Consider the following 57,671-nt stretch of genomic DNA (forward strand, 5'->3'; position numbering starts at 1 on the left):
TATTACTGGTTTCCTGTCACTGTAATTCTGAATATTTTTTATTTTATGGTCAGCACCGGACACCTTCATATTCTGTGTGGTGTTTATTCTGCTTATGTGGGCATACAGACCCTGCGGGGCACATGGAATATTATCCGGGAAGGAAACAAAGGCTGGGCCATTGCCGTACTGCTGCTTGTCAGGCTTAACCTGATTTTTGATGTGGCAGGCCTTGCTATTGATATCAGTAATTTTCTTAACCGCTGAATATTCATCAACGGGCCGAAAAATACCGGCCTGAATAAAAGAAGAGATTATCATGCAGGTGATTCATATAACGGCATCCGCCCTTGTAGCAGCCAGTCTGTTAGTTACCGGCTGTCATGACAGTACCCCAAAATGTAACAGCGATGATGCCAAAAACCTGGTTGTCAGCATTGCACAACGCCAGATGGCAAAAGAGTTTGCACAGATGAGAAACTCCCAGATGTCCGGCATGGTGCCCAAAGGTGCAGACAACGCACAGCTGTCGGTTCTCAACGTACTCACCACCTCGCACCAGTCTTCGCCCGATGTTTACCAGTGCAGTGCTGACCTGCAAATAACGCTGTCGGGCAAAAGCACCACCATCCCGATTACTTACAACATCCAGAATACGGATGACGGGAAAAATTTTGTGATAAACGTCTTCGGGCTGTAATCGTAGTAAGACAGTGCCAAAGTCCCCGGCTCCCTCAGTCCACACACGGTGCTTTTGCGGGTAACACAAAGCTGAAGCCGGGGCTTATCAACACTCGCAGACTCAGTAAGGACAGAACCATGAAAAATACAACTGCGCTGCTCGCACTCATACTTACTGCCACATCCGCCAGTGCAACTGAATACACCAGACCCAATGCCGGCCTTGTCCTGACACCGGACGGCCATAACATGGCATTCAGTATCAATTCTTCGTATGGTGAGACAACCGGGGTATGTAACATGGAAGGTATCGCCCGGACAGTTCCTCCCATGTCCGGTCAGAAAGGTCGATGGGTCTGGAGTGATAACAACTCAGAGTGTGTCGCTGTGATCAGCGAAATACGCAGCGGCCTGGTGGAAATCACAACGAGACGCTGTGACGGGTACTGCGGTGTGTCTGCAACAGGATCGATGGATGGGCGCTACCATCAATGATGGCTCGCGACTGATTAATTGCAGCAAACTGCCATCAGTGACGATTAAATGTGCTGGCCGCCAGGAATGAATTAAGGCAATTATGTGTCAGTAATATGCCATTTGGGAATAAAACAGCCGACAAAACCCCGAATTTTCGTATTGAGCCATTTATTGTTCATTTTCATCGTTGTTACTTATCAGGACTGAACCCGATTGAGGAACAGAGAGCAATTAAAACCCATCAGCTGTCATCAATAACCGTGCCAGGCGGCACAGCCATCTCGAGGGCGTCAGCCCGGTGGCCTTTGAACAGGCCTCCTCGTGAGGACAGAATATGTCTGCTGTCGTAAGGTCAGTCCAGTACCTTCCATGTTGCAGATCCCTGACTCCTCTTTGGCTGATGCGTTAATGCTAAACTCCGCATTACCGTTCCCCTGCTTTATCAGTAACTGCATCAGGCTTAGCGTATTGAGCTGCGATTGCCGGGAGGGCTAAGGCTGTTAGTCCCAATGCAGTAACTATTCTGTTCATCATTAAATATCCTGTTAGCCGATACGAATGTTTTTGGTGATTTTCCCCAGTGCCAGCGGTCTGCGTTTTTCCACAAAGAAATACACTACGTTGAAAGCTGATTTACGGTGATTTCCCCGACCTAAAGAGGGCCAGTCACGGAAAGACTCGATCTGTTCTTCTGAATAAGGCGTGTCAGAGAAGTCAAACAGTACAAGCAGGGCTTTGCCGTCATGCTTCATCAGCTTCTTCACTTCCGTGCTGTTAACAGTTGCCGAAACATTGGAACGAGCTGCTGTTGGCTTACGGACCGCAAACTCAACAGCCACATCGTCAATCACAAAATCAATGAAACCATGCCCGGTAACAGTTCCAGGTAGTTTGCTTTTGACTTCTGGTGAGATGTTATCCGCAAACCAACCCAGCAAATAACAACGTACTAATGGCAGTAGTTCCCGCTCGCTACATTCATTCAGACGCAGTGTTTTGACAAACTCACGCCGGTACAGAGAGCTGAAAAAGTACTCAAAGCAGTCCGTTATCTCAGTAATTGTGGTTGCCACAATGTTCCCCCTTTTTTGCCCGCCTTTGTTCTAAGACCCATCTCGTCAGCCTTAGTCTGTTTAGTCCATAAAATGACTATATATGCGATTTTGGGCTCATGAATGGTATTCATGCAAGAGTCAAAAGATACTGTCTTCCGCTTATGGACGAACGGGAGAAGAAATGATGGTTAAACTGGTGGCAGATTCAGCTGATAAGCTGGTAGGGTAGGATCACTCTATGTAATAGCTTACCGATTTATAGCTGGTGCTTTTGGATCTGCTCGACCCAAGGCATCATTGCAAACCCTGCAAGTATCGCTTCATGGATCATCATACAATAGATTGAAAAGAGGTCATTGAACAGAAAGGATTTTTTAAGCGCTGCTTCATAAAAAAGTAGGACTTGCAATACACGTTGCAATACACAATTAATACCAATAAAAAAGGCCGCGATGGCGGCCTTATATTCACCCTTTCAGATATTTTTTTAGTTCATCAGTGAGCTGCCCTGGATGTTTCACAACAACGCGGCCACCAGAAGCAACTTTATCAGCCCATCCGGCCATTTTCTTGATAAACCCTCCGTTCCATCCTTTTGCCTTACCATATTCAATAATTTCACTACCAGTAAGCGGATGTCCAAGATCTTTCAGATATTTAAACATTTCCTTTGCTGTACTTTCATCTTGCGCATGAGGTGCAGAGGTTGATGTATTCATTCCATCCAATTCTTTAAGCGCTCTAGCTTTGATTGTTGGCATTTAGGTTTCTCCATTTGCTGTGTAGATAAAGTTTCAGCATTAACGATAACAAAGTCAGCATGCCATTACGCTCACCAATATTGGTATTTCCTTGATAGGTTTGGTTTTCTCCACTGACATGTCTTCGCCTTCATTCGCTGGCGAAATCGTCCTTTAGCAGACAGAGCGCTGTTAAGGCGGGTACGGATGATGAGCTTATCCTGCCCGCTAAGTTCATGGCCTTGCTGACGGGCCATTTCAATCAATACTGATTCCAAATTAACCACGAATTACCTCTCTCCCTGACACATCAGGGTGAAGATACGGCGTTCAGTATCAACTCATCCTATGGTGATGCATCCGGGGTCTGTAATCTGGAAGGTGTTGCACAGCCACTCCCCGCCGGGAAAGGGCAGAAACACCGCTGGGGCTGGAATGACAGTAACAGTCAGTGCGTTGCCGTTATCAGTGAAGACAAGAATGGTAAAATGAATGTCTCGACAAAAGGATGCGATGGCTACTGTGGTATGAATGCTGTGGGTTCTATGGATGGCCTCTATCACCAATAGCACAAAAAATGAGACATCCATCAAAAATTGCTGGATGTCTTTCACCAAAAAAGCATTAAAAACCACAAGCGTTAACCAACAACAGCGCTTCTGAAACACCTACTATTTCGGTGCCAAATCGAGAACAGAGCCTCAGTAAGCCATGAGCGAAAACGGAAGATAAGCGACGTCACCACTGACAATAAAGACCTGTCCGGGAGACTTCATATTGAATCCGGTTTCGAGCTACCCAGATCCTTGTGAGCAAGGTAAAATTTATCAGACAATACAGAAATAGCCTGACTCCGTTCTTCTGTCGTATCCGGCAATGTCGAGGCACGTGTTTTCAGGTTATCAATACTTTCCAGCATATTTAGAATTTCTGTTATCGCACTATGAAGATGCTCATCCTGATACACGCTGGAATTGTCTTGTATTCTTTCCCTTATCGCCAGTTTATCAGATGAGAACTCATTGAAAAAGATAGACAAGCGACCAGCCTCCGGGTTGCCGCGATATTTGAGACGATTATTATCCTGGTAATCGGGACACAGCTGGTAGCACATGTCTCGGAAACCAGGATATTTTTTGCCGAAATGTTTTTGCAAATCGTCCACGGCAAGCGCTTTCAGTAATCCCACCAACTTGTTTTTTAGCGTTTCCAGATTAATCAAATAATCTGGCAGATTGCGATCTCGATGGATCCAGCTCAGGATGTTCAAACTATTGAGCATCTCCAGGAAAGCCTGAGTATAAACCTCTGCGGTGGAGCCTTTAAAACAAGGGTATACCGCAATGTCACTGGTGTACCTGTTGTGCTTAGCCGTTTCCCTCTCCTTTGATTCACCATAGGTCAAAGCATCACTGTCATTATACTGGTTCCGGAGCGCCATGCTATCAACATATTCATCCATGAACTGTCCTAGTTTTTGAGCAAGCAAGGCAGCTGTTTTACTGCCATCGAATAACAGTCGCTCTGCCCGCCCAGAGTCATGCTTATCAAGATCTGCGACCTCGGAGAAAAAAAAGTTCACTTCTGCATTGAGCTTGTCCATCTCATTTTTTATCAATTGGTCCAGTTTGCGCTCAATGCGAGATAATTTGTCACTTTGCTCACGAAACCCTGCGCGTATATCTCGATTGATGACCGACAACGTCACCAAGAACTCATTCTGGAATTGTACCATCAGCGCTGGAGAATATTTTTGGTCTTCTTTAACCATAAGAGTGTCCAGCGGCGTGGTAAACTTACCACGAGAATCACGTAATTGCAGTCCATCTATTTTCAGCGAACCATCATCAATCTGTTGTTTTATCTTGTCGGTCAGTATTGCCTTGACGGTCACTTCCTCAAGATTAGCCATACGTAAACTCCTCATCGGCGTTATGCCAGCTTAGTCAGTAAAAATAGTCACTTTGCCCGGTTTATAGCCGAGTTGGTGCATAAACTTTTCCACTATCCCCGGTAAAGACTGATAGGTTACAATACCGCTAAATCTCAGATATTCAATCAGTTGGGTATCAACCCGCAATTCCCACTCCGCGATGGACAACATTTTCTGGAAACCATCATCGACCTGCTTTGACAATAGTGCTTCCACTGCCATGTGATAACGCATATCCCAATAAAGTAATAACGCCTCAGGATAACGCCGCAGATCAGGATAGTTGCCTTCAGGATCGGTTCTGGCATACCGCTCTGCATCTTTCAAAATAGAAGTTACTGATTGCTGAACATTTCCCGTTCCAGTTATCACCGATGGAATACGAACACCTAACTTTTCGTCATGCAGGATCAGTGCTTTGATTATCTGCTTATTCATTGTGGGCAAAGGCCCTGTGAGATCGCGAGCGTAATGGAGAACTATCCTTTCGACAAAACCAGCCTGCTTCTCCAGCGAAGGTTTAACGCGGGTGACAGGTTTTCCGGTAAGGAAAGTGAGAACATCTTTATCAGAAAACGAAGGCACCTTTGCACAACGCAATGTTCTCAACTGTAGCGGGTTTTTATAAACGGCTTGCATAACAAGATGGTTCGAATTTTTCCGTTCTGAATATTCCTGCAGCGCCAGCGAAGCATAGAGCAAAAAATCGAGACGGTCATAGGCGGGTTCAATTGCTTGTTTTTCCAGTATCATTCCTAGGGCTGCGTTAATGTTATTACGTGAATAATGGTCGGGGTCATGCCGTTCACCCTCAATTTCACTTTTTACATAAACAGCCATCTTTTCACATGTAAGTGTGAGATTACTCAAAATGCGCCATGCCTGTTCTGCGTATGTCTTCGGCATTGAAAAGGTCAAATGGCTCAGTATTTCCGCCAGTACAGCAGAGTTTTCCTCACTTTGCTCATGCTGCTGTGGGAATGCGGATCTGAATTCAAAATTCGCTTTATCGGTACTTTCTACTTTCAGCAAACGGAAGATCTGCGGACGGTAAACCCGGCAAATACGGTAGAAAAGTGTGACCACCTTAAACGCCAGATTACGGTCTTTCTCAAGGAAAACCTTAAAAGGAATACCGGTCAGTACAGCGATGTTCTTCTTTATCTGTTTCACCAGATCGGCGACATCAGCACCTCCATAAGTTTGTGCAAGGTAGACATGAAACGCTTTCTCGCTGGTATCAGGAATAGGTTGTGAGCTACCGATTTCATAGCCACTGCCGTAGATCACACGCTTTTGCTCATCGGACAGATAACGATGGTAGATATACTCTTGCGTTTGCAAGGTTACACCGCCACCAATGACGCGCCCGCCCAGTACGCTGCGCTGTAAAAGAGTGTCTTTATGCTGCAATAGGGTTTTCAAGCCGTTTTCGTCAAAAGTAAGCCCCATCTGCTCAAGCATATACTTTATCTGTAATTCCGTAAAAGTCTGTGTAGCCATGATCCGTTCCTTATTGATTCTTCATCGGTTCTGCGTTTTGAATAGCGACCAGCTTAGTCGGATTGCTTTAAGCAAATAAGGGGAGAATTTTATAAAGTTCCTGCACCCGTCTGTAAGTACCAGATGTGAGATCGACTTTCCAGCTTGTGACCTCTATGTAGGAGAGGCTACGCGAATTCACGCTGAATAAATTTAATTACAATTAAATCAATAAGATAAAAGCAAGTGGTGCAATAATAGGAGTAGAACCTACGACCTGCGCATTGCGGCAACGAATTCATCAGTATTACCAGCAATCATTCTTCTGGCGTTAGAAACAACTATGCGCCGTAGCGAAATTGCAGGACTACAATCGCGCTTTATCGATCTTGATAGGCGAGTTGTACATTTACCAGATACCGAAAATGGCAATTTACGCGATGTTCACCTTTCCTCAAAAACCATCCTTTTGCTTCGTTCCATACAAAATCAGGCCACAAAGCCGAATGATAGAGTTTTCTAAATGAGAACCGATGCAATCACTAAAGCCTTTGATAGTAGTGCCAAGAGAGCCAGATGACATTATGAAAAAAAGTGGATTGACTGCAAGACCTTTCCGAAAGATGATTTTCTCAAAGATCTCAGATTCCACGATTTGGGGCATGAAGCGGCATTACGGCTTACTGAGATATTTCCTATGCATGAGCTGACGAAGATCACCGGGGAGCAGGTCAGTACTATCATCCAAAAGCAGAAAATTTAGCCAAGTAACTTACACAAAATAAATTTGACGAAAACGAGAAAATTTTCTTTGTTATAAACAACTTAAAAACAACCCGGTCATGTCATTTTACTAAAAACCGTTATCTAATATGGAGTCAGAAATGATTACTTTAGGTTCAGAATGGACAGAATGGGACTTACATTTTCACACGCCATCCTCATATGATTATGGGGATAAAAGCATTACAAATCATGAAATCATTGAGTACATGCATAAAAATGGAATATCTGTTTTTGCCATAACCGACCATCATATCATTGATGTAAACAGATATAAAGAACTAACTGAAATTGCTAAAGATTATAATATTACTGTACTTCCAGGAATTGAATTCTTATCTGATTCAAGAGGGAAAGACCCCATTCATTTCATTGGGATATTCTCTGAGACATCTGATATAGACTATATTTGGGGCCAATTGAAAAACAAATCTGAATTACATAGAATAGACCTAGAGATGCTCAAATTTAACGAGGTCTATTGTCCTATCATTCAAACAGCAAAACTGGTAAGAGAATTAGGCGGAATTACAACTATCCATGCAGGTGGTAAGAGCGGGACAATTGAAAACATAACAAACTCTCTACCACACAATATAGCTCAGAAAAAAGATATTTTTAAAGTTATTGATATATTTGAACTTGGTAAAGAAGAAGATCGCGATGGATATATAAATCATGTATTTCCGGCATTAGGTAAAAAAGCACCTTTAATAATATGCTCAGATAACCACAATGTAAAAAAATATAGTAGGAAACAGAAGCTTTGGATAAAAGGAAAACCTAATTTTTCAGGTCTTAAATATGCATTAAATGAACCAGATGAACGTTTTTACATTGGTGCAGAGCCTGCAGTAATTTCACGAACAAAAAACAACAAGACCAAGTACATCAATAAACTAATTATAAATCGCATCGGTAACTATGATAAAGATAATATTTGGTTCGAAAATATTGAAATACCATTGAATAATGAGTTAATATCAATCATTGGACACAAAGGAAATGGCAAAAGTGCTATATCTGACATAATAGCATTATGCGCAGATGCTGAACACTCATTAGATTATATATTTCTTAACAAAAACAAATTTCAAAAAAAAGGTCTTGCGGATAGATTTCAGGCGCAAGTTGAGTTTGCGAGTGGAAAAAGAACTGAACTAAAAACGCTTTTTGAACAAGTTGATGACACGCAAGAGAGGCTTGTAAGATATTTGCCACAAAGCTATTTCGAAAAGGTATGTAATGAAATTGGAAAAGTTGAGTCCTTCCGTAAAGAAATTGAAAAGGTCGTCTTTCAATACATACCAATCCATAGCAAATTAAATAAAGAAAATTTTGAGGATTTAATTGAATTCAAAAAAGACACAGTGTCTCATGACATAAATAGATTAAGAAATAAGATTGAAGAAAAAAACTCTGAAATTATTTCCTTAGAAAATATATTAGATCCTACTAACATTAAAAATTTGGCTAGCAAAGAAAAAATTAAGCGCGATGAAATAGCTTCACACAATACACTTAAACCAAGTGATGTACCAAACCCTGCATTAAATGGGAATGCTGATCATACGAAAAAAAATGAAGCATTAGTTTCTTTAAAAGATGAAAAAGAGAAAATTGATAAAGAGATAAAAGAATTAAACTCAATAAGTTCAGACTCCTCAATTGTTATAGAAGAGTTGAGTGGATTGATGAACTCTTTGAAATCAAAGATAAAAGAATTAGAAGAGATTATTCATGATGGTTCTGAGATAACAAATAAAGTTGATATAAATATAAACGATATAATAAAATTTAACTTTAATGAATCATTACTTGAAGATAAAATTAATGAGAAACGTCTTGCCATTATTGAAATTACAAAAACAATGACTCTTGACGAAGATTACAAAATAAAACCATACGAAGATCTAAATATTGAATCTAAAAGAGCAAAAAAACAATTTGAGATAGACGAAATAACGTCTTCCCTAGGAGATGAGCAAAAAAATTATGAAAAATACTTAAGAGAATCAAAAGAATGGCAGGATAAACTAGATGAACTTTATGGAGATAGTGAAAAACCAGATAGCCTAAACCATATATTAGAAAAACAAAAATACATTAATAATGAAGCAAAATCAAAATTATCTAAACTTAGAAACGAGCGCATAGAGTTAACCTTGGAAATATATGATAAAATGACCGAGGTAAAGAATATCTATGATGAGATAAAAACTGAAATAGATACAAAACTTACTTATTCAAATTTCTCAGGCTTGACAATTGCCAGCGCATTTCATGTACCTCATGATTTATCTCAATTAATTTTGAAAAATGTTAGGCAAAATAGAATTGGATCTTTTTATGGTACTGATGATGGTAATAAAATATTAACTCAAGAACTACTTTCCATCACAAACTGGGATGAAAGAGCTAGCATTAAAACTTTCTTAGAAAACGTTATAGATTATCTTGAAAATGACAGGCGAACACCAGGAAGCAATCAGGAAACTTATATCGGAGATATCGTTAAAAACAGAGAGGATATCTACAACCTTCTATTTTCACTTGAATATATAAATCCTCATTATGATTTGAGACACAATGGGAAAAATCTGGAACAACTTTCTCCAGGAGAAAAAGGAGCATTACTACTAGTATTTTATTTAGTTCTTGATAAAGAAGATATCCCATTAATAATAGACCAACCTGAGGACAACCTTGATAATAATAGTGTAGCCACATTACTAGTACCCTTTATAAAAGAAGCAAAAAAGAAAAGACAAATCATAATTGTTACACACAATCCCAACTTAGCTGTGGTATCAGATTCCGAACAAATAATAAAAGTAAAATTAGATAAGGAAAATGGGAATACATTCTCATTGGAGGCTGGCGGGATCGAGGATGAAATAATAAAAGATAGTATCATTGATGTCCTAGAAGGAACTATCCCAGCATTTTCGTTACGAAAAAACAAATACTCTATATAATTAGAATGGCGCGATATGTTATATATCTGCGCCATTAATTCCATTAGCATCAAAGTTTCACTCTATGTTAAATTAATAAATTGAGATTGTTCAAATGAACAATAAAAGCACTATACGTGAGAGACGATTAAAATCCTACGCTAAGGCCGAGGCTAGCTTAGCTTATCAGGTAAAGATCCAAGCAGTTAAGAAATTTATTAATTGATCATAAAATCAAAAATAAAGTAATTAATTGTGAATTAACCTATAATGAAGCGAGATTAGAGATATTAAAATATCAAGCAGTAATTTGTTTGCGTATCGGTTCACCAGCTCCCTGCCAACACTCTGTTATACACGGGAAGAATTAGCACTTCGCTTCTTCGTCTGATAATCCATAACCTTATCTAGCAATTAAGTTAATACAGACGATCTAAGTAATCCGCCCATGCCTGCAGCCACGTCTTACACTCTGCATCATAGGTATACAGATTATAAATACCCTCAACACCACCACGAGTATGCCCCAACACAGCTTCCGCCACCTCATTAGGGCACTGCAAACGCGAAAGCCCTGTACGTACAGTCCTGCGCAAGTCATGTGGCGTCCAGTGAGGTATATCAAGCATTTGACCGCTTTCACGTAAACGCCATGAGTTTTCAGTTAGGTACTTCTGCTGGATTGGCTTCTTCGTTGCCTGTGAAGGGAATAAATATTTATCGGAGGTGAGGCGTAGCACTTTCAGGAACTCAACAGCCTGTGTAGACAACTGAACATAGCGTTCAATGCCTGTTTTAGTCTCAAGCAGGTGGATTGTACCTTTAACGAGATCAACATCCTTCCATGCCATATTGCAGACCTCCCCGGTACGGCATCCCGTCCAGAGTGTCATACGCAGCACATTTTTTATTGTTGGTGTATACGACGAACCCGGTAACCATTTGAGGAATTTTGCCAACTCTTCATCACTCAGCACACGCGTCCCACGGCCATTGGTAAGTTTGATTCGGGTCTGTCGTAAGCTGGATTTTGCTAATAGCGCCGGATTCGCAAAACTATCATCAAAACGTCCAAGGCCAATTGCAAACTCATAAGCGAGTGAAAGCTCCCTCAGAACATTACCCGCCTGTACGGTCGCACCTCGGGCTACAACACCATTTATTAAATTGATGACATCCTGGCGCGTAATCTCAGCAGCATTTCGTGTTCCTAAGCTTTTAACGGCATCACCATAGAGAGTACGACGGACCTCGGCCTGCCCTTTCGGCTTTCGAGCACCGGGAATGATCTTCCCATCCTTCGTTTTACGATCCTCAATACGCTCGGTAAGATACAGTTCAACTAATCCCTGTACAGTCAATTCAGGAGTCTTAACCTGTTCAGCTTCAATCGCACGCTGGAGCTTTTCTTGCTTGAGTTCAGTCGCAGGACACCGGCCTTCCTGACGGAGGAGCTTTAATTCGTTGAGTTTGAGACGGGCAGCGGCGAGAGGAGTCTGCGGAAAATTGCCAATTTTGACCTGAGCAAGTTTGCCCGTCAGAGGGCTGGTGTAACGATAGAAGAAGGATTTAACGCCTGTAGCTCCACACGTAACTCGTAAGCCTCGATTTTCGCCAATATCGGCTTTATCTTTGTCACCTGGCTTCATCATTTCTATCGCTTTAAACGACAGTGGCTTTGCCTCTTGTTTTCCTGCCATAAAGACTCCGTTATCATGCTCCCTACGCATTTATGAAACGAAATGTAGGTTGTGCTGTAAGTAGCCATATTTTACCAGGCTATAGGTTGGCAAGCTACACTTTAACCTACATTTAAATGTAGGATTTCATGAGATCCAATGAGACAAAGTGAAATTCAATGAGAACAAAAAACATCACTAACTCATTAAAATTTAAGAAAATGGACATCATAAACTGATGAGTACACTAGAAAATTTCGACGCCCACACCCCAATGATGCAGCAGTACCTGCGCCTGAAGGCACAGCATCCGGAGATCTTACTGTTTTACCGGATGGGCGATTTTTACGAGTTGTTTTACGACGACGCAAAACGGGCTTCCCAGTTACTGGATATTTCCCTGACCAAACGCGGTGCTTCCGCGGGGGAACCAATCCCCATGGCGGGAGTGCCGCATCATGCGGTCGAAAACTACCTGGCAAAGCTGGTGAACCTTGGGGAATCCGTCGCTATTTGTGAACAAATTGGCGACCCGGCAACCACCAAAGGCCCGGTGGAGCGCAAAGTGGTGCGTATCGTCACGCCAGGAACCATCAGTGATGAAGCCTTACTGCAAGAGCGGCAGGATAACCTGCTGGCGGCTATCTGGCAGGACAGCAAAGGTTTTGGCTACGCCACGCTGGATATCAGCTCTGGCCGGTTTCGCCTTTCTGAACCGGAAGACGCCGAAGATATGGCGGCTGAACTGCAGCGCACCAATCCGGCAGAATTACTCTATGCCGAAGATTTTGCCGATATGCGCCTGGTTGAACACCGCCGGGGGTTGCGCCGCCGCCCGTTATGGGAATTTGAAATTGATACCGCTCGCCAGCAACTGAACCTGCAATTTGGCACCCGCGATTTAACTGGCTTTGGCGTGGAACAGGCACACCGTGGCCTGTGTGCCGCAGGGTGCCTGTTGCAGTATGTGAAAGACACCCAGCGCACTGCACTGCCCCACATCCGTGGCATTACCATGGAACGCCAGCAGGATGGCATTATCATGGATGCCGCCACGCGCCGTAACCTGGAAATCACCCTCAACCTGGCAGGTGGAACCGACAACACGGTTGCCGCCGTGCTGGATGGCACGGTTACGCCAATGGGCAGCCGCATGTTGAAACGCTGGCTGCATATGCCGGTACGCGATACCAGTGTGCTGAGCCGCCGCCAACAGGCTATCAGTGCATTACAGGATTTAACCAGCGAGCTGCAGCCCATTTTGCGCCAAGTAGGTGACCTGGAGCGTATTCTCGCCCGCCTTGCTCTGCGCACTGCCCGCCCGCGCGACCTGGCAAGAATGCGCCATGCTTTCCAGCAACTGCCACTACTGCGCGATGTGCTGGCGGAAGTGGATGCGCCTGCCGTTCAGAGCCTGTGTGAAACCAGTGGCGAATTTAGCGAGCTGCGCGAATTACTGGAGCACGCCATTATCGAAAGCCCGCCAGTGCTGGTGCGTGACGGAGGCGTGATTGCACCAGGTTACCATGAAGAGCTGGATGAATGGCGCGCACTGGCAGATGGCGCAACGGATTACCTCGACAAACTGGAAATCCGCGAGCGGGAAAAACTGGGTATCGATACCCTGAAAGTCGGGTTTAATGCTGTGCATGGCTACTATATTCAGGTAAGCCGTGGGCAGAGCCATATGGTGCCAATTAACTATGTGCGCCGCCAGACCCTGAAAAACGCCGAGCGCTATATTATTCCTGAACTGAAAGAGTACGAAGACAAAGTCCTCACCTCTAAAGGAAAAGCACTGGCACTGGAAAAACAGCTCTATGATGAACTGTTCGACAAGTTGCTGCCACACCTTGAAGCGCTGCAAAACAGTGCCGCAGCGTTGGCGGAACTGGATGTGCTGGCAAACCTCGCTGAACGCGCCCTGCGTTATAACTATGTCTGCCCGACACTTACCGATAAACCCGGTATTGCAATACAGGGCGGCCGCCACCCGGTGGTGGAACAAGTATTAAGTGCCCCGTTTATTGCCAACCCGCTAAACCTGTCGCCGCAACGGCGGATGCTGATTATTACTGGCCCGAACATGGGCGGTAAAAGTACCTATATGCGCCAGGCCGCTCTGATTGTGCTGATGGCTTATATTGGCAGCTTTGTGCCTGCAGAAAGCGCAGAAATTGGCCCGGTCGACCGTATTTTCACGCGTGTTGGTGCGGCGGATGACCTGGCTTCCGGGCGTTCTACTTTTATGGTTGAGATGACGGAAACCGCCAATATTTTGCATAACGCCACTGCGCAAAGCCTGGTATTGATGGATGAAATTGGCCGGGGTACTTCAACTTACGATGGCCTTTCTCTGGCCTGGGCCTGTGCCGAAAACCTTGCCAACCGCATTAAAGCGCTGACACTGTTCGCCACCCACTATTTTGAGCTGACAACACTGCCAGAGAAAATGGAAGGGGTTGCCAACGTGCACCTGGATGCACTGGAGCACGGTGATACCATCGCATTTATGCACAGCGTGCAGGATGGTGCGGCGAGCAAGAGCTACGGGCTGGCGGTTGCGGCACTGGCTGGCGTACCGAAAGATGTGATTAAACGCGCACGCCAGAAGCTGCGTGAACTGGAAAGCTTGTCGGGCAATGCTGCAGCGAGCCAGGTCGACGGCACGCAGATGTCTTTGCTGGTTGCCTCAGAAGAACTCAGCCCGGCAGTTGAAGCGCTGGAAAATCTCGACCCGGACAGCCTGACTCCACGCCAGGCGCTGGAGTGGATCTACCGGCTGAAGTCACTGGTTTAACGCTGTTAAAAACGCCCCGGACGGGGCGTTTTACATTACAGCTCAGGCCAGGTAATTAACGCTGGTCTTCCGGCAACAAAGGCGGAATGGTGGGTACCTGTGGCGCATTATCTATATCGGCCTGGGTCATCATAAACGCTTCAGGATAATGTTCCCGGCTGGTGCGGCGCAGCGGTTCTGTATCCCGCCAGGTGTACAGGCAATGCTGGCACTGGTGAACTGTCCAGACACCGGCTACCGGCGATGTTGCCAACACTTCAATATGTTCATCAGCACAACGTGGGCAAATCATAGCTCTTCTCCTTATTTCCGGTTAGCCAGCATGGCTGTCAGTTTTTCAACCCACAGTGCCGTTTCTGGTAAATCTTTGACCGGCTGGCTGTAGTGGCCGCGGTTATCCGGCGCAACGGGTGTGGTGGCATCAATGATCAGCTTGTCGGTGATCCCGGCAGGGCTTGAGCCCGGGTCCAGTTCCAGTACCGACATATTCGGCAATTGCACCAAATCGCCTGCGGCATTCACTTTGGATGAAAGCGCCCACATCACCTGTGGCAGATCGAACGGATCAACGTCTTCGTCCACCATAATCACCATTTTTACGTAACCCAGCCCATGTGGGGTTGTCATTGCCCGCAGGCCAACCGCTCTGGCAAACCCGCCATACCGTTTTTTGGTAGAGATAATGGCGAGCAAACCATGGGTGTACATGGCGTTAACCGCCTGCACTTCCGGGAACTCTGCTTTCAGTTGCTGGTACAGCGGCACGCAGGTTGCCGGGCCAATCAGGTAGTCAATTTCGGTCCATGGCATCCCCAGGTAGAGGGATTCAAAAATCGGTTTGGTGCGGTAAGAGACTTTATCGATGCGCACGACAGTCATGTTGCGCCCACCGGAATAGTGGCCGGTAAACTCACCAAACGGTCCTTCGATTTCCCGTTTGCGCCCTTCAATTACACCTTCCAGAATCACTTCTGATCCCCAGGGCACATCAAAACCTGTCAGTGGTGCAGTGGCGATTGGGTATGGCGACTCACGCAATGCGCCAGCCATTTCATATTCAGACTGGTCATATTTAAGTGGCGTTGCGCCCATCAGGGTAATCACCGGGTCGTTACCCAGAGTAATAGCAATGGGCAGGTCTTCACCACGCTCTTCGGCTTTATGTAAATGCAGGGCAATATCATGCATCGGTACCGGTTGCAGGCCCAGCTTACGCTTGCCTTTCACTTCCATTCGGTAAATACCGACGTTTTGTTTGCCGAAGTGTTCCGGGTCCTGTGGGTCGCGCGAGACAACACAGGCTTTATCCAGATAGAACCCGCCATCACCGTCATTCAGGCGAAATAAAGGCAGAATATCAAACAGATTGATGTCTTCTCCGTCTACGCTGTTTTCAGCCCAGGGCGGGTTATCACGGCGTTCAGGTGCCACCGGGAATGTGTCCCAGCGGCGAATAAATTCATCCACCTGTTGTTTGAGCGGGGTGTTTGGCGGCATACCAATGGAAATAGCATGGTTCTGCCAGGAGCCAATAGTATTCATAACTACCCGGGCATCCGTAAAGCCGGCAATGTTATCAAACCACAGTGCCGGGGCACTTTCACCAATACGCCCGGTTGCGTTAGCTGCCGCAGCAATGTCCGGCTCTGGCATCACCTGTTCTTCAATTTTCAGTAACTGCCCTTGTTCATCCAGCGCACGTAAAAAGCTGCGCAAATCATCAAACGCCATATGCGTCTCCTGTTAATGAAATTAAGACTGTTTTTTTCCGTCGCTCAATCCTTCCCAGCGGCGTGCAAAAGGGGATTCCAGGCCAAACTGATCCAGTACCCGGGCCACCACATGGTGGGTTACATCGTCAATGGTTTCGGGGTGGTTGTAGTACGCGGGCATAGGCGGCACCATGGCAACGCCAAGTCGGGATAACGCCAGCATGTTTTCCAGGTGAATTGGGCTTAATGGGGTTTCACGGGGAACCAGCACCAGTTTGCGCCCTTCTTTGATGATGACATCAGCCGCGCGCCCAACCAGACCTTCTGCGTAACCCGCGCGGATCCCCGCCAGGGTTTTCATACTGCAGGGAATAATAACCATGCCATCGGTTTTAAAAGACCCCGACGAGATGGTTGCTCCCTGATTAGCCGGGCTGTGAACCACATCAGCCAGTGCCTGTATATCAGCCACCTGATAAGGGGTTTCCAGTTCAATAGTTGTTTTGGCCCACTTAGACATGACCAGGTGTGTTTCCACCTCCGGCAGTTTATGTAGTGCCTGTAGCAGCGCTACTCCCAACGGAGCGCCTGTCGCGCCAGTCATTCCAACAATGAGTCTCACACATCCTCCGGTTAATTTGTTCGTATACGAACATTATAAATAACATTAAGGATTGGGTGGAATTTACGCAAGGAAAAGTCACTGCCGCGCGTTAAAACAGCACGCTTTGCTAATAACCAGGAAAGCGATGAGCTGGCAAGAATTACAAGGTATGATACTGGCTGATGCTTTTACCTTCATGCCAAATGGGTTCAGGATGCATTTACACCAGGAAACGTTTCACCTTTTACGCCTTTTATTTCAGCAGCATACTGCAAAGTGGCAACACACTTTTCCCGAACTGACCAAGCCGCAGTATTCGGTGTTGCGTGCGGTCGCCGAGCACCCGGGCATTGAACAGGTGCGCCTGACTGAAGCGGCAGTGTGTACCAAGGCGACACTGGCGGAAATGCTGAGCAGGATGGAGAAAAAAGGCTGGGTCAGCCGGGCCTGCGACCCGGCAGATAAACGGCGGCGGTTTGTTTCACTGACACCCGACGGGCAGGCACTACTCACCCTCAGCCAGTCCAGAGCAACGACGGTGGACCAGGCGTTTTTAACCCGGTTAAACCCGCAAGAGCAGCAGGCATTTAACGCAATGATTGAAAAAATGCTGGAGCCGGACGGCAACACCCAGGCATAAAAAAAGCCAGTCATACGACTGGCTTTTTCGGCGGAAAAGGTATTATTCCTGGAACAATGCCTCAATATTCAAACCCTGTGTTTGCAGGATCTCTCTGAGGCGACGCAGGCCTTCAACCTGAATCTGGCGAACACGTTCGCGTGTCAAACCAATTTCATGGCCAACATCTTCCAGTGTGGCTGCTTCATAGCCCAGCAAACCAAAACGGCGTGCCAGCACTTCACGTTGCTTCGCATTGAGCTCAAACAACCACTTCACGATGCTGTGTTTCATATCATCATCTTGTGTGGTGTCTTCCGGGCCGTTGTCTTTTTCATCGGCCAGGATATCAAGCAACGCTTTTTCCGAATCACCACCCAATGGGGTATCCACTGAGGTGATGCGTTCGTTGAGCCGCAACATACGGCTGACGTCATCTACCGGTTTATCCAGTTGTTCCGCTATTTCTTCTGCGCTGGGCTCATGATCCAGCTTGTGAGAAAGTTCACGGGCTGTGCGCAAATAGACGTTCAGCTCTTTAACAATATGGATTGGCAAACGGATCGTACGCGTTTGATTCATGATCGCACGCTCGATAGTTTGACGGATCCACCAGGTTGCATAGGTTGAGAAACGGAACCCTCTTTCCGGATCGAATTTCTCAACAGCGCGGATCAGGCCGAGGTTTCCTTCCTCAATGAGATCCAGCAATGCCAGACCACGGTTACCATAACGCCGCGCTATTTTCACCACCAGACGAAGGTTACTTTCGATCATCCGACGGCGTGAAGCCACATCACCACGCAATGCCCGGCGTGCGAAGTGTACTTCTTCTTCAGCAGTCAGCAGTGGTGAGTAACCAATCTCACCAAGATAGAGTTGCGTTGCATCGAGCACACGTTGAGTGGCACCTTGCGACAGCAACTCTTCCTCTGCCAGCTCTGTATCACCGGGTTCCTCTTCCACAAAGGCCTTTTCGTCAAAGGACTCTGCTCCATTCTCATCAAATTCCGCATCTTCACTTACTTCATGAACCTTCAGCGTATTCTGACTCATCTTAAGGTGCCTCCTACCCGTGATCCCTGGGCAAAGCACCTGTTACAACGTACTTTGCCGGTTTATCGCTGCGGCAAATAACGCAGCGGGTTGACGGATTTCCCCTTGTAACGAATTTCAAAATGCAAACGTGTAGAACTGGTTCCGGTGCTACCCATAGTAGCTATTTTCTGCCCCGCTTTGACTTCTTGTTGCTCCCGAACCAGCATAGTATCGTTATGAGCGTAGGCACTCAGGTAATCATCGTTATGTTTTATAATGATAAGATTCCCGTAGCCGCGCAGTGCGTTACCGGCATAGACAACTCGCCCAGGGGCGGTTGCAAAGATAGCCTGGCCACGCGAACCTGCAATATCAATACCTTTATTACCACCATCGGCAGCAGAAAAGTTTTCGATAATCTTGCCATCAGTCGGCCAGCGCCATGATGAAATCGGCGAACTGCTTGACGTACTGCTGACAGTCGGCTCGGGGGTGCTAACAACCGGTGCGGTAGTCGTCGTCGTGGCTGCTACTGCGCCAGCTGACGGGCGGTTACCAGGCAACATCTTGTTAGCACTTTGTTCACCTGAAGTTTCAGAATACGTAATTGTTGGTTGCGTTGCAACCACTGCGCCTGAATTTTGTGCAGGTTTAGTTACCAGCCCCTGAGCACTGGCATCGGCGGTCGTAATCGCATTGCCGCCGGTGATTGGCGCGCCTGAACCATTGCCCACTTGCAGCGTTTGCCCGACATGCAGCCCATAAGGAGCGGGGACATTATTGCGCTGGGCCAGATCCCGGAAATCATTACCTGTCAGCCAGGCAATATAGAACAGCGTATCGCCGCGTTTAACGGTATAGGTCTGCCCGGAATAACTGCCTTTAGGAATAGAATCATAATGGCGTTCATAAACAATTTTGCCATTCACTGTGCGCACAGGCTGTGATGGTGGCTGCTGTACTGCAACGGTTTGCGTCTGGGTTGTTTGTACCGGGTGTACAGGTTGTATTTGCGGTCTCTGAACCGGCGCAGATGTGTTTGGTGTAATTAACATCCCGCTATTGGTACTGGCCGCAGATGACGAACCACCGCCATTAACGGAACTGATCGGAGCCTGGCTGTTATGGTTACTGGAACAACCGGCAAGCCACAGGCTTACCAGTGAAAGCGCCGCAACACGGCGTAAGGTGAAATGTGGGCTTCCCGCGCTCATTTATCCCCCAAGAAATAAGAAAACAGTCAAATCAGAGCCGTAGAGGTCATCCACACTTCGGCCTGCCTTACAATACGCCCGCCCCGTGCAAAAAATACGGGGAAAAATCTGGATTCAGGACAGTTCGCCTTTTACCAGCGGTACAAAGCGTACTGCTTCTATTGTTTCGATAACAAAATCTGCACCCCGGCGACGAACCCGCTTAAGCAGTTGTTGTTCATCGCCTACCGGCAAAACCAGTACGCCACCTTCATCTAACTGGGAAAGCAACGCTACAGGTATTTCTGGTGGCGCGGCGGTCACGATAATGGCATCAAAAGGTGCTCGTGCACGCCAACCCTGCCAGCCATCGCCATGTCGTGTTGAAACATTATGTAAATCAAGTTGTTTCAGGCGACGCCTGGCATGCCACTGTAAGCTTTTAATGCGCTCAACGGAACAAACATGCTGCACCAGATGCGCCAGAATAGCTGTTTGATACCCGGAGCCTGTTCCCACTTCCAGCACGCGGGACTCTGGCGACAGCTCCAGCAACTCTGTCATGCGGGCAACCATATAAGGTTGCGAAATAGTCTGACCGGAACCAATAGGTAAAGCAACGTTCTCCCAGGCTTTGTGTTCAAACGCTTCATCGACAAATTTCTCCCTGGGTACGCTGGCTATAGCGTCGAGCACATGCTCATCGCTGATACCCTGCATACGCAACTGCTTAAGAAGAGTTTGTACGCGATTGCTTACCATTGGTTCTCCACTCCTGCCCGGGATAACCACCCGGAAACAACATCATGCGCGTTGTAAGCCGTTAAATCCACCTGTAACGGCGTGACAGAAACGTAGCCTGCATCCACAGCCGCGAAATCAGTATCCGGCCCGGCATCGCATTTTTCCCCCGGCGGCCCAATCCAGTAAACCGGGTTACCACGCGGGTCTTGCTGAGCAATGACCTGGTCTGCCGGATGGCGGCTACCACAACGGGTAATACGTATACCTTTTATCTGTTCAATGGGTAAGTCAGGCACATTAATATTCAGGATCCGGCTGGTGCGCAGCGGTTCTTGTGTCAACGCGCGCAGAATCGCGCAGGTGACTTTTGCTGCCGTTTCATAATGAGTCAGCCCATTGAGCGAAACAGCCAGTGCCGGGAACCCCAAATGGCGCCCTTCCATAGCAGCCGCAACCGTCCCCGAATAAATGACATCATCGCCCAGGTTCGGCCCGGCATTGATGCCGGAAACCACGATATCCGGGCGTGGGCGCATCAGCGCATTCACCCCCAGATAAACACAGTCAGTTGGTGTGCCCATTTGTACAGCAATGTCACCACCAGGTAAATTCAGCGCCCGGAGTGGGGTTTCCAGAGTGAGAGAGTTGGATGCCCCACTCCGGTTGCGGTCAGGAGCAACAACCTGAACAGTGGCAAATTCCCGTAGTGCTTTAGCCAGTGTCTGGATCCCCGACGCGTGAACGCCATCGTCATTACTCAGCAATATGCGCATAGTCATCAGGTTGGTTAATCAGTTCCCTTACAACACTGGTGGCAAAACTTCCGGCAGGGAGCCAGAAAGTCAGGGCGACAGTGACCTCATCCCACCAGTCCCAGTGTAATTCTTTAGGAAACAGTAAAATAGCACGGCGGGCGGCATCAACACGCTCCTGAACTAACAGCGCCTGTAAATCCGGCTCACAGGCAATTGCAGCCTGTTCCGCCGCCAGCGCACTCCCCTGCGTGCCCCAGTCCCCACGGCCAGGCAAGGTGGCGGTAATCCACAAATCGCCATCATTCACCCGCTGCTGTAAAGCTGGTAACTCTTCCGCCGTAGCCACAAACCAGCTTCCGCTCCCCGCTAATTGTAGCGCGTCTCCTTCAACAACCTGATTAAATTCTGGTTTTTTCAGACGTTCGCTGGCTACCTGATTAAATAACGCACTGCGGGCTGCTGACAAGGCAAAACTGCGTTTATTTCGGTCACGGGGTGGAGTTTGCTGGCTGAACCAGCGGCGCGCCATTTCCAGGTTGCTGCCATTAATGCCGAAACGCTGAGTGCCGAAGTAATTAGGCACACCGGTTTGCTGAATGGCCTGCAGGCGTGTTTCGACATCCTCACGATTAGTAACATTTCGCAATACTACCCGGAAGTGATTACCTTTGAGATAACCGGTGCGCAGTTTACGGCGATGGCGGCTGGCTTCGAGCACCGTACACCCTTCCAGCTCAAAGGCGCGCAAATCCGGCATCGTTTTGCCTGGCAGACGGACGCAGAACCACTGCTCTGCAACAGCATGCTTATCCTTTTGCCCGGCAAAACTCACTTCACGCCCATGTACTTTGAGGAATTTAGCCAGTGCATCCGCAACAAAGCGCGTATTGCAGCCCTCTTTGCGAATACGCACTAACAGGTGTTCGCCGTCGCCATCTGGCGCAAACCCCAGGTCTTCAATAACCACGAAGTCTTCCGGGCTGGCTTTTAACGTACCGCTGCCCGCAGGTTCACCATAACGCCAGCACAGTGGAGCCATTATCTCACTCATTTTTCTGCCCTGATTAACAATGCCACCGCTTCACAGGCAATGCCTTCACCACGGCCAGTAAAACCCAGTTTTTCTGTGGTGGTGGCTTTCACGTTAACGTCATCCATGTGGCACCCCAGGTCTTCCGCAATAAACACCCGCATTTGTGGAATATGGGGAGCCATTTTGGGGGCCTGCGCTATCAAAGTGATATCCACATTACCTAAAGCAAAGCCTTTGGCCTGAATACGCCGCCAGGCTTCACGCAACAATGCGCGGCTGTCTGCACCTTTAAATGCCGGGTCGGTGTCGGGGAATAATTTGCCGATATCACCCAGTGCAGCTGCACCAAGCAGGGCATCCGTCAGCGCGTGTAATGCCACGTCGCCGTCGGAATGCGCCAGTAAACCTTTTTCATAGGGAATGCGAACGCCGCCAATAATAATTGGGCCTTCGCCGCCGAACGCGTGCACGTCAAAGCCGTGTCCAATCCGCATCAGGTATTCTCCGTAGGGGTTAAGCGAGATAGATAAAAAGCTGCCAGGCTGAGGTCTTCCGGGCGGGTAACCTTGATGTTATCAGCCCGGCCATCCACCAGTTCAGGATGGTAACCGCAATATTCCAGCGCAGAGGCTTCGTCAGTGATAGCCGCCCCTTCTCGCAGGGCGCGCTGCAGACTATTGCGTAACAGCTCAAGAGGGAAAAGTTGGGGTGTGAGCGCATGCCAGAGCGCCTGGCGCTCAACAGTATGTGCAATAACCTGCTGCCCGGGTTCTGCGCGTTTCATGGTATCGCGCACCGGAGCCGCCAGAATACCACCTACCTGGCTGGTCTGTGTCAGAGCCAGTAAGCGGTTAAGATCATCGGGGTGAAGACAAGGGCGCGCGGCGTCATGCACCAGTGCCCAGCCAGCATTCCCGGCGGCATTCAACCCTGCCAGCACTGAATCAGCTCGCTGGCCGCCGCCACAAACCACTTCGATTTGCGGGTGGCTGGCAAGGGGCAAATGTTTAAACCACTGGTCTGCGGGGCTGATAGCGATAATGGCTTTTGAGACCCAGGGGTGCTGTAACACGCAGTCAACAGCGTGCTCCAGAATCGTCTTGTGGCCGATACGAAGGTATTGTTTGGGACATTCTGCCTGCATCCGGCTGCCGATACCCGCAGCCGGCACCACGGCAATGACATCCGGGAAGGAAACTGCCATGTGTAGTAGAACCTGAGTGGTTATTGATTATTTGGTCGTGACATGTTCCCGTTACGTTTAGACGCATCCGGAACCAGGCGGTAAAATGTTTCGCCGGGTTTAATCATGCTCAGCTCGTTGCGGGCACGCTCTTCAATCGCTTCCTGCCCGCCGTTTAAGTCGTCTATTTCAGCAAACAGCTGGTCGTTTCTTGATTTCAGTTTGGCATTAGTGGCCTGTTGCACCTCGACATCGCTTTTTACACGCGAATAATCGTGCACACCATTTTTTCCGAACCACAGTGAATACTGTAGCCAGACCAGCAAAGCCAATAATAGCAGCGTTAGTTTACCCATTCCGCCCCCTGAAAAACGGCAAACATCATCCCACAACTTGCCGACAGACACCACCGTGTGTCCAGCCTGTAGAGCAGGGAATACGAGTTATTGCCGACGCAGGCGGCAGAATTTACCACAAAACCACCCGGGATGCGCCATTCCTCATTACACACTTTCTCAGATTAGCCCAGCAGCCACATAAATAAACAGCCGAACATAACCATAACAACAAGGCAGGTGAGTGGGCAACTAAGCCAAAGCCGGCCATTCAGCAGTGAGTGAACCGCAATACCGACAACAATGGCGACAGGCATCAGAGCCAAAAAGAAGGGCCAGGTATACAGGAAGAAAAACAGCGTGTTAGAGCCATAAAGCAAAAAAGGAACGGCGAGCGCCAGTAACCAGGCCACAAAACCGATGATACCACCGGGAAGTGACCAGGTACTTTCCGTATTGCTGGCAGGCGGAGGAACCGTATCTGCCCGGGAAACAATTAATTGAGTCGTGTTGCGCATAACCTATCCTGTCTTATGCCTTGCCGGATACCCCAGTGGGTTTTATCCGGCATGGTCTCAGGATTTGATAATATCTTCCCTGCGCAACAGATCTAATAATTGGGCTGTCAAATTTGTTACCAATTGTTGACCGTCGAGGTGGATTTCCGGGGTTTCAGGTGGCTCATATACTGCATCAATTCCGGTGAAATTACGCAGTTCCCCCGCACGCGCTTTTTTATATAACCCTTTCGGGTCCCGGGTTTCACACACCTCAAGCGGGGTATCAACAAATACTTCAATAAACCGCCCTTCCCCCAGGCGCTCGCGTACCATCGCCCGTTCGCTGCGATGTGGGGATATAAATGCCGTCAGCACAACCAAACCGGCGTCTACCATCAGCCGGGCAACTTCTCCCACTCTGCGGATGTTTTCTTTGCGGTCTGCATCGCTAAACCCTAAGTCGCTGCACAAGCCATGGCGCACATTGTCACCATCCAGCAAATAGGTACTGACGCCGAGCTTGCTCAGTGCCACTTCCAGTGCGCCTGCAACTGTGGATTTGCCCGAGCCAGACAGGCCTGTAAACCACAGCACAACACCACGGTGGCCGTGGTGTTGTTCCCGTTGCTCACGCGTAACAACGTGGCTGTGCCAGACGACGTTTTCGTCATGGTCGGCCATTACTTGCCTCCCAACAAATCACGCGCGCCCCAGTGAGGGAAATGGCGGCGAACCAAAGCATTCAGTTCCAGTTCAAAGGCACTATATTCGGATGGCACAGCCTGCTGGCCCAGGGTTTCCACCACCAGCCCGGCGCCCACAGTGACATTGCTCAGGCGATCAATAAATATCATCCCGCCAGTTACCGGGTTTTGCTGGTAGCTGTCCAGCACCAGTGGCTCATCAAAGGTGACTTCGACCAGACCAATGCCATTCAGCGGCAGGCTGGCAACTTCGCGATGGCTGAGGTTATTGATATCCACCTGGTAATCAATTTTGTCGATACGCGCACGGGTTTTCTTGCCAGCGATTTTCACATCGTAGCTGTTACCCACTTCCAGTGGCTGTTCCGCCATCCACACCACATTAAGGCTGGCACGCTGTACCGAAGGCAGCACGGTATCGGCTTCCACCAGTAAATCGCCACGGCTGATGTCAATTTCATCTTCCAACACCAGAGTAATCGCTTCACCGGCAATGGCTTCATCCAGGTCGCCATCAAAGGTCACAATACGGCTGACGGTAGACTCAACACCCGAAGGTAACACTTTGACACGGGCGCCAGGGCGCAGCGTGCCTGATGCCAGGGTGCCTGCATAGCCACGGAAATCCAGATTCGGGCGGTTCACATACTGTACCGGGAAGCGCATTGGCTGGCTGTCCACGACACGTTTAATTTCGACTGTTTCCAGCACTTCGAGCAAAGTAGGGCCCGTGTACCATGGCATTTTGCTGCTTTGTGATGCCACGTTGTCGCCTTCCAGCGCAGACAGCGGGACAAAGCGAATATCCAGTTCACCCGGTAACTGTGCTGCAAAATCCAGGTAAGACTGGCGGATGGACTCAAAAGTTGCTTCGCTGTATTCCATCAAATCCATTTTGTTGACGGCGACAATCAGGTGGCGAATACCCAGCAAAGTGGAAATAAAACTGTGGCGACGCGTCTGGTCCAGCACACCTTTACGGGCGTCTATCAGCAAAATCGCCAGGTCACATGTCGATGCGCCAGTCGCCATATTGCGGGTGTACTGCTCGTGCCCCGGGGTGTCGGCAATAATAAACTTACGTTTTTCCGTCGAGAAATAGCGGTAAGCCACATCAATGGTGATGCCCTGCTCACGCTCAGCCTGTAAACCATCCACCAGCAGTGCCAGGTCCAGTTTTTCGCCCTGAGTGCCATGGCGTTTGCTGTCGTTATGCAAGGAAGACAACTGGTCTTCATAAATCTGACGGGTGTCGTGCAGCAAGCGGCCAATCAGAGTGCTTTTGCCATCATCAACACTGCCGCAGGTTAAGAAACGCAGCAGGCTTTTGTGTTGCTGGGCCTGCAGGTAAGCTTCAACACCGCCCTGGTCTGCAATCTGGCGGGCAATCGTAGTATTCATCATGACTCCTTAGAAATAACCCTGACGTTTTTTGAGCTCCATAGAGCCCGCCTGGTCGCGGTCAATTACACGCCCCTGCCGTTCACTGGTGGTGGACACCAGCATTTCTTCGATAATTTCAGGCAGTGTGGCAGCCGTTGAGTCAACCGCGCCTGTCAGAGGCCAGCATCCGAGAGTACGGAACCGCACCATCCGCTGTTTGATAACTTCACCCGGCTGCAAATCAATCCGGTCATCGTCAATCATCATCAACATGCCGTCACGCTCCAGTACCGGGCGTTCTGCCGCGAGGTAGAGCGGAACAATTTCAATATTTTCCAGGTAGATATACTGCCAGATATCCAGCTCAGTCCAGTTAGACAAGGGGAACACACGAATGCTTTCACCTTTGTTAACCTGGCCATTGTAGTTATGCCACAATTCCGGGCGCTGGTTTTTCGGGTCCCAACGGTGGAAACGGTCACGGAAAGAGTAGATACGCTCTTTAGCACGGGACTTTTCTTCGTCGCGGCGTGCGCCACCAAAAGCGGCGTCAAAACCGTATTTATTCAGTGCCTGCTTCAGACCTTCGGTTTTCATGATATCGGTATGTTTGGCACTGCCGTGAACAAAGGGGTTGATGCCCATTGCCAGGCCTTCCGGGTTACGGTGCACCAGCAATTCAAAACCATATTCTTTTGCTGTGCGATCGCGGAACTCATACATTTCGCGGAATTTCCAGCCGGTATCAACATGTAGCAGAGGAAACGGCAGGGTTCCCGGGAAGAACGCCTTACGAGCCAGGTGCAGCATCACCGATGAATCCTTACCGATAGAATACAGCATGACCGGATTGGCGAATTCAGCAGCCACTTCACGGATAATATGGATGCTTTCCGCTTCCAGTAACCGCAAATGGGTAAGTCGTTTTTGGTCCATAACCCTTCCTTAAGACAGATTCAAGGCGAAAGTACAGGGGCTTTCGTCTGTATTGTGTTGCCAGGTGAATGCAAAAATGCGCCCGACAGGCTGTGTTTCCGGGAGCGCGAGTTTTATACCGCTAAGCTGTATACAGGGTCAGAACGTGATGGTGGGCCTGGGTGCACCAGCCACCAGGGGCAGGAAGATTCCGCAAACGTCAAACGCCAATACAGCCGGGTGATAGAAGGACTATAGGGGTCAGCTAAAAATGAATGAAATGACGAATTGGAATGAGTAGTTCCACAATGGAATAACGCCGCTACGAAATCACAACAAAAAGTGCTCAAAAAAAGGTTTCAGCGCTTTTCAGCACAAATGAAATTGTCACCTGTCATCAACAGTTCCATACTATCTTCGCCAATTGTATGTAAGTTAAATTGAACAGGATAAAGGAACCATTATGCTTTCCGCATTGCGCCATTCAGCGATAGTTATCGCCCTGGGCGTATGCTGCTCGTTTGCTGTCTTCGCCAAAGAGCCTGCTCTGGGTGAAACCGCCAGTTTGCAAGCCCGCCACCTCGCTACCGTTTTTCCAGGCCGTATGACCGGCTCCCCGGCTGAAATGCTTTCGGCTGAGTACCTTCAACAACAATTTCAGCAATGGGGCTACGAAAGTAATGTTCGCCAGTTCCATAGCCGTTATACCTACACCAGCAAAGAAGGGAATAAGACCTGGCAAAATGTCACGGGCAGTACGGTGATTGCCGCCCGGGAAGGTGAACTGCCCGAGCAGATAATTATTATGGCGCACCTGGACACCTATGCCCCACACAGCGACAGTGACAGCGACAATAACCTGGGTGGGCTCACCCTGCAGGGAATGGATGATAATGCTTCCGGGCTGGGTGTAATGCTGGAGCTGGCTCAACGTTTACAGCATGTAAAAACCCGCTATACGCTACGCTTCATCGCCACCAGTGGTGAATACACCAGCCATTCGGGGGCTGAAGATTACCTGTCCCGCATGAGCGCCAAAGAAAAGCGCAACACGCTGTTAGTCATTAACCTCAGTAACCTGATTGTGGGTGAACATATCTACTTTAACAGTGGGAAGAACACGCCGGTTGCCGTGCGTAAACTCACCCGTGACCGGGCACTTAGCCTGGCCCGCCAGCTTGGTATTCGTGCATTAACCAGCCCCGGCCTTTCTTCCGCATGGCCTGAAGGCACCGGCCCGGCGCATGATGCCAGTGTCTTTGATAAAGCAGGTATTCCTGTACTGGCCGTTGAAGCAACGGACTGGTCGCTCGGCCAGCACGACGGGAAACAGCAACGCCCCCGGAGCAAAGCATTCCCGGCGGGAACCAGCCGCCACGATATTACCCGGGATAACCAACAGTACCTGGACCACTGGCTACCCGGCCAGGTTGAAAAGCGCACACGGGCAGTGATGAAAGTGATGCTGCCACTGGTAGAAGATCTGGCAAACCCGCACATTAGTAATACTAATAAAAAGGTAAAAGTGTGAGAAGGGCTGCGAATAACTGAAAAAATGGCACAAGACTGGTAATTAAAATAGACAAACAGGTCATAAGCCTTTTTTAATAGTCATACTATTAAACAAAAGGAATCGTTTTATGACCTGTGAACGCGCATTATTTATTGATTCGCATGACATAGCCAAATGCAGGGATGCGCTCGCACAAGACTCGCTGCTGGGGAAAACTTTGCGCCAATACCAGGCGCAGGCAGCGGCCTGGCTGGCGGCACCCGTGGTTATCCCCGGCCATGGCGAAGGCGGTGGCCCTGAGCATCTTCAGCACAAAACCCATTACCAGATGCTGCACCTGGCAGGCTGGTTATGGCAATTCACCCAGGACCCGGTGTGGCGCGATAAAATCATTGCGGTGCTGTCGGGCTATGCCGATATTTATCCCCACCTTGGTAATGCCACCAGTAAAGATACCAATCCCCCAGGGCGGCTGTTTCACCAAACGCTGAACGAAGATATGTTTTTGCTCTATGCCGCACATGCCTGGTCTTGTGTGCGCGAAAGCACTGCGGCACCAACCCGGGAACACATCGAAAACAATTTGTTACGGCTGATGGCAACCGAGGCCATGGAAACCCACGCGGCCACATTTGATATTGTTCATAACCATGGCATTTGGTCGGTTGCTGCCGTAGGGATCTGTGGGTATGCCCTGAATGATCAGTCACTGGTGGATGCCGCGCTCTATGGCCTTAAGGGCGACAGCCAGAGCGGCGGGTTTCTGGCACAAATCAGCCAGCTTTTTTCCTGCGACGGTTTTTACGTTGAAGGTTTGTACTACCAGCGTTTTGCTCTACGGCCACTACTGATGTTTGCTCAGGCGATTTCCCGTTTTCAGCCAGAACTGAATATTTGGCAATTTGCCGGGGAGCGCATTAAAGCTGCCTGCTATGCCCTGTTTGCCCTGGCCTTCCCGGATGGCACGCTCCCCGCACTCAATGACGCATCCAAAACCATGAACCTGAAAGATGAAGGCGCAGTGTTAGCGGTAAGCCTGTGCCGCCAGCATTATGGGCCAGATGCCAGGTTAGCGGCACTTGCCGCCTGGCAGGGTAAACTCTGGCCTTGTGCTGGTGCCCTGTTGCTGGACCGTGAACAACCAGCCGGGCCATACCCCACCTGGCCTGGCGGCATATGGCGGGATGGCCCACAGGGGGATAAAGGCGGCGTGGGTGTGTTACGCAAGGCGTGCTCTCAAGGCGACCAGACCATGGCTATGTTGTGGTGGGGTGGTCATGGCGACATTCCCGGCATGCACAGTGCCCTGAACCACGGGCATTTTGACGGCCTGCACCTGAGCCTGTTTAACCAGGGCAAGGAAGTGCTGCAGGATTATGGTTTCGGGCGCTGGGTGAATGTCGAGCCTAAGTTTGGCGGGCGGTATATTCCGGAAAACAGCAGCTATTGCAAACAAACTGTGGCCCACAATACCGTGACGGTTGACGGTGGCTGCCAGCACCAGGGCAAGAAGGCACTGGCAACAGGCGACCACGGGGAGACCCACTTCTACCAGGATAACCATGCGCTCGGTTCGGGCATGAGCGCCATTGCCCGGCACTACTGGCCAGATGTAACCCAACAGCGCACGGTGTTGCTACTCACCCTGCCCGCCTGCCCCCGCCCGGTGCTGGTAGACCTGTTTCGCCTGCAAAGCCCGACACCACACCAGTATGATTACTGCCTGCATCTGAACGGGCAGCGTATTGCCAGCAACATTACACTGCACAGCAAGCCGCAACTGGCACCTCTGGGTACCGAACACGGCTACCAGCATTTGTGGGACTGCGCCAGAGGGGTAATTCCTGCCGGGGAACATAGCCAGGTTAGCTGGCTGGATGGCGGCACCTACTACACCGCCACCACGGCCATGCCAGCGGGTGGCGAGCTGATAATCGCCCGCACGGGTGCCAGTGACCCGGATAATAACCTGCGTTCAGAGCCGTGCTGGATTTGGCGCACCCATGCCAGCAATACACTGTTCGCCACAGTGCTGGAAAACCACGGTGAGTTTGATGAAGCGAGCGAATATTCGGTGGATGCCCGGGGGAAAGTCTGCCGGGTTGATATCTGTGAAGACAGCGCCTGTCGTACCCAGTTGCAGGTAACCTTTACTGATGGCAGTTCTGCCCTGGTGACGGTAGACAACCGGCCGGGTTCCGGCGGGTTTGATGCCCAACTGCTGGCAGGCTGAAAACCGGGTGAACCGGTTCCGGCACCCCCCGGGCACCGGTTCACCTCCCGTTACAGGCGGTGCTTTTTCGCATTCATCAGCGCGAGTGAAGCCTGATACGCGGCTTCACCATCTGCCATCATAATCGCTTTATAAATCTGGTGATGTTCAGCAAGGCACATGCCACCATCCCGGGAAGAATGGCTGATAAACCATTTAAATACCGTAGTCAGCAAGTTTCCGAACGGCAGATAAAAACAGTTACCGGATGCCTGGAAAATCAGGCTGTGAAAACGCGTGTCCACTTCCACCCACTCTTCCGGGGTAAAATCACGGGCACGCTGGCAGAGTTCATCATAAACACGGGACAACTCAATACGCTGTTCAGTAGTGGCATTTTCCGCAGCAAGCCTGGTAGCATGGGGTTCAATCACCCGGCGGAAATCCAGGAACTGGTGGTACATTTCCAGTGTGCCTTCCATACCCGACATCCAGTCCAGTAGTTGTGCATCAAGGATATTCCAGCTGGTTCTGGGACGTACCCGTGTCCCGGTTTTGGGGCGCGATTCAATCAGGCCCTTTGAAGTGAGTTGTTTTAACGCTTCCCGCAGCGCAGTGCGGCTGACACCCAGTTGTTCGCCCAGCTCAACTTCACTGGGTAAAATCGTACCGGGAGGTAATTCGCCAGACAGTATCCGGCGGGCGATATCTCGTGCGATCAGCCCGTCAAGGCCGCGTTGTGTCGTGCTTATGGCGGTAAATTGCATCTGACTCTTATACCTGATTCAGGAAGGGGCGCAGTGTAGCACAGGGGCTGGCAAAATGGGCAGTTGCCGGGTAAGTGCTCAGCGCCTTTCCCGGCAAGCCATTTTGTCGTTATGGCGCTATTTGCCCACCATTCACATCAAGGATCTGCCCGGTGATATACCCGCTGCAGGCATGTGATGCCAGGAACAGGAAACTGGGTGCGACTTCCTCGCTGCGGCCAAAGCGCCCCATGGGGATAGAACCGGCAATTTTATCCCGCAGTTCCTGAGGCTTATCTTCATGGAAGGCCGTATCAATAGTACCGGGAGATACAATGTTGAAGCGAATACCGTCTTTGGTAAATTCTTTGACCCAGTTGCGGTGTATATCGTGCAGCCAGGCCTTGGATGCTGCATAAATACCTGCGCCGATACCGCCGCCTTCGCGCCCGGCAATCGAGCCGGTACTGATAACCGCCGCTGTTTTACCGCAGGCTTTGGCGCTGGCACGCAAAAATGGCAGAGCGTATTTGGTCATCATCAATGCAGAGCGGGCATTAAGATCCATTACATGGTCATAGAATGCATCGTCAATGGCTTCCAGACCGGCGCGGCCCCCTAAACCACCTGCATTATTGACTAACACATCCAGCCCACCGAAATGTGCCGTAAAATCCGCAACCAGTTTTTCGCAGGCGGCAGAGTCACATAAATCCGCCTGAAAATAAGCGGCATCGCCACCCAGTTCCCGCAACGCGGCAACCACCTCAGCCATTTCCTCTGGCGGGCGGCGGCCATTAATCCCTACCTGCGCACCGCTTCGGGCAAACGCCTGAGCAGCCGCCAGACCCACACCGGCAGTGCTGCCAGTAATCAGAACCCGTTTTCCATGTAAATCGTTAAACATCATTCCCTCCTTTTAATTAGTCATACTATTTATAACGGCGCATGCGATGAATTGCGATAATAAAACCAGATTCACTGCAAATTTGTGACACCCATCCACTTATTAGTATGACTAATTAAAAGCTGAGGCACAAAAGAGTAAACAGTCAACAACCCAGAAGAATAAGTGAGCGCAGGAAGAAAGCAGTGGCAGGCTGTCGGCGGAGTATTGAAGTTGAAGCAGAGAGAAAACCGCACCGGGGTAATTCCCCAGTGCGGTTTGCAGAGATTAACCTTCGTGCAGGCCACATTCCCGTTTCAGGCCGAAGAAACGCGTTTCTTCTTCTGCCATGCCCGGCTCCCATTTGCGGGTGGTATGGGTATCACCTACAGAGAGGTAACCCTGGTCCCACAATGGGTGATATTTCAGACCATGTGCAGTAAGGTACTGGTAAACCTGGCGGTTATCCCAGTCGATTATCGGCAGGATCTTAAACACTTCACGCTGGATAGCCAGCACCGGCAAAGCGGCACGGCTGCCAGACTGCTCACGGCGCAACCCGGCAAACCAGGTACCTGCATTCAGCTCTTTGAGCGCACGGTTCATGGGTTCAACTTTGTTGAGAGTATTGTATTTCTCAATGCCTTCAACACCCTGCTCCCACAATTTACCGTAACGCGCTTCCTGCCAGGCCGGGCTTTGTTCCGCCCGGTACACTTTCAGGTTAAGCTTGAGCTTGTCGGTCAGCTCATCAATAAACTGGTAGGTTTCCGGGAACAAATAGCCAGTATCGGTGAGGATAACCGGGATATCCGGATATTGCTGCGTGACCAGATGCAGACACATCGCCGCCTGAATACCAAAGCTGGAAGAGAGCACAAACTCACCACTCAGGTTTTCCAGCGCCCAGGTAACGCGCTGCTCAGCGGTCAGCTTTTCCAGTTGATTATTAGTTTCAGCCAGCTCCATTACGCGCTCAGCTTTGGGCAGCGCATTCAAGGCTTCTCTGTCAAACGTAGCCATATTTGCCTCCAGGTTATTCCCAGAAATCCCGGGCCGGGTCCAGTACCGGGCGCACAATACCGGTGCGCACCGCAAAGTCACCAAACCCTTCATCAGATTCACGCTGTTCCGCCCACTGGCCAACCAGGGTATCCATGATGCTGACGATTTCTGCATCAGTGATATTTTCGCGGTACATGCGTGGAATACGTGTGCCGTTACGGTTACCGCCAATGTACAGGTTATAACGGCCAGGTGCTTTACCAATTAACCCCACTTCGGCAAGCAGCGCGCGGCCACAGCCATTCGGGCACCCGGTTACACGCAGTACGATATGCTCATCGCTCATGCCATGTTTCGCCATGATGGTATCCACCTGGTCCACAAAGCCCGGCAGGAAGCGTTCTGCTTCGGCCATTGCCAGTGGGCAGGTTGGGAACGATACGCACGCCATCGCGTTTTCACGCTGAGGGGTTACACTGTTCATCAGGCCATGGTCACGCGCCAGTTTCTCAATCGCTGCTTTTTCACTTTCCGGCACACCTGCAACAATCAGGTTCTGGTTGGCAGTCAGGCGGAAGTCACCTTTATGAATACGGGCAATTTCACGCAGCCCTGTTTTCAGTGGGCGACCAGGATAATCCAGGATGCGACCATTTTCGATAAACAGAGTCAGGTGCCATTTGTCGTCAATGCCTTTCACCCAGCCAATACGGTCGCCACGGCCAGTAAATTCATACGGGCGAATCGGGGCGAATGTGATACCGGCACGGCGCTCAACTTCGGCTTTAAATACATCGACACCCACACGTTCCAGGGTGTACTTGGTTTTCGCATTTTTACGGTCTGTACGGTTACCCCAGTCACGCTGCGTGGTAACCACGGCTTCAGCCACCGCCAGAGTGTGTTCCAGCGGAATAAAACCAAATTCACTTGCGGTGCGCGCGTAGGTTTTCTTGTTACCGTGGTCGATAGACAAGCCACCACCCACCAGCAGGTTAAAGCCAACCAGCTCGCCGTTTTCTGCAATGGCGACAAAGTTCATGTCGTTGGCGTGAAGATCGACATCGTTTTGCGGCGGCACAACCACAGTGGTTTTAAATTTACGGGGCAGATAAGTGGCACCCAGAATCGGCTCTTCATCTGTGGTGGCAACTTTTTCCTGATCCAGCCAGATCTCTGCATAAGCACGGGTGCGCGGCAGCAGGTGTTCTGAAATTTTCTTCGCCCATGCATAAGCCTGCTCATGCAGGCGCGATTCCACCGGGTTGGAAGTACACAGCACATTACGGTTAACATCGTTAGCCGTCGCCAGGGAATCCAGGCCAACTTTATGTAATAACTGGTGGGCAGATTTCAGATCTTTTTTCAGGATGCCATGGAACTGAAATGTCTGGCGGTTGGTGAGGCGAACACTGCCATACAGGGTTTCTTCACCAGCAAACTCTTCAATTGCCAGCCACTGTTGCGGCGACATCACACCACCCGGCAGGCGGCAGCGCAGCATCATGGCATGGCGTGGTTCCAGTTTCTGTTCAGCACGCTCAGCGCGGATATCGCGGTCATCCTGCTGATACATGCCGTGAAAGCGAATCAGCAGGAAGTTGTCGCCATGGAAACCGCCCGTCAGGCCATCATTCAAATCTTCAGCAATAGTTCCGCGCAGGAAGTTGCTGTCAAGTTTCAGGCGTTCTGCATCGGCCAGTTTGCCTTCAACCACCAGGGGTCCAGGATGTTTTTCACTCATTAGTAGACATCTCGCTGATAACGGCGCGCCAGGCGCAGCTCACTTAAATATTCGTCTGCCGCTTCGGTGTCCATATCACCATAAGTGGCAATCACGTCCAGTAAAGCCTGTTCAACATCCTTTGCCATACGGGATGCATCGCCACAGACATAAATGTGCGCGCCTTCGTTAATCCAGCGCCACAGTTCTGCGCCCTGTTCACGCAGTTTATCTTGTACGTAAATTTTATGATCCTGGTCGCGTGACCAGGCCAGGTCTACCTGATTCAGGACGCCTTCTTTCACCAGCGCCTGCCATTCAACCTGGTACAGGAAATCTTCAGTAAAATGCGGGTTGCCAAAGAACAACCAGTTTTTCCCTTCAGCCCCGTCAGCAGCACGTTGCTGCATAAATGCGCGGAAAGGCGCAATCCCCGTGCCCGGGCCAATCATAATGACCGGCGCCTGGCTGTCTTCTGGCAGACGGAAATTGTCGTTATGTTCGATAAACACCCGCACTTCACCGTCTTCTTCAAGGCGGTCCGCCAGGAAGCCAGATGCACCGCCAGTGCGTGCGCGGCCTTCGATGCCGTAACGCACAACACCGACAGTAATATGTACTTCGTTTTCCACTTCTGCCTGAGATGATGCGATGGAGTACAGACGGGGCGTCAGTGGCCGCAACAGGCCTGCCAGTGCCTGTGCGTCGAGCTGTGCCGGAGCAAAGCGCACCATATCCACAATAGGCGTACTGGCGGCATATGCCTGCAGGCTGGCTTTATCGCCCACTTTATCCAGCAGAGCGTCGTTACGGGTTAAGGTGGCATATTTCTCAACAATTGCCGCGGTATTGACGGTCAGTTCAAAATGCCACTGCAGAGCTTCGGCCAGAGGCAGGGTTTTATCACCCACGGTGACCGGCTCATCGCCTTTAAGCCACAGCAACTCCACCAACTCTTTGACCAGTGCCGGATCATTCTGATACCACACACCCAGTGCATCACCGGGTTGATAACGCAGGCCAGATTCCCCAAGGTCAATTTCCAGGTGACGCACGTCTTTATCTGAATTGCGGCCAGTAATTTTTTGGTTCACCGACAGCGCAGCACTGAGTGGGTTTTCTTTAGTGTAAGGGCTGGTGTAAACCTCATTGACAGCACCACTGGCAAGTACAGCTGTAGGGGTTGCGCTCGACGCAGGCACACGGTCTTTCAGCAGTGCGACCACTTCTTTACGCCAGGCCTCTGCAGCAGGCTGGTATTCAACATCGGCATCAACCCGTGCAAGCAGGCGCTCTGCACCCAACTCGGCCAGTTTGCTGTCGAAATCTTTCCCGGACTGGCAGAAGAATTCATAAGAGGTATCGCCAAGGCCCAACACCGCAAAGGCCGTTTCCGGCAATTTAGGCGCTTTTTTGGAGAACAAGTATTTATGCAGCGCAACCGCTTCTTCCGGCGGTTCGCCCTCACCCTGAGTGGAGGTGACAACCAGTAAGAGTTTTTCCTGAGCGATTTGTTTGAATTTGTAGTCGCCCGCACTGACCAGTTTCACATTAATATTTTCTGCCAGCAGGTCGTCACGCAGTTGCTCTGCAATACGGCGGGCATTCCCGGTTTGGGAAGCGCTGAGCACCGTCACAGAAGGCGCTTCTGCCGCCGCCGGTGCGGCTGCCACAGCGCCCGCTGCGCCAGTCTGGTTAACCTGGCCCCAGAAGTAGCCAGATAACCAGGCCAGCTGAGTTGGGGTGAAATCAGTCGTTGCCGCCTGCAGGCGGGCCAGTTGCTCCGGACTAAGCGGAAGCATCGCTGTCGGTGGGACCTGTTTTGTCATGCGTCGTTATGTTCCAGTAGCACAATGAGGCTGTTTTAAATAAACAGTCAATAACCCCAAATCACTCAGGCTGACTGGCTCAAAGCCGTCGCCTTATTTTCCGCGTGGTGCCACAGCGTGAAGCTGCCGAAGGTATGCACCCGCGCAGAGCCGGGGCGGATTAATGACATTATTGATAAAGACAATGTCGATAAGGGTAACGGCGGGCATAATAACAATTAAATAAGTGATAGAAATAATAAATAACCAAATTGACTAATCACTTTTTAAGGTAATGAATAACGGTAAAACCGGTAGATTAATGCATTGATTTTATTTATTAAAATAAGATAAAGCGCTCTGGCATACCAGGCAAAACCTGGGAGCAGGTGTTCGGGGGGAAATAATTTACTGACAAGGCGCGCCAGCACCTGGAAATCGCAGGCATACAAAGCAGGTGTAAAGACAAGTATTGTTAGTGCGTAAAACAGCCATTTAATGTACTATGCGGCGGTTTTTTTGCTTTACCAGGACTACCTATGGCTACCAGCTTATTTAAAGATTTTACATTTGAAGCGGCGCACCGCCTTCCCCATGTTCCGGAAGGCCACAAATGCGGCCGCCTGCACGGGCATTCCTTTATGGTGCGCCTGGAAGTGACCGGCGAAGTTGACCCTTACACCGGCTGGATTATTGATTTTGCCGAACTCAAAGCCGTATTTAAGCCGACCTGGGAGCGCCTTGATCACCATTATCTCAACGATATCCCCGGGCTTGAAAACCCCACCAGTGAAGTGCTGGCGAAGTGGGTATGGGATCAACTCAAGCCTCAGTTACCCTTGTTGAGCGCAGTAATGGTGAAAGAGACTTGCACCGCAGGTTGTGTTTACCGCGGCGAAGCCTGATTCCCTCTCGCGTGCCCCAAAAGTGGGGCACACGCCCCGCCTCAGGCTATGTTCAGGTATTTGTGCGTCTGCATGGATAACCGCCAGTTACGCTCAATACAGGTTTCAATACATAAACGAGTGGCGTCTTCTTTCTGGCTGATGGGCTGGAGCGCGATAATACGCGGTTTCTCATCAGAAAGCGTTGCAAGCAGGGCATCCAGTGCTTCGATATCTCGCACCCGGCCTACCGGGTGTTTGATTTCATCGGCCCGCACCAGTGCCTGCCCCAGCACATCATAACCACCGCGCATATTCACTTTGGGTGAAACGGTAACCCAGGTGTTTGCCGTTGCCAGCACCTCATGCGTACCACTGGTTTCAATCTGGCACTGGTAACCGTGTTGTTCGAGCAACTGAGTAAGTGGCGTTAAATCGTGAATACAAGGCTCACCACCGGTAATCACCACATGGCGCGCGGTGTAACCCTGGCGGTTGGCAACAGCAAGCAACTCTTCTGGTGTTGACGCAGCCCACTTATCACTCTCTTTAGTTTTCGCCATGACCGAAAACAGCGAGACTTCCCGTTCCGCGAGCTTATCCCAGGTGTGTTTAGTATCACACCAGGCGCAACCCACCGGGCAACCCTGTAAGCGAATAAAAATGGCTGGCACGCCAGTAAAGTAACCCTCGCCCTGCAAGGTCTGGAAAATCTCATTAATCGGGTACTGCATAGTCAACTCGGTAAAGGAATAAACCGTTATTATCGCAGATCCTGGCGGGCAGATCATGTCGGTAATGAAACCGTGCCACAGAACCGAAAACATCAGGTACAAAAAAACCCGCCGAAGCGGGTTTTTTCAGTAAGAGAGCAGACGATTAAGCCTGGCCTTTCACTTCTTTCAGACCGTTGAACGGTGCGCGGTCACCCAGTGCTTCTTCGATACGAATCAGCTGGTTGTATTTAGCAACACGGTCAGAACGGCTCATAGAACCAGTTTTGATCTGGCCTGCTGCAGTACCTACCGCCAGGTCAGCGATGGTTGCATCTTCAGTTTCGCCTGAACGGTGAGAGATAACGGCAGTGTAGCCAGCATCTTTCGCCATCTTGATAGCAGCCAGAGTTTCGGTCAGAGAACCGATCTGGTTGAATTTGATCAGGATGGAGTTAGCGATACCTTTTTCGATACCTTCTTTCAGGATTTTGGTGTTGGTTACGAACAGATCGTCACCAACCAGCTGGATTTTGTTGCCCAGAGCTTTAGTCTGGTATGCAAAACCGTCCCAGTCAGATTCGTCCAGACCGTCTTCGATAGATACGATCGGGTACTGTTTGGTCAGGTCTTCCAGGAAGTGAGTGAATTCTTCAGAAGTGAACGCTTTGTTACCTTCGCCAGCCAGAACATATTTGCCGTCTTTGTAGAATTCAGAAGCAGCACAGTCCATAGCCAGAGTAACGTCTTTGCCCAGCTCATAGCCAGCAGCTTTAACAGCTTCAGCGATAACAGCCAGTGCTTCTGCGTTAGAACCCAGGTTAGGCGCATAGCCACCTTCGTCACCAACAGCAGTGCTCATGCCTTTAGATTTCAGAACTTTAGCCAGGTTGTGGAAAACTTCAGAACCGATACGGATCGCTTCTTTAACAGTTTTAGCGCCAACAGGCTGAATCATGAATTCCTGGATGTCCACGTTGTTATCAGCGTGTTCACCACCGTTGATGATGTTCATCATTGGCAGCGGCATGGAGTATTTACCCGGAGTGCCGTTCAGTTCAGAGATGTGTTCGTACAGCGGCATGCCTTTAGCAGCAGCGGCAGCTTTGGCGTTAGCCAGAGACACAGCCAGGATTGCGTTAGCACCGAAGTTAGATTTGTTTTCAGTACCATCCAGATCGATCATGATCTGGTCGATAGCAGCTTGATCTTTAGCGTCTTTACCCAGAACAGCCTGAGCAATCGGGCCGTTTACCGCAGCAACAGCTTTGGTTACGCCTTTACCCATGAAACGGGATTTGTCGCCATCGCGCAGTTCCAGCGCTTCGCGGGAACCAGTGGAAGCACCTGACGGGGCTGCAGCCATACCTACGAAACCGCCTTCCAGGTGAACTTCGGCTTCAACAGTCGGGTTACCACGAGAGTCGATGATTTCACGACCGATGACTTTAACGATTTTGGACATTAGGTTTTCCTCAGTACAAGTTAAACTAAAACTCCAGACAACAACGCGCCAGTGTAGCCCATTACAACTGTTTTAGCCCGCTAACGTTTCCAGGCAACCTGGTACAACCACCATTCGCGGGCTACGTTACCAGCGTGGCAGGCACTTACCGACCCCGCCGCGTTGCCGTACTAATATCACTTCTCTTGCCGTTTCTGGTATTCACCGGCGGCTTTCACAAAGCCTGCAAACAGTGGATGCCCATCGCGCGGCGTGGAAGTGAATTCCGGGTGGAACTGGCAGGCTACAAACCACGGATGGTCAGCCACTTCAATAATTTCAACCAGTTGGTCATCACCGGAACGACCCGCAATACGCAGCCCTGCGGCTTCAATTTGTTTCAACAACATGTTGTTGACTTCATAGCGATGACGATGACGTTCAACAATCACCGGCGCGCCATACATTTTACGCACCAGGCTGTCGTCGCTCAGTTGGCATTGCTGGCCACCTAAACGCATCGTACCACCAAGATCACTTTTCTCAGTACGGACTTCAACGTTACCGTCTTCGTCACGCCATTCAGTAATCAGTGCAACCACCGGGTACTTACAGTCTGGCACAAACTCAGTTGAGTTAGCATCCTTCATCCCTACCACATCGCGTGCAAACTCAATCAGCGCGACCTGCATCCCCAGGCAGATACCCAGGTAAGGGATTTTGTTCTCACGGGCATAACGCGCGGTGGCGATTTTGCCTTCCACACCACGGTAGCCAAAGCCGCCGGGGATAAGAATGGCATCGAGGCCTTTAAGCAGCTCGGTGCCACGCGTTTCTATATCCTGTGAATCGATAAGCTTGATGTTCACGGTTAAACGGTTTTTCAGACCACCGTGTTTCAGTGCTTCAATCACCGATTTATATGCATCTGGCAGCTCGATGTATTTGCCCACCATACCGATGGTCACTTCGCCTGCCGGGTTTGCTTCTTCGTATAAAACTTGTTCCCACTCGGAGAGGTTGGCTTCCGGGCAGGTTAAGCTGAATCGTTTACAAATATAATCGTCCAGCCCCTGTGATTTCAACAGGCCCGGAATTTTATAGATAGAATCGACGTCTTTCAGAGAAATAACAGCTTTTTCCGGGACGTTACAGAACAAAGCAATTTTCGCACGTTCGTTAGCCGGAACCGCACGGTCTGAACGGCAAATCAGGATATCTGGCTGGATCCCAATAGACAGCAGCTCTTTCACAGAATGCTGTGTCGGTTTGGTTTTCACTTCACCAGAAGCACCCAGGTATGGAACCAGAGTCAGGTGCATGTACAGAGTACGTTCACGACCGACTTCGGCTGCCATCTGGCGAATGGCTTCCAGGAATGGTAAAGATTCGATATCGCCAACGGTACCGCCGATTTCAACCAGAACAACATCGTGGCCTTCGCCACCTTCAATGATGCGCTCTTTGATAGCGTTGGTGATATGTGGGATAACCTGAACTGTCGCCCCAAGGTAATCACCACGACGTTCTTTGCGCAGAACATCGGAGTAGATACGCCCGGTGGTGAAGTTGTTACGACGGGTCATCTTGGTACGGATGAAGCGTTCGTAGTGGCCCAGGTCCAGATCGGTCTCAGCGCCGTCTTCAGTAACGAACACTTCCCCATGCTGGATTGGACTCATAGTACCCGGATCGACGTTGATGTACGGATCCAGTTTCATCATGGATACATTGAGCCCGCGGGCTTCGAGAATAGCGGCAAGGGAGGCTGCGGCAATGCCTTTACCCAGAGAGGAAACAACCCCGCCGGTAACAAAAATATAGTTCGTTGTCATGCTGAACCTGAGAAGTTAGGTTTAAAAGACGATGGAATAACCAGGACGGGAAAGTAGTATACCTGAACAGCGCATCGCTCACAAACTTTCATTCTTCACTCTCTGGCCGGACACCGAACGTAGTACGAGCGAAGAAAATAGCTTGTCAGCCATAAATGTTTTTGACGTAAATCAAGCGCTTGTTATTTAATTTTTCAGCTAACTCGCGCTTGATCGTAAAAACCATTTAAATATCAATTTCCTGGCACTTAACTTGCTGCCACGCGCGCTCCATCTGTACCAGAGTGGCCTGTTCGAGTGTCAGCCCCTGCTGGCGGATAATCGCCTCAACCTGGCGAAAACGGCGTTCAAATTTCAGGTTCGCTTTTTGGAGTGCTGTTTCAGCTTTTTTCCCTAAATGGCGCGATAAATTGACTGTGGCAAACAACAAATCGCCCACTTCTTCTTCCAGTTTATCTTCATCCACCACCGCCTGGCTGGCTTCATGCATAACTTCATCAATTTCTTCATGCACTTTTTCCAGAACCGGGCCAAGCGTTGTCCAGTCGAACCCGATTGCTGAGCAGCGTTTTTGTATTTTGTGTGCCCGCATCAGCGCTGGTAGTGAATGCGGGATATCATCCAGTACTGAAAATTGTTCTTTTTCTGCACGCTCTTCGCGTTTCGTTTTTTCCCAATTGGCGAGCACTGCTTCACTGTCACTCAGTGTGGCATCACCGAAAATATGCGGGTGGCGGCGCTCAAGTTTATCGCTAATGGCGGCGCATACACTGGTGAAATCAAAATGCCCTGCTTCCTGCGCCATTTGTGCGTAAAACACGACCTGAAATAATAAATCCCCCAGTTCGCCACGCAAATCGTCAAAATCTTCCCGTGCAATCGCATCCAGCACTTCGTAAGTTTCTTCCAGAGTATAGGGAGCGATACTGGAGAACGTTTGCTCTTTATCCCACGGACAACCACTTTGCGGGTCACGCAAGCGCCGCATAATGCCCAACAGGCGTTCTATTTCGGTCATTTCGGTTCCTTAAAGATTACAGCGAGAAAACAAACCATGAGGGATGACTACCGACTGGCATGGCATGTGCAAAATGACACTCCCGGGCAGAGAACCCTGCCGGGAGTGTATCAACGGGTGAGAGGTATACATTGAAGCCGTGTGAGTTAACCGTGCAAACGGCGTGCGTCAATCACATCCGGCAGTTGGTTAAGCTTGCTCAACACGCGCCCCAACACCTGCTGGTTGTAGATTTCGATATCCATATCAATGGTTGCCAGTTGCTGCTTCACATCGCTACGGCTGGCAACACCCAGCACGTTAACTTTTTCGTTAGCCAGAATGGTGGTGATATCACGCAACAGGCCACTGCGGTCATTTGCCGTTACCCGCACCACCAGCGAATAACCACTGGAATAGCTTTCACCCCACACGGCATCAACCATACGCTCTGGCGCATTGGCCTGTAGCTCTGCCAGCTGCTCGCAGTCTGCGCGGTGAATAGAAATACCGCGCCCCTGGGTGATATAACCAATGATATCGTCCCCCGGAATCGGCTGGCAGCAACGGGCAATATGGTGCATCAGGTTACCCACACCTTCCACTACCACCCGGCCATTGTCTTTGCGGCCCGGGCCTTGCGGTGCATAGGTTTTTTGCTGGAGTTGTTTCAGCGCCTGTGCATCCTGCTCTTCCGCACTGGGCTTATTAAACTGCGATTGCAGGAAATTCACCATTTGGTTCAGGCGAATGTCGCCGCCGCCAATTGCTGCCAGTAATTCCTCCACTTCATTGAAGTTGTAACGCGGCAACAGGTGTTTTTCGGCATCTTTCAGGCTGATACCTAAATGCGCCAGTTCATCATCAAGGATCTGGCGCCCGGCGAGGATATTTTTATCCCGATCCTGCTTACGGAACCAGGCGTGAATCTTGGCCCTGGCACGGCTGGTTGCCACATACCCCAGGTTGGGGTTTAACCAGTCGCGGCTTGGGTTAGGCTGTTTCTGCGTGATGATGTCAATCTGGTCGCCCATCTGCAATTGGTAGGTGAACGGGACAATGCGCCCACCTATTTTCGCGCCAATGCAGCGGTGGCCCACATCACTGTGGATGTGGTAGGCAAAATCGAGCGGTGTAGACCCGGCTGGCAGGTCAACGACATCGCCTTTCGGGGTAAAGACGTAGACCCTGTCATCGAATACCTGGCTGCGCACTTCATCCAGCATTTCACCGGTATCTGCCATCTCTTCTTGCCAGGCTATCAGTTTACGCAGCCAGGCAATGCGGTCTTCATGGCCTGAACGGCCACTGGCCGATGCAGTACCTTCTTTGTACTTCCAGTGCGCGGCAACGCCCAGTTCAGCATCTTCGTGCATCTGTTTAGTACGAATCTGGATCTCTACCGTTTTCCCTCCCGGCCCCAGAACCACCGTATGAATTGACTGGTAGCCATTGGGTTTAGGGTTCGCGACATAGTCATCGAACTCATCGGGCAAGTGGCGATAATGGGTATGCACAATCCCCAATGCCGCGTAGCAATCCTGCAAACGTTCAGCCACGATGCGCACTGCTCGCACATCAAACAACTCATCAAACGCCAGGTGCTTTTTCTGCATCTTGCGCCAGATGCTGTAAATATGTTTTGGCCGGCCGTAAACCTCAGCCTTCACACCTTCTTCTTTGATGGATTCACGCAGTTGCCCAACGAACTCTTCAATGTAGTGTTCGCGGTCAAGCCGCCGCTCGTGCAGCAACTTGGCAATTCGTTTGTACTCATCGGGGTGCAGGTAGCGGAAGCAATAATCTTCCAGCTCCCATTTCAGTTGCCCGATCCCCAGGCGGTTCGCCAGCGGGGCATAAATATTGGTACATTCTTTTGCCGCCAGTACGCGTTCATCTTCCGGCGCATCTTTCACTTCGCGCAAATGTACGATACGTTCAGCCAGTTTGATGACCACGCAGCGGAAATCATCCACCATTGCCAGCAGCATACGGCGGACATTATCAACCTGTTCTGAAGAGACTGCGTCTGTATGGGTGGCTTTCAACTGGCGAATGGCATCCATGTCGCGCACACCATGAATCAGCGAGGCAACCGATTTGCCCATGGCTTCCTGGATGTCGCTTTCACTGACCACCTGGTTATCTGCCAGCGGGAAGAGCAGTGCGGAGCACAGCGTGTCGGTATCCATACTCAACATGGTGAGGATTTCTACCATTTCCACACCACGCCACAGAATCAGGTTGGCGTCGTCATGGCCTTCAATTTGCTGCTGGCAATAGCGCACGGTATCCGCTAAGCGGGCGCACGACTGCTGGCTCGCTATACCCAGACTTTTTATCCATGTTTCAGGGGCAAACTCGCCAACGTTATTGATATGTGCACTTCTTACCGCAACCATTGTCCTCTCCTTTCGGGACTCATTCTGGCAGATGGGGGCCAGTTTCAATCTTTTGATTTTTCGAACAACACCATCGATTCCAGGTGACCAGTGTGCGGGAACATGTCCAACATTACCAGCCGTGTAATCTGGTAACCCGCGGCCTGTAATGCCTCGCTGTCACGCGCCAGAGTCGCCGGGTTACAGGATACATAAACAACCTTTTCTGGCGCGAGCCGAATAACCTGGGGTATGACCACCACAGCACCCGCCCGTGCCGGGTCGAGTAATACTTTGGTAAAGCCCTGCCTGGCCCAGGGTTGCCGGGTAACATCCGATTCCAGGTTCTCATGGTAGAACATGGCGTTCAGACAACCATTATCAAGGGCATTTTGTTGCGCCTTTTCTACCAAAGCAGGAACCCCTTCCACCCCAACAACCTGCGCCGCGCGTTTTGCCAGCGGCAGGGTAAAATTCCCCATGCCACAAAACAGGTCCAAAACCCGGTCCTGTGGTGTAACAGCCAGCCACTCGCAAGCCCGAGCCACCATCTGCTGATTAACCTGGTCATTCACCTGGATAAAATCTCGCGGGCTAAAGCTTAAGCGTAGACCGTCCGACAGATACCAGGGTGTATCACCGCTGATTCTTGTTAATACGTCACTTTCCGGTGCCAGAAATAGCGTCACCTCGTGTAAATGCGAAAATTGTTCCAGTTTTTCCTGGTCTTGCGAATTTAACGGGCGGGTGTGGCGCAGCACCATAACCGGGCCACTTTCAGCATCCACCAGTTCCACATGGCCAAGATAGCGAGCCCCCTGCAATTGTTGTAAACAAGCCTGCAGTGGTTTTAATAATGCTTCAAGGCGACGCACCAAAACCGGGCATTGCTGTATGGTTACCAGGTCATTACTGGCACTTTTGCGAAAGCCCATCTGTAAAGACTGCGTTTTGGGAATAAAATTCAGACTAAGCCGTGCACGGCGCCGGTATGCCCAGGGTGTACCTGTAATTACATCATCAACAGGGCGTTTTAACATGCGGGCCAGAGAGCGGGATTTACTTTGCTGCTGCAGGGTAACTGAAGCATGTTGTTGTTGGCAGCCGCCACATACGCCAAAATGGGGGCAGACGGGTGAGACCCGTTCCGGGCTGTCATTCAGCCTGCGTAACAGTTTTCCTTTGGAATACTGGCGCTTATCTTCAGTAATGGTGACATCAACACGTTCACCCGGCAGTGCGCCAGGAATAAATAATGCTTTACCGTTGTGGCGTGCCACGCCTTGCCCAAAGGTGTCCAGGTCGTCAATAGTAACGGTGAGTGATTGACGCGTCGCCACGCGTCTTTTTGCAGAGTAGAATTGCGCCATGTGCTCGTTTTTACTTAATAATTACTGCGACATATTGTCCCATACTGGAACGTCATGACCAACTACAGCCTCAGAGCCCGAATGATGGTACTGATCCTGGCACCCACGGTGTTGATCGGTTTGTTGTTGAGTATCTTTTTCGTTGTACATCGCTATACCGATTTACAACGCCAACTGGAAGATGCCGGAGCCAGTATCATTGAACCACTGGCTGTCTCCAGTGAATACGGCATGGATCTGGATAACCGTGAATCGATACGCCAGTTAGTCAGTGTGTTGCATCGCCGCCATTCTGATATTGTACGCGCCATCGCGGTGTATGATGACAAGAACAACCTGTTTGTTACATCTAATTACCATCTTTCGCCGGATAATTTACGCCTCGCCTCCGGCCAGCCGGTTCCCCGGAAGCTCACTATCACACAGCAGGACAGCAACAGCCTGATACTCCGTACTCCCATCATTTCTGAAGACTACCAACCGGATGAATCCCCGGTTGCGGGGGCAAAACAGCCACATAATACACTGGGTTACGTTGCTCTTGAGTTGGATTTGCGCTCAGTACGCTTACAGCAGTACAAAGAAATTTTCATGGCATCACTCATGCTTATTCTCTGTGTGGCTATCGCACTTGGGTTTGCCTGGCGCTTAATGAAAGATGTCACCCGCCCAATTCGCAATATGGTCAATACGGTAGACCAGATACGCCGCGGGCAACTCGATACGCGCGTCGAAGGTTTTATGCTTGGCGAACTTGATATGCTGAAAAATGGTATCAACGCCATGGCCATGTCGATAACGGCGTACCACGAAGAAATGCAGCATAACGTTGACCAGGCGACATCGGATTTACGAGAAACCCTGGAGCAGATGGAAATCCAGAACGTCGAACTGGATCTCGCCAAAAAACGCGCTCAGGAAGCCGCCCGTATCAAATCCGAGTTCCTGGCAAATATGTCCCATGAATTGCGTACACCACTTAATGGTGTTATTGGCTTTACCCGGCTGACACTCAAAACGGAACTGAACGACACACAACGTGATCACCTGCAAACCATTGAGCGCTCAGCTAATAACTTGCTGGCAATCATCAATGACGTTCTGGATTTTTCCAAACTGGAAGCGGGCAAATTGATTCTGGAAAGTATCCCCTTTTTGCTCCATAACACGATGGATGATGTGGTTACTCTGTTGGCTCATTCCGCCCATGACAAAGGCCTGGAGCTGACACTCAGTATAAAAAATGATGTGCCGGATAGTGTCATTGGCGACCCGCTACGCCTGCAGCAAATCATCACCAATCTGGTGGGGAACGCTATTAAATTCACGGAACAGGGCAACATTGATATTGTGGTGGAGTGCCGTTCACACGCCAACCAAAAAGCACAAATCGAAATTCGCATTCATGACACAGGGATTGGTATTCCGGAACGCGACCAGTCACGGTTATTCCAGGCCTTCCGCCAGGCTGATGCCAGCATTTCGCGCCGCCATGGTGGCACTGGCCTGGGTCTGGTTATCACGCAGAAGCTGGTTAATTCGATGGGTGGCGATATCTCGTTCCACAGCCAGCCAGGCCAGGGTTCAACCTTCTGGTTCACGATTAATATTGACCTGAACCCCAATGCCATCAGAGATATGCATATCACCGAGTTTCTGGCAGGCAAGCATATCGCCTATATTGAGCCTAACCATACTGCGGCGCAAAGCACGCTGGAGTGGCTGGAATCCACACCGGCACAAGTCTCATGGCGTGCCAAACTGGATGATTTAAAAGCAGAGAGAATCGATGTGCTGATCATGGGTGTGTCAGTGACCTCCCACGAACCATTATCAATGGAACAGGACTTGTTTGCCCGGGCGTTACAACGCTGTACCAGCCTGATTATCGCTCTGCCCTGTTATGCGCAAATTGATGCGGAAGGCCTGAAAAAAGGCGGTGCCGCAGCCTGTATTCTGAAACCTATTACGCCAACCCGCCTGCTGCCACTGCTGGCTGAATGCTGTGGTAACCACCCTGAGCGCCATGATGATATTCACCCATACAGCCCGCTGCCAATAACGGTGATGGCTGTCGATGACAATCCGGCTAACCTGAAACTGATTGGCGTATTACTGGAGGATTTAGTGCAGCAAGTGGTGCTGTGCAACAGTGGCCGTCAGGCTGTGGAAAAAGCCCGCAGTGGTCATTACGACATTATTCTGATGGATATCCAGATGCCGGATATGGATGGCATTCATGCCTGTGAGTTAATTCGCCAGATGCCTCATTTGCACAAAACGCCAGTGGTGGCGGTTACCGCTCACGCAATTGCCGGGCAGAAAGAGAAAATGCTGCGTGCCGGTATGAATGACTACCTGGCAAAACCAATTGAAGAAGACAAATTACGCAGCCTGTTATTGCGTTACCACTCATCGTCTCATGGCATGTTGCCCGCTACTACGGCATTCCAGCAACAGGATATCCCATTACCAGCCAATGACGTCTCTCTGGACTGGCAACTGGCAATACGCCAGGCAGCAAATAAGGTGGATCTGGCGCGTGACATGCTGCAGATGTTGATAGATTTCTTACCGGAAGTACGCAATACCGTAGAAGAGCAACTGGTAGGGGAAGCACCTGGAGACTTGCTGGACAACATTCACAAACTGCATGGTAGCTGTGGGTATAGTGGTGTGCCCCGGCTGAAAAACCTCTGTTTCCTGATAGAGCAGGCACTGCGGAACGAGACGCCAGCCAGTGACCTTGAGCCGGAATTACTCGAATTACTGGATGAAATGGATAATGTCGCCAAAGCCGCGAAAAAAATCCTTGGATAACACAGTAACTGCCCGTTGCAGCCAACGGGCAGAAAGCAGCATCAGCAAAAGCGGTTACTGCGCGAGTTTTTGGCCCACCTTGAGAATAGCCGCAATATTACGTGCCGTATGTTCCAGGTTTTCGCCTGCATCATTCAGAGCCTCTTCCAGGGTGCACACGCGGCTCAGTACACTGAATACAGCATTCAGACCATGCTGGTAAACGACAGAGACATCACTGGAAAGGCTACCGCCAATCCCGATAACGGGCTTATTAAACCGTTCCGCAATACTGGCAACACCCACCGGCACTTTGCCGTGAATACTCTGGCTGTCGATACGCCCTTCTCCGGTAATGACCAGGTCAGCATCCTTGATGATATCTGCCAGCGACAATGCTTCTGTTACTATCTCGATTCCCGGGCGTAAGCGTGCCTGGCAAAAAGCATACAACGCCGCGCCCATCCCACCGGCTGCACCCGCACCCGGCAGATTCAGAACATCTTTATCCAGCGTTTTCGCGATGATACCGGCATAGTGCTCCAGTGCCTTGTCCAGTTGCCCGACCATTTCAGCACAAGCCCCTTTTTGTGGGCCAAACACCGCAGAAGCGCCCTGCGGGCCGGTCAGTGGGTTGGTTACATCGCATGCCGCGTCAATCTGGCATTTTGCCAGCCGCGGGTCCAGGCCGCTGATATCAATCCGGTCCAGTTTCTGTAATGCCGCTCCCCCGGCGGGAAGCAGCTGGCCCTGGCTGTCCAGTAAACGGGCACCCAACGCCTGAACCATTCCTGCACCACCATCGTTGGTTGCACTACCGCCCAGGCCAATAATGATGTGCTTCACGCCCTTCTCAAGGGCATGGCGAATCAACTCCCCGGTCCCCCAGGATGTTGTCAGCAATGGGTTACGCTGCCCGGCTGGCAGTAGCTCAAGGCCGCTGGCTGCCGCCATTTCAATAAACGCCACATTGCCATCGCCGGAAATACCATAAAAACTGTCACAAGGTTCACCCAGAGGGCCTGACACACTGACTTCAATGATGCTCCCCTGTGTTGCCGCCACCATCGCATCAACGGTTCCTTCTCCGCCGTCGGCGACCGGTACGCACACATACTCAGCTTCAGGGTAGACTTCCTGAAAACCTGACCGGATATGCCCGGCAACCTCTTGCGCACTCAGGCTCTCTTTAAATGAATCAGGTGCAATCACTATTTTCATATGCCATCCCTCTGCTTAACGGTGACCTCTTGGTTACGTACTGACTGGCAGTGCCAGGCCTGCAACTAACACAAGCCTGGCCGCATGCCGGTAAAACTACCGGTTAACGCACCATGCACGGGCGTTTGTTATCAAACGTCCAGTCGGGGATAAGATACTGCATAGCCATGGCATCATCACGTGCGCCAAGTCCATGTTTTTGATACAGCTCATGGGCTTTCATGACCTGGTCCATATCCAGCTCAACGCCCAGACCTGGTTTGGCCGGCACCTGAACCATACCGCCTTTAATCTGCAGTGGTTCGCGAGTCAGACGCTGGTTGCCTTCCTGCCAGATCCAGTGGGTATCAATAGCGGTTACCTTACCCGGTGCGGCGGCTGCCACATGGGTAAACATAGCCAGAGAAACATCAAAATGGTTATTGGAATGCGAACCCCATGTCAGCCCAAAATCATGGCACATTTGAGCAACACGCACTGAACCCTGCATTGTCCAAAAATGCGGGTCCGCCAGCGGGATATCCACAGACTGGAGCGATAAAGTATGGCCCATCTGGCGCCAGTCTGTAGCAATCATGTTGGTTGCGGTTGGCAGACCGGTAGCACGGCGGAACTCAGCCATCACTTCACGGCCTGAGAAACCTTGTTCCGCACCGCAAGGATCTTCTGCGTATGCCAGCACACCTTTAAGTTGTTTGCCCAACGCAATCGCTTCATTCAGAGACCAGGCACCATTCGGATCCAGGGTAACCCGCGCTTTGGGGAAACGTTTTGCCAGTGCAGTAACCGCTTCGGCTTCTTCTTCGCCAGCAAGTACACCGCCTTTCAGTTTAAAATCATTAAAGCCGTACTTTTCATAAGCAGCTTCAGCCAGGCGCACCACGCTGTCTGGAGTCATGGCTTTATCATGGCGCAAGCGGTACCAGTCGCATTTTTCATCCGCCTGGTTTTGGTAAGGCAGAGGTGTCTGTGTACGGTCACCAACGAAAAACAGGTAGCCCAGCATTTCAACTTCACTACGTTGTTGCCCATCGCCCAGCAATGTTGCAACGTTAACACCCAGGTGTTGGCCCAGCAGATCCAGCAGTGCCGCTTCGATACCGGTCACAACATGAATCGTGGTACGTAAATCAAACGTTTGTAACCCGCGGCCACCTGCATCGCGGTCTGCAAATGTTTGGCGAACCAGGCTAAGCACATTTTTATATTCGCCCAGTGCTTTTCCCTTAACCAGCTCAGCGGCATCTTCCAGCGTTTTACGGATTTTTTCGCCGCCGGGAATTTCGCCCACACCGGTATGGCCGGCGTTATCTTTAATAATGACGATATTGCGGGTGAAGAAAGGGGCGTGAGCGCCACTCAGATTCATCAGCATGCTGTCGTGGCCTGCAACGGGAATAACCTGCATGCTGGTTACGACAGGAGTAGAAGTTACGTTACTCATTAGCTTGTCCTTGTGTTCATATAATCACGACCAAAAGCGGGGCGTTTACGGTCAAATGTCCAGCCTGGCACCAAATACTGCATTGCGCTGGCATCATTCCGTGCGCCTGCCGGCAATGTTTTATACAGTTCATGGGCTGCCTGAACCTGTTCCCAGTCCAGTTCCACACCAAGCCCGGGGGTATCCGGCACAGTGATTTGCCCATTAACAATTTCCAGTGGTTTTTTCGTCAGCCGCTGGTTACCTTCCTGCCAAATCCAGTGGGTATCCAGTGCGGTGGGCCGCCCGGGGGCTGCCGCGCCAACATGGCTGAACATCGCCAGTGAAATGTCAAAATGGTTATTTGAATGGCAACCCCAGGTAAGCCCCCAGTCATCACACAGTTGCGCCACACGAATGGCACCACTGAGCGTCCAGAAGTGTGGGTCTGCCAGCGGGATATCCACCGCATTCAGCATTACGGAATGCCCCATTTCACGCCAGTTGGTGGCAATCATGTTGGTTGCCACAGGCAACCCGGTGGCGCGCCGGAATTCAGCCATCACTTCGCGGCCAGAAAAGCCCTGTTCAGCGCCACAAGGATCTTCGGCATATGTCAGCACACCCTTCATGCCTTTGCACAATGCGATGGCTTCATCCAGCAACCAGGCCCCATTCGGGTCTACCGTGATGCGGGCATCGGGGAATTGTTTCTTGAGCTGCACGGCGGCATCAAGTTCCTGTTCACCAGGCAACACGCCACCTTTCAGTTTGAAATCTTTAAAGCCATAGCGGTCTTGCGCAGCCTGAGCCTCGCGAACAATAGCCTCTGAATTGAGCGCTTCCTGGTGGCGCAGGCGGTACCAGTCGTGAGATCCAGGGCTGCTTGCCAGATAGGGCAAATCCGTTTTCTGCCGGTCTCCGATATAAAACAGATATCCCAGAACCGTCACGGCATCGCGCTGGCGGCCTGGCCCTAACAGCTCACATACTGGAACATTGAGAACCTGCCCCAGTAAATCCAGGCAAGCGGCTTCCAGAGCGGCGACAGCATTAACCCGTAATTCAAAGGTCCATGCGCCTTTACCAAAGGTGTCAAAATCCGCAGACTGATTACCTTTGTGCACCTGTTGCACCAGGCGGTTAAGGCGGGCAACTTCCTGCCCGACAACCTGGGGAATGGCGTCATTCAACGTGCGATAAATGACGTCGCCGCCAGGTGCTTCCCCAACACCGGTATGCCCGGCGTTATCGGTAAGCACAACGATGTTGCGTGTGAAGCAGGCATTATGTGCGCCACCAATATTGAGCAGCATACTGTCGTAACCAGCCACGGGGATAACCTTCATCCCCGTGATAACCGGACTAGATTGTGTGTGCATGTTTCTCCTCCTGTCCTTTAACGGGTTTGAGCTCAATACGCTTGATATCACCAACAATGACCAGGAAGCTCAGCACCGCAACCAGAGCATGAATACCGACATAAATCAGCGCTCCGTGGAAAGACCCCGTCATCCCGATGATGTAACCAATGGCAATCGGCGTCACAATGCCGGAGAGGTTACCAAACATGTTGAACAGCCCACCGCTCAGGCCACTGATCTCTTTTGGCGCGGTATCGGCCATCACCGCCCAGCCTAATGCCCCAAGTCCTTTGCCGAAGAAAGCCATCGCCATAAAGCCAACCACCATCCACTCTGCATCAACGTAATTGCACAGCACCATGGTCATGGACAACAACATGCCGCATACAATAGGCACTTTACGGGCAATATTGAGGGAACCGGTGCGACGCATCAGCCAGTCGGAGATAATTCCCCCCAGCACGCCGCCAACGAATCCACAAACAGCAGGTACAGACGCGATAACCCCGGCTTTAAGGATTGACATTCCACGCGCCTGGACCAGGTAAACCGGGAACCAGGTAATAAAGAAATAAGTCAGGGCATTAATGCAATACTGGCCGAGATAAACCCCCATCAGCATGCGTGATGACAGTAATTGCTTGATTTGAGCCCATTTTTCAGACATCGGCACCTGGTGCTTAACCCCTTTCTGATCCATATTGATCAGGGCCCCACCTTGCTCGATATATTCCAGCTCTTTTTTATTTACCCCGGGGTGGTCGTTTGGTTCGTGGATCATTTTGAGCCACAGGAAGCTGATGAGGATCCCAAGCCCGCCCATAAAGAAGAACACATGAGACCAACCCACAGCATGGGTCAGCCAGCCCATAATGGGCGCGAAAATAACGGTAGCGAAGTACTGTGCTGAGTTGAATATAGATACTGCCGTTCCCCTTTCCTGTGCGGGAAACCAGGCTGCAACAATTCGGCTGTTACCAGGAAAAGAAGGCGCTTCGGCCAGGCCGACCAGAAACCGCAACATAAACAGCGCAGCGACAATGCCAAACCCACTGAATATATCGACGAACCCTTGCAATAAGGTAAACAATGACCAGGTGAAAATAGACCAGAAATAAACCCGTTTGGAGCCAAAACGGTCGAGTAACCAACCGCCTGGGATTTGCCCAATCACATAGGCCCATGAGAAGGCCGAGAAGATGTACCCCATACCAACGGGGTCAAGACCAATGTCTTTCGCCATAGCAGAACCGGCAATAGACAGCGTTGCGCGGTCACCATAGTTGAATGAGGTGACGATAAACAGCATCACCACAATCCAGTATCGGGCGTTGGTGCGCTTTTGTGCGTTATCCGCCACCTGGCTGACTGTGTTCATGTTGTGCTCCTGAATCTCTACGTTGAGCGACTCCCATTCTGAACAACAGAACCTGTAGGGTACTTCAGAATGATGAATAAAGGCCGCAGCGTTATTTGTTATCTGGCGCCCTGAGGGCTTTTACGTCTGCGGAATATGTACTGGCTTAAGCAGTATAAAAACGCGCAATGCACCGCTCACCGTGCAACCGCACAAGATTAAGGAAACGAGGAGTAAGAAATTTAAGCATCAGACCAAAGTGCTGCGTACTTCTTCACGAATTGCCTGATTAGCTACCAAAGATAGCGAGTTTGGCAGTGAATTGTTTTGAGACGTGAGCGGCATCACTTGACAGCCATGCCGCAGAGGAAAGACACACTAAAGAAAGGGAAATTGCAGTAACATCAGGTGATTAAATCAATTTACCCCACCGCTCAACCCAGGCATTGGTCACTTGCTCAGGTTCCGGGTTTTCTGCTGCATCCACCAGCAACACATCACCAACCCGCTGCGCGGCCACTTCCTGAAGCAGAGCATCAAACTGCTTACCACCACCGCAAAAGTGTTCATAGCCACTGTCGCCAAGGGCTACCAGACCATAACGGTGTTGCGGGAAATACCCGGCATCCTTAATAGCGTGAAAGAGAGCGCGAATGTTATCGGGCAAATCTCCCTGGCCGGTGGTGGAAGTAATGACCAGGGAATAATGGCCCTGGTAACGCGCCCAGTCAGCGATTTCAGGGTCTTCAAAAATGGTGACATGATGCCCCTGCTGCGTTAGTAACGCCTCTGCTTCTTCGGCAACTAACAGCGCGTTTCCATACACGGTGCCAACAAAAATACCGACTTCTGCCATCCTGTTAACCTCTTGTTGTTTCGCAATCACACCCATCCTGGCTGCCACCAGAGACAAACTCAACCCTTTCATTCTCTTTCAGGATCCCTTGCCAGCCAAAATGTGACAATGCCTGCATCCAGCTTTCATCCAACCCGGCATTTATCACCAGGGGTTCGCCGGTAAAAGGGTGTGTCAGTGCCAGTTGGCTTGCATGTAACATAAGGCGGTTACACCCAAAGTGCTCAGCGGCACCACGGTTCTGGCGTAAATCGCCATGTTTTGTATCGCCAATAATGGGGTGGCGCAAATGCACCATATGGCGGCGTAACTGGTGTTTACGCCCGGTCTGGGGTAACAGTTCCACCAGGCTGTAACGCGCGGTGTCATAGCGGCCAATAGCCACCGGCATTTCCACTGTTGCCAGGCCACGGTATTGTGTTACGGCTGGCTGGGCCACTTTATCTTGCCGGGAAAACTTATCCGCGATTTTATCCAGCTCTTCCACCAACGGGTAATCCAGTACGTCAGCGCCTTCCAGCCAGCCCCGGGTAATCGCATGGTAACGTTTTTGAATTTCATGCTGTTCAAATTGCCGGGAAAGCCTGCGCCCTGCTTCGCTACTCAGCCCAAGCAGCAATACGCCCGATGTTGGCCTGTCCAGTCGATGTACGGTAAAGACATGCTGGCCGATTTGATCACGCACAGTCTGCATGACCACGACTTTTTCGTCCCGGTCCAGCCAACTGCGGTGCACTAACCAGCCTGAGGGTTTATTGACTGCAACCAGCCAGTCATCCTGATAGAGAATTTCCAGTGTCACGATTTATCACCTGAAAATAAGGCGTCCAGTTCTACCAGCACCGCCAGTACGGATTCCCGGCCAGTATGGCCTGGGGCAAGCGCCTGTTCATAATAAGGCGCGACGGCGAAGTTCTCGGGTAATGCATGTGGGCCATCCAGTAACGCATGCATCCGGGGAATAAGCACCCATTGCAACCATTCATAAGGTTGTAAGGTATCAAGAAAGAATGGCTGTGAACTTTCGAAAGCACTGGCATGAGGCGGTTCGGCCTGCCACTGCCCACAATCACGCAACTGCTGTTCAAGCATGTGCAGATGGCGGCGCACCGCCTGGTGGTGGTTCATGGGTTTCTCCGGGCAAAATCAACAGGCGCAAGCATACCATTGCTGGCTGTAATGAGAAAAATAGCGGGTGGGAAACAATAATAAAAAAAGGGAGCACTGTTAAACAGTGCTCCCGGTTCGTTTAGCAGCTATCCGGCTACTCATTGTGCTCCCTGCTCATCCTTGACAACTTTTCCTGATTAACAATCCGTGTTAGTGCTTCCTGCACGCGTCTTCCCGATGCTACAAGCGCCCCCCGACGCATCTGTCCTTAAGTCATCCTGACCCACCTGACTCCTGTCGGGCTCTCATTCTCCATCCTGGAGGTGTCCTTTTGCGCAACCTTGCGCTATCCTCTTTGCTTCATCCTGAAGCCTTCCCTGTTGCACCTTCTGGTGTGTCCTGTTTGAAGAGACATCATCCTGATATCTGCTTCATTATCAACTCCCTGTCGATGGCATTAGAATCGCTGATTCAGCAGGCAGTTACAAGATGCCGTCAGATAAACCCTACGTAAAGTTTCATTTGCCAATGTATAGTTCACCTTTAACAGCATGATAATAAAAACTTTTTAAAAACAACCATCTAAAAGGTAATGCATTTTCTCTGGCAGTTTTCCTACAACTTTGTAAGAGATATCTCACAAAGAAGTAAGCCAAAAGGACTACAAAGTCCGCGGGCTGGCGTCCTGAAGGAACTGTACAAGTGAGGGAGCGAGAACCTGGCGCACCTTACGCCCCAGT

General features: G+C 50.2%; 52 protein-coding genes (1 of these 52 running past the window's edge). 12 read left to right on the forward strand and 40 right to left on the reverse strand.

Annotated features, from left to right (window positions below; translation table 11 throughout):
• The 3 genes from DT73_RS00500 to DT73_RS25265 form a co-directional block, all read left to right on the forward strand.
• Positions 1 to 246 (forward strand): hypothetical protein (locus tag DT73_RS00500; protein ID WP_036102465.1); only part of this gene is annotated, 246 nt, incomplete at its 5' end.
• A 52-nt stretch (positions 247 to 298) separates the two neighbouring features.
• Positions 299 to 679, forward strand: a complete 381-nt coding sequence (locus tag DT73_RS00505; RefSeq protein WP_036102469.1) for a hypothetical protein — start codon at positions 299 to 301, stop codon at positions 677 to 679.
• Between the two features lie 119 nt (positions 680 to 798).
• Positions 799 to 1,155 (forward strand): hypothetical protein, encoded by a 357-nt coding sequence (locus DT73_RS25265; protein ID WP_072006880.1) that lies wholly within the window; start codon positions 799 to 801, stop codon positions 1,153 to 1,155.
• A 527-nt stretch (positions 1,156 to 1,682) separates the two neighbouring features.
• On the opposite strand, the gene DT73_RS00515 is transcribed toward DT73_RS25265, so the two are convergent.
• From DT73_RS00515 to DT73_RS00535, 5 genes are all read right to left on the reverse strand, one after another.
• Entirely contained in the window at positions 1,683 to 2,210 is a 528-nt protein-coding gene (locus DT73_RS00515) for a hypothetical protein (protein ID WP_036102478.1), read from the reverse strand.
• 449 nt (positions 2,211 to 2,659) lie between these two features.
• Complete coding sequence (locus DT73_RS00520; RefSeq protein ID WP_036102481.1) at positions 2,660 to 2,953, reverse strand: DUF1889 family protein; 294 nt, start codon at positions 2,951 to 2,953, stop codon at positions 2,660 to 2,662.
• 71 nt (positions 2,954 to 3,024) lie between these two features.
• Entirely contained in the window at positions 3,025 to 3,189 is a 165-nt protein-coding gene (locus DT73_RS27005; protein WP_369792543.1) for a hypothetical protein, read from the reverse strand.
• 515 nt (positions 3,190 to 3,704) lie between these two features.
• On the reverse strand, positions 3,705 to 4,844 hold the full coding sequence (locus tag DT73_RS00530; protein WP_036102486.1) for a hypothetical protein: 1,140 nt from the start codon (positions 4,842 to 4,844) through the stop codon (positions 3,705 to 3,707).
• Positions 4,845 to 4,874: 30 nt separating this feature from the next.
• Positions 4,875 to 6,368, reverse strand: a complete 1,494-nt coding sequence (locus DT73_RS00535; protein WP_036102488.1) for a hypothetical protein — start codon at positions 6,366 to 6,368, stop codon at positions 4,875 to 4,877.
• 322 nt (positions 6,369 to 6,690) lie between these two features.
• On the opposite strand from DT73_RS00535, the gene DT73_RS26615 reads away from it, so the two are divergent.
• The gene (locus tag DT73_RS26615; protein WP_235234352.1) at positions 6,691 to 6,870 is read left to right on the forward strand and encodes a hypothetical protein; all 180 of its coding nucleotides are present in this window, start codon (positions 6,691 to 6,693) and stop codon (positions 6,868 to 6,870) included.
• Positions 6,871 to 7,231: 361 nt separating this feature from the next.
• Positions 7,232 to 10,108, forward strand: coding sequence for a TrlF family AAA-like ATPase (locus DT73_RS00540; RefSeq protein WP_036102491.1), 2,877 nt, complete (start codon positions 7,232 to 7,234; stop codon positions 10,106 to 10,108).
• A gap of 398 nt (positions 10,109 to 10,506) precedes the next feature.
• On the opposite strand, the gene DT73_RS00545 is transcribed toward DT73_RS00540, so the two are convergent.
• A complete protein-coding gene (locus tag DT73_RS00545) occupies positions 10,507 to 11,787 on the reverse strand; it encodes a site-specific integrase (protein WP_036102494.1) in 1,281 nt (426 codons plus the stop codon).
• Between the two features lie 217 nt (positions 11,788 to 12,004).
• On the opposite strand from DT73_RS00545, the gene mutS reads away from it, so the two are divergent.
• A complete protein-coding gene (gene mutS / locus DT73_RS00550; protein WP_036102497.1) occupies positions 12,005 to 14,566 on the forward strand; it encodes a DNA mismatch repair protein MutS in 2,562 nt (853 codons plus the stop codon).
• A 55-nt stretch (positions 14,567 to 14,621) separates the two neighbouring features.
• Here mutS and DT73_RS00555 read toward each other — a convergent pair whose 3' ends face one another.
• Genes DT73_RS00555 through DT73_RS00565 form a run of 3 tightly spaced genes read right to left on the reverse strand, consistent with a single transcriptional unit; the run spans position 14,622 to position 16,900 of the window.
• The gene (locus DT73_RS00555) at positions 14,622 to 14,858 is read right to left on the reverse strand and encodes a non-oxidative hydroxyarylic acid decarboxylases subunit D (RefSeq protein WP_036102500.1); all 237 of its coding nucleotides are present in this window, start codon (positions 14,856 to 14,858) and stop codon (positions 14,622 to 14,624) included.
• 11 nt (positions 14,859 to 14,869) lie between these two features.
• The gene (locus tag DT73_RS00560) at positions 14,870 to 16,297 is read right to left on the reverse strand and encodes a non-oxidative hydroxyarylic acid decarboxylases subunit C (RefSeq protein WP_036102504.1); all 1,428 of its coding nucleotides are present in this window, start codon (positions 16,295 to 16,297) and stop codon (positions 14,870 to 14,872) included.
• A 21-nt stretch (positions 16,298 to 16,318) separates the two neighbouring features.
• Entirely contained in the window at positions 16,319 to 16,900 is a 582-nt protein-coding gene (locus DT73_RS00565) for a non-oxidative hydroxyarylic acid decarboxylases subunit B (protein WP_036102508.1), read from the reverse strand.
• Positions 16,901 to 17,096: 196 nt separating this feature from the next.
• On the opposite strand from DT73_RS00565, the gene DT73_RS00570 reads away from it, so the two are divergent.
• On the forward strand, positions 17,097 to 17,522 hold the full coding sequence (locus DT73_RS00570) for a MarR family winged helix-turn-helix transcriptional regulator (protein WP_036102881.1): 426 nt from the start codon (positions 17,097 to 17,099) through the stop codon (positions 17,520 to 17,522).
• 42 nt (positions 17,523 to 17,564) lie between these two features.
• Here DT73_RS00570 and rpoS read toward each other — a convergent pair whose 3' ends face one another.
• Positions 17,565 to 18,557: an RNA polymerase sigma factor RpoS gene (gene rpoS / locus DT73_RS00575; RefSeq protein WP_036102511.1), complete on the reverse strand. Its 993-nt coding sequence runs from the start codon at positions 18,555 to 18,557 to the stop codon at positions 17,565 to 17,567.
• A 62-nt stretch (positions 18,558 to 18,619) separates the two neighbouring features.
• On the reverse strand, positions 18,620 to 19,693 hold the full coding sequence (gene nlpD / locus DT73_RS00580; RefSeq protein WP_235234361.1) for a murein hydrolase activator NlpD: 1,074 nt from the start codon (positions 19,691 to 19,693) through the stop codon (positions 18,620 to 18,622).
• Between nlpD and DT73_RS26620 the strand changes: the two genes are divergently transcribed.
• Positions 19,602 to 19,796, forward strand: a complete 195-nt coding sequence (locus DT73_RS26620; RefSeq protein ID WP_369792544.1) for a hypothetical protein — start codon at positions 19,602 to 19,604, stop codon at positions 19,794 to 19,796. The genes nlpD and DT73_RS26620 overlap by 92 nt on opposite strands.
• A 71-nt stretch (positions 19,797 to 19,867) precedes the next feature.
• On the opposite strand, the gene DT73_RS00585 is transcribed toward DT73_RS26620, so the two are convergent.
• The 10 genes from DT73_RS00585 to cysD form a co-directional block, all read right to left on the reverse strand.
• The gene (locus DT73_RS00585) at positions 19,868 to 20,494 is read right to left on the reverse strand and encodes a protein-L-isoaspartate(D-aspartate) O-methyltransferase (RefSeq protein ID WP_036102516.1); all 627 of its coding nucleotides are present in this window, start codon (positions 20,492 to 20,494) and stop codon (positions 19,868 to 19,870) included.
• On the reverse strand, positions 20,488 to 21,249 hold the full coding sequence (gene surE / locus DT73_RS00590) for a 5'/3'-nucleotidase SurE (protein ID WP_036102519.1): 762 nt from the start codon (positions 21,247 to 21,249) through the stop codon (positions 20,488 to 20,490). Before surE ends, DT73_RS00585 begins: the two co-directional genes overlap by 7 nt.
• Entirely contained in the window at positions 21,230 to 22,270 is a 1,041-nt protein-coding gene (truD, locus tag DT73_RS00595) for a tRNA pseudouridine(13) synthase TruD (protein ID WP_152552464.1), read from the reverse strand. The genes surE and truD overlap by 20 nt, the downstream gene beginning before the upstream one ends.
• An 8-nt stretch (positions 22,271 to 22,278) precedes the next feature.
• Complete coding sequence (gene ispF, locus DT73_RS00600) at positions 22,279 to 22,758, reverse strand: 2-C-methyl-D-erythritol 2,4-cyclodiphosphate synthase (RefSeq protein WP_036102523.1); 480 nt, start codon at positions 22,756 to 22,758, stop codon at positions 22,279 to 22,281.
• Positions 22,758 to 23,468 carry a 2-C-methyl-D-erythritol 4-phosphate cytidylyltransferase gene (gene ispD, locus DT73_RS00605; RefSeq protein WP_036102526.1) on the reverse strand — a complete coding sequence of 237 codons (711 nt, stop codon included), beginning with the start codon at positions 23,466 to 23,468 and terminating at the stop codon, positions 22,758 to 22,760. The genes ispF and ispD overlap by 1 nt, the downstream gene beginning before the upstream one ends.
• Before the next feature lie 20 nt (positions 23,469 to 23,488).
• Entirely contained in the window at positions 23,489 to 23,803 is a 315-nt protein-coding gene (gene ftsB / locus DT73_RS00610) for a cell division protein FtsB (RefSeq protein ID WP_036102529.1), read from the reverse strand.
• 164 nt (positions 23,804 to 23,967) lie between these two features.
• Positions 23,968 to 24,300 (reverse strand): DUF3561 family protein, encoded by a 333-nt coding sequence (locus DT73_RS00615; RefSeq protein ID WP_036102532.1) that lies wholly within the window; start codon positions 24,298 to 24,300, stop codon positions 23,968 to 23,970.
• Between the two features lie 57 nt (positions 24,301 to 24,357).
• Positions 24,358 to 24,963, reverse strand: a complete 606-nt coding sequence (gene cysC / locus DT73_RS00620) for an adenylyl-sulfate kinase (RefSeq protein WP_036102534.1) — start codon at positions 24,961 to 24,963, stop codon at positions 24,358 to 24,360.
• Positions 24,963 to 26,387 carry a sulfate adenylyltransferase subunit CysN gene (cysN, locus tag DT73_RS00625; RefSeq protein WP_036102537.1) on the reverse strand — a complete coding sequence of 475 codons (1,425 nt, stop codon included), beginning with the start codon at positions 26,385 to 26,387 and terminating at the stop codon, positions 24,963 to 24,965. The genes cysC and cysN overlap by 1 nt, the downstream gene beginning before the upstream one ends.
• Before the next feature lie 9 nt (positions 26,388 to 26,396).
• Positions 26,397 to 27,305, reverse strand: coding sequence for a sulfate adenylyltransferase subunit CysD (gene cysD, locus DT73_RS00630; RefSeq protein ID WP_036102540.1), 909 nt, complete (start codon positions 27,303 to 27,305; stop codon positions 26,397 to 26,399).
• Positions 27,306 to 27,747: 442 nt separating this feature from the next.
• On the opposite strand from cysD, the gene DT73_RS00635 reads away from it, so the two are divergent.
• Together DT73_RS00635 and DT73_RS00640 are read left to right on the forward strand one after the other, a co-directional pair.
• The gene (locus tag DT73_RS00635) at positions 27,748 to 28,815 is read left to right on the forward strand and encodes an aminopeptidase (protein ID WP_036102542.1); all 1,068 of its coding nucleotides are present in this window, start codon (positions 27,748 to 27,750) and stop codon (positions 28,813 to 28,815) included.
• A gap of 109 nt (positions 28,816 to 28,924) precedes the next feature.
• Positions 28,925 to 31,030 (forward strand): heparinase II/III family protein, encoded by a 2,106-nt coding sequence (locus tag DT73_RS00640; protein WP_072006882.1) that lies wholly within the window; start codon positions 28,925 to 28,927, stop codon positions 31,028 to 31,030.
• A gap of 50 nt (positions 31,031 to 31,080) precedes the next feature.
• Here DT73_RS00640 and DT73_RS00645 read toward each other — a convergent pair whose 3' ends face one another.
• From DT73_RS00645 to cysJ, 5 genes are all read right to left on the reverse strand, one after another.
• Positions 31,081 to 31,776: a FadR/GntR family transcriptional regulator gene (locus DT73_RS00645; protein ID WP_036102544.1), complete on the reverse strand. Its 696-nt coding sequence runs from the start codon at positions 31,774 to 31,776 to the stop codon at positions 31,081 to 31,083.
• A 109-nt stretch (positions 31,777 to 31,885) separates the two neighbouring features.
• Entirely contained in the window at positions 31,886 to 32,665 is a 780-nt protein-coding gene (locus DT73_RS00650) for an SDR family NAD(P)-dependent oxidoreductase (RefSeq protein ID WP_235234353.1), read from the reverse strand.
• Positions 32,666 to 32,929: 264 nt separating this feature from the next.
• A complete protein-coding gene (gene cysH / locus DT73_RS00655) occupies positions 32,930 to 33,664 on the reverse strand; it encodes a phosphoadenosine phosphosulfate reductase (RefSeq protein ID WP_036102549.1) in 735 nt (244 codons plus the stop codon).
• A 13-nt stretch (positions 33,665 to 33,677) separates the two neighbouring features.
• A complete protein-coding gene (cysI, locus tag DT73_RS00660) occupies positions 33,678 to 35,390 on the reverse strand; it encodes an assimilatory sulfite reductase (NADPH) hemoprotein subunit (RefSeq protein ID WP_036102551.1) in 1,713 nt (570 codons plus the stop codon).
• A complete protein-coding gene (cysJ, locus tag DT73_RS00665) occupies positions 35,390 to 37,198 on the reverse strand; it encodes an NADPH-dependent assimilatory sulfite reductase flavoprotein subunit (protein WP_036102554.1) in 1,809 nt (602 codons plus the stop codon). Before cysJ ends, cysI begins: the two co-directional genes overlap by 1 nt.
• Before the next feature lie 518 nt (positions 37,199 to 37,716).
• On the opposite strand from cysJ, the gene queD reads away from it, so the two are divergent.
• Positions 37,717 to 38,082, forward strand: coding sequence for a 6-carboxytetrahydropterin synthase QueD (queD, locus tag DT73_RS00670; RefSeq protein ID WP_036102557.1), 366 nt, complete (start codon positions 37,717 to 37,719; stop codon positions 38,080 to 38,082).
• 41 nt (positions 38,083 to 38,123) lie between these two features.
• On the opposite strand, the gene queE is transcribed toward queD, so the two are convergent.
• From queE to rlmD, 6 genes are all read right to left on the reverse strand, one after another.
• On the reverse strand, positions 38,124 to 38,795 hold the full coding sequence (gene queE / locus DT73_RS00675) for a 7-carboxy-7-deazaguanine synthase QueE (protein WP_036102883.1): 672 nt from the start codon (positions 38,793 to 38,795) through the stop codon (positions 38,124 to 38,126).
• A gap of 145 nt (positions 38,796 to 38,940) precedes the next feature.
• The gene (gene eno, locus DT73_RS00680; protein WP_036102559.1) at positions 38,941 to 40,239 is read right to left on the reverse strand and encodes a phosphopyruvate hydratase; all 1,299 of its coding nucleotides are present in this window, start codon (positions 40,237 to 40,239) and stop codon (positions 38,941 to 38,943) included.
• A gap of 176 nt (positions 40,240 to 40,415) precedes the next feature.
• Positions 40,416 to 42,053, reverse strand: coding sequence for a glutamine hydrolyzing CTP synthase (gene pyrG / locus DT73_RS00685; RefSeq protein ID WP_036102562.1), 1,638 nt, complete (start codon positions 42,051 to 42,053; stop codon positions 40,416 to 40,418).
• Positions 42,054 to 42,279: 226 nt separating this feature from the next.
• Positions 42,280 to 43,071, reverse strand: coding sequence for a nucleoside triphosphate pyrophosphohydrolase (gene mazG, locus DT73_RS00690; RefSeq protein ID WP_036102565.1), 792 nt, complete (start codon positions 43,069 to 43,071; stop codon positions 42,280 to 42,282).
• 146 nt (positions 43,072 to 43,217) lie between these two features.
• Positions 43,218 to 45,452: a GTP diphosphokinase gene (relA, locus tag DT73_RS00695; RefSeq protein WP_036102567.1), complete on the reverse strand. Its 2,235-nt coding sequence runs from the start codon at positions 45,450 to 45,452 to the stop codon at positions 43,218 to 43,220.
• A gap of 44 nt (positions 45,453 to 45,496) precedes the next feature.
• Positions 45,497 to 46,801 (reverse strand): 23S rRNA (uracil(1939)-C(5))-methyltransferase RlmD, encoded by a 1,305-nt coding sequence (gene rlmD, locus DT73_RS00700; RefSeq protein WP_036102569.1) that lies wholly within the window; start codon positions 46,799 to 46,801, stop codon positions 45,497 to 45,499.
• Between the two features lie 54 nt (positions 46,802 to 46,855).
• Between rlmD and barA the strand changes: the two genes are divergently transcribed.
• Complete coding sequence (gene barA / locus DT73_RS00705; RefSeq protein WP_036102572.1) at positions 46,856 to 49,621, forward strand: two-component sensor histidine kinase BarA; 2,766 nt, start codon at positions 46,856 to 46,858, stop codon at positions 49,619 to 49,621.
• A 54-nt stretch (positions 49,622 to 49,675) separates the two neighbouring features.
• Here barA and DT73_RS00710 read toward each other — a convergent pair whose 3' ends face one another.
• The 8 genes from DT73_RS00710 to syd form a co-directional block, all read right to left on the reverse strand.
• Positions 49,676 to 50,821 (reverse strand): glycerate kinase, encoded by a 1,146-nt coding sequence (locus tag DT73_RS00710; protein WP_036102574.1) that lies wholly within the window; start codon positions 50,819 to 50,821, stop codon positions 49,676 to 49,678.
• Positions 50,822 to 50,924: 103 nt separating this feature from the next.
• A complete protein-coding gene (gudD, locus tag DT73_RS00715; RefSeq protein WP_036102577.1) occupies positions 50,925 to 52,265 on the reverse strand; it encodes a glucarate dehydratase in 1,341 nt (446 codons plus the stop codon).
• Positions 52,265 to 53,626, reverse strand: coding sequence for an enolase C-terminal domain-like protein (locus DT73_RS00720; protein WP_036102588.1), 1,362 nt, complete (start codon positions 53,624 to 53,626; stop codon positions 52,265 to 52,267). The genes gudD and DT73_RS00720 overlap by 1 nt, the downstream gene beginning before the upstream one ends.
• Positions 53,610 to 54,986: an MFS transporter gene (locus DT73_RS00725; protein WP_036102590.1), complete on the reverse strand. Its 1,377-nt coding sequence runs from the start codon at positions 54,984 to 54,986 to the stop codon at positions 53,610 to 53,612. Before DT73_RS00725 ends, DT73_RS00720 begins: the two co-directional genes overlap by 17 nt.
• A gap of 391 nt (positions 54,987 to 55,377) precedes the next feature.
• The gene (locus tag DT73_RS00730; protein WP_036102887.1) at positions 55,378 to 55,821 is read right to left on the reverse strand and encodes a flavodoxin; all 444 of its coding nucleotides are present in this window, start codon (positions 55,819 to 55,821) and stop codon (positions 55,378 to 55,380) included.
• Positions 55,822 to 55,825: 4 nt separating this feature from the next.
• Positions 55,826 to 56,623 (reverse strand): tRNA pseudouridine(65) synthase TruC, encoded by a 798-nt coding sequence (gene truC, locus DT73_RS00735; protein WP_036102591.1) that lies wholly within the window; start codon positions 56,621 to 56,623, stop codon positions 55,826 to 55,828.
• Positions 56,620 to 56,949: a YqcC family protein gene (locus tag DT73_RS00740; RefSeq protein WP_036102594.1), complete on the reverse strand. Its 330-nt coding sequence runs from the start codon at positions 56,947 to 56,949 to the stop codon at positions 56,620 to 56,622. Before DT73_RS00740 ends, truC begins: the two co-directional genes overlap by 4 nt.
• A gap of 643 nt (positions 56,950 to 57,592) precedes the next feature.
• Positions 57,593 to 57,671, reverse strand: partial view of a SecY-interacting protein gene (gene syd / locus DT73_RS00745; protein ID WP_036102597.1) — the 3' portion only. It continues 470 nt past the right edge of the window; 79 of the gene's 549 nt are visible here — the last part of the coding sequence; its start codon lies off the right edge, out of view; the stop codon is at positions 57,593 to 57,595.

The organism is Mangrovibacter sp. MFB070 (assembly GCF_000705335.1).
Taxonomy (GTDB): Bacteria; Pseudomonadota; Gammaproteobacteria; order Enterobacterales; family Enterobacteriaceae; genus Mangrovibacter; species Mangrovibacter plantisponsor.

Coding starts and splice junctions, on each gene's coding strand:
- cysH (WP_036102549.1), bottom strand. CDS start 33,664: ATGGCTACGTTTGACAGAGAAGCCTTGAATGCGCTGCCCAAAGCTGAG.
- cysD (WP_036102540.1), bottom strand. CDS start 27,305: ATGGACCAAAAACGACTTACCCATTTGCGGTTACTGGAAGCGGAAAGC.
- DT73_RS00650 (WP_235234353.1), bottom strand. CDS start 32,665: ATGATGTTTAACGATTTACATGGAAAACGGGTTCTGATTACTGGCAGC.
- DT73_RS00635 (WP_036102542.1), top strand. CDS start 27,748: ATGCTTTCCGCATTGCGCCATTCAGCGATAGTTATCGCCCTGGGCGTA.
- barA (WP_036102572.1), top strand. CDS start 46,856: ATGACCAACTACAGCCTCAGAGCCCGAATGATGGTACTGATCCTGGCA.
- DT73_RS26615 (WP_235234352.1), top strand. CDS start 6,691: ATGCGCCGTAGCGAAATTGCAGGACTACAATCGCGCTTTATCGATCTT.
- eno (WP_036102559.1), bottom strand. CDS start 40,239: ATGTCCAAAATCGTTAAAGTCATCGGTCGTGAAATCATCGACTCTCGT.
- DT73_RS00530 (WP_036102486.1), bottom strand. CDS start 4,844: ATGGCTAATCTTGAGGAAGTGACCGTCAAGGCAATACTGACCGACAAG.
- DT73_RS27005 (WP_369792543.1), bottom strand. CDS start 3,189: ATGGCCCGTCAGCAAGGCCATGAACTTAGCGGGCAGGATAAGCTCATC.
- rlmD (WP_036102569.1), bottom strand. CDS start 46,801: ATGGCGCAATTCTACTCTGCAAAAAGACGCGTGGCGACGCGTCAATCA.
- cysC (WP_036102534.1), bottom strand. CDS start 24,963: ATGGCCGACCATGACGAAAACGTCGTCTGGCACAGCCACGTTGTTACG.
- DT73_RS00710 (WP_036102574.1), bottom strand. CDS start 50,821: ATGAAAATAGTGATTGCACCTGATTCATTTAAAGAGAGCCTGAGTGCG.
- surE (WP_036102519.1), bottom strand. CDS start 21,249: ATGCGCATATTGCTGAGTAATGACGATGGCGTTCACGCGTCGGGGATC.
- DT73_RS00645 (WP_036102544.1), bottom strand. CDS start 31,776: ATGCAATTTACCGCCATAAGCACGACACAACGCGGCCTTGACGGGCTG.
- DT73_RS00585 (WP_036102516.1), bottom strand. CDS start 20,494: ATGGTAAGCAATCGCGTACAAACTCTTCTTAAGCAGTTGCGTATGCAG.
- DT73_RS00720 (WP_036102588.1), bottom strand. CDS start 53,626: ATGCACACACAATCTAGTCCGGTTATCACGGGGATGAAGGTTATCCCC.
- ispD (WP_036102526.1), bottom strand. CDS start 23,468: ATGGCAGTTTCCTTCCCGGATGTCATTGCCGTGGTGCCGGCTGCGGGT.
- DT73_RS00570 (WP_036102881.1), top strand. CDS start 17,097: ATGCATTTACACCAGGAAACGTTTCACCTTTTACGCCTTTTATTTCAG.
- DT73_RS00555 (WP_036102500.1), bottom strand. CDS start 14,858: ATGATTTGCCCACGTTGTGCTGATGAACATATTGAAGTGTTGGCAACA.
- DT73_RS00615 (WP_036102532.1), bottom strand. CDS start 24,300: ATGCGCAACACGACTCAATTAATTGTTTCCCGGGCAGATACGGTTCCT.
- rpoS (WP_036102511.1), bottom strand. CDS start 18,557: ATGAGTCAGAATACGCTGAAGGTTCATGAAGTAAGTGAAGATGCGGAA.
- mazG (WP_036102565.1), bottom strand. CDS start 43,071: ATGACCGAAATAGAACGCCTGTTGGGCATTATGCGGCGCTTGCGTGAC.
- DT73_RS00540 (WP_036102491.1), top strand. CDS start 7,232: ATGATTACTTTAGGTTCAGAATGGACAGAATGGGACTTACATTTTCAC.
- DT73_RS25265 (WP_072006880.1), top strand. CDS start 799: ATGAAAAATACAACTGCGCTGCTCGCACTCATACTTACTGCCACATCC.
- relA (WP_036102567.1), bottom strand. CDS start 45,452: ATGGTTGCGGTAAGAAGTGCACATATCAATAACGTTGGCGAGTTTGCC.
- cysJ (WP_036102554.1), bottom strand. CDS start 37,198: ATGACAAAACAGGTCCCACCGACAGCGATGCTTCCGCTTAGTCCGGAG.
- ispF (WP_036102523.1), bottom strand. CDS start 22,758: ATGCGGATTGGACACGGCTTTGACGTGCACGCGTTCGGCGGCGAAGGC.
- gudD (WP_036102577.1), bottom strand. CDS start 52,265: ATGAGTAACGTAACTTCTACTCCTGTCGTAACCAGCATGCAGGTTATT.
- DT73_RS00545 (WP_036102494.1), bottom strand. CDS start 11,787: ATGGCAGGAAAACAAGAGGCAAAGCCACTGTCGTTTAAAGCGATAGAA.
- DT73_RS00535 (WP_036102488.1), bottom strand. CDS start 6,368: ATGGCTACACAGACTTTTACGGAATTACAGATAAAGTATATGCTTGAG.
- queE (WP_036102883.1), bottom strand. CDS start 38,795: ATGCAGTACCCGATTAATGAGATTTTCCAGACCTTGCAGGGCGAGGGT.
- DT73_RS00730 (WP_036102887.1), bottom strand. CDS start 55,821: ATGGCAGAAGTCGGTATTTTTGTTGGCACCGTGTATGGAAACGCGCTG.
- queD (WP_036102557.1), top strand. CDS start 37,717: ATGGCTACCAGCTTATTTAAAGATTTTACATTTGAAGCGGCGCACCGC.
- DT73_RS00740 (WP_036102594.1), bottom strand. CDS start 56,949: ATGAACCACCACCAGGCGGTGCGCCGCCATCTGCACATGCTTGAACAG.
- DT73_RS00640 (WP_072006882.1), top strand. CDS start 28,925: ATGACCTGTGAACGCGCATTATTTATTGATTCGCATGACATAGCCAAA.
- ftsB (WP_036102529.1), bottom strand. CDS start 23,803: ATGGGTAAACTAACGCTGCTATTATTGGCTTTGCTGGTCTGGCTACAG.
- pyrG (WP_036102562.1), bottom strand. CDS start 42,053: ATGACAACGAACTATATTTTTGTTACCGGCGGGGTTGTTTCCTCTCTG.
- truD (WP_152552464.1), bottom strand. CDS start 22,270: ATGGCTCCACTGTGCTGGCGTTATGGTGAACCTGCGGGCAGCGGTACG.
- cysN (WP_036102537.1), bottom strand. CDS start 26,387: ATGAATACTACGATTGCCCGCCAGATTGCAGACCAGGGCGGTGTTGAA.
- DT73_RS00725 (WP_036102590.1), bottom strand. CDS start 54,986: ATGAACACAGTCAGCCAGGTGGCGGATAACGCACAAAAGCGCACCAAC.
- cysI (WP_036102551.1), bottom strand. CDS start 35,390: ATGAGTGAAAAACATCCTGGACCCCTGGTGGTTGAAGGCAAACTGGCC.
- DT73_RS00505 (WP_036102469.1), top strand. CDS start 299: ATGCAGGTGATTCATATAACGGCATCCGCCCTTGTAGCAGCCAGTCTG.
- DT73_RS00560 (WP_036102504.1), bottom strand. CDS start 16,297: ATGGCGTTTGATGATTTGCGCAGCTTTTTACGTGCGCTGGATGAACAA.
- DT73_RS00520 (WP_036102481.1), bottom strand. CDS start 2,953: ATGCCAACAATCAAAGCTAGAGCGCTTAAAGAATTGGATGGAATGAAT.
- mutS (WP_036102497.1), top strand. CDS start 12,005: ATGAGTACACTAGAAAATTTCGACGCCCACACCCCAATGATGCAGCAG.